The organism is Vibrio sp. Vb1554 (assembly GCF_033344235.1).
Genome location: NZ_JAWPOJ010000011.1, coordinates 1 through 57,671, shown reverse-complemented (window position 1 = coordinate 57,671; position 57,671 = coordinate 1). Strand labels below are relative to the sequence as shown.

The window sequence follows — 57,671 nt, the reverse complement described above, 5'->3', positions numbered from 1 at the left end:
TCTCAGAGATCACTTGATTGTCCTTGTGCATTTCCTGTTCCAATTCTGCTGGAATGAAAACAAAGTACTTGTTAAGAGTCATCTTAGAACCTCAATTTGCTGTGTTAATTACCTTCTTGGTCGACGTAAACAAAACCAGAAAAACATGTTTTACTGGATCCTTGTTGCTAGTTTCAAAAAATAAAGGATGTTCATATAATAAACATCCTCCATGTGGGCGCTAATTATAGGCGTAGTTTAAAGGCTTACCTAGCACTCTTTTTCACCTTTTGTGCAATCTGAGTTTCGATCGAAAAACGGGTTTAATTGCCCGTCGTTACTAAGGTATTGTTAAACAGAGAAAAAAGCTTTTACTGTAACTGACGACAGGGATGAGCTTACGAGTGTAGGTTCACTTGCAATTGTGTATCGTAGAGTTCGAATACGATAATAATAGCGCTACATGCCCTTAATCTGTGTAGTTAAAAACTTTGAAGTGATAGACAACCGAAGTCATATCTGTGCAACTCAGTTTAACGATTTGTCTACCAGTTCAATATTTCACCTTTTTTGAGAAATCTTTAGCCACTTTTTTGTGTGAAACGTCCCAAAAGAGCAGACAATTAAAAGTGTGGCATATGACCACAATTGTCTATCCCCACTTAGCTTCGGGAGGCGTTTATGAAAAGTAACAAACTTGGCCATGTGATGTCTTTCAGCAGAATGTTTTCCTTCATTGCATTCTTGACGGCCACATTCGCATGGATTCTCAGCATGTACGCCCTATTCACTGTTTCTTTAGTGGCTCTTGTGGTCAGTGCAATTCTCTACCTAAAAGACAGGTTTTATCAAAACAAGAAAACGACCACTGAAAAGAGCGCCTAGGCGCTCTTTTCTATTGAATGTCATTTCTGTGTGACTTGATATAGTTATCAATCCGTTCGAGTTCGTGAAAATAGCCATACATACCAATACGATTAATTTCTGGTTCTATACAGTATTTTTCTTCTTTTACCATAGCTTCTACAAACATTCCGCTTGATGCAATTGTGAAAGGTGGACATGTCAAGTAACCGTTGGTTTCGGCAATATTTTGCAGTCGTCCGAACTCCCAAAGTCTTCCAGGAATAGCAACTAGCAAAGCAAGTACAGTTGCAAAACCCATCCATTTGATCGATACACTTGAAGATTTAAAAATAACACGAGAAGCTATAAATACACTTAAAGTCGGAGCTAGAATCAGGCCACTAACACTAATCACATGAGACGTACTTAAATATATGACTAAAAAGTTACTATTTATTTGATGTTGGAGAGACTCTAATGTTAAATACTCATACAACCGATAACTTGAGTACGCACTCAAGGTAATACATATTACCAAAACGAAAGCTGAATGCGCCGGGTGCTTCTGTTCTATCATAAGAAAATAGCCTTGGTGGTAGCACGCTTAAGTTGACTTATAGATTTGCGTCTCACAATGTCTTCATTGATTTCGTCAATTGCTTGTATAGCCCTCTTCTCAAAGTGCTCATCGATAGCCGCAATAACTTTTTCTTTCAATTCGAGCTTTCCTTCCAAAGAATTTAGCACCTCTCCAACTAATAAAGCAGCAACAATACCAACTCCAATAGGTAATAATACGACTCCTGTAGCACCTATAAAATAAGCTCCTGCTAAGTATCCAATTGTCGCTGAAATTGAAGCTTTTATAACGTCAGAACTCACATTGACAACCCAATTACTGAACAAATAATCTTTTTTAAATGCAAGCTCTAGAGTTCGATAGGGGACTGAATAAATAATTGTGAGAAACACTCCACCTTTAGCACTCACTTTCAGACCAGCTTGTCCTATTCCTAAAGCCAAAATGTTGGCATTGTTCAAAAGGTAACGTGTGCCTTTTACTATACTTCTGAGTCTGTGGTTGCCTTTAAAGGTGATGTAACTTTTAGAACCATTCCTAGTTATCTCATATTTCCCGATTATCGTCCCTCCTTTATGAAGGTCTTCTGCGAGTATATAGAATGCGGCAATATCATGTAATAAACTTCCCCTCGAGCTAACAAACTCAGCAACTTTCATAGATGCTGCAAGATCCTTAACTTGTTCTTCACTTAATCCTTTGAATCTTTTTTCAAATATCCAAAGATCAACGAGGCCTCTGCTATCTAATACATATATATCTACTTCATTTTCTTCAATTTTCTTTAAGCAACCATTTCTTTTAACTTTATTTCTTTTACTCAAACACTGAAACTTATCGGTGGTCATCTCCACTATTCCTTAGACTTTTTAACTCGGCATATTCTAATCGGAAGAAAAAAACCTGCTCTCCCATTTCTGAGAAGTGCGTGACGAATCAACGTTTAATGTAACTTTTAAATCTACCAATATCTTACAGACACAAAAAAGGATGCCACTTGGGCATCCCTTTATATCTTTATATTTAGTCGGTTTACTTAAAACGATTACACGTCGTAAGTTGTAGACGCTGTGTCGCCGCCTGTACCAGTCCAGTTAGTGTGGAAGAATTCACCACGTGGACGGTCAATACGCTCATAAGTGTGAGCACCGAAGTAGTCACGTTGAGCTTGAAGCAGGTTCGCTGGTAGACGAGCTGTTGTGTAACCGTCTAGGAAAGATAGCGCAGAAATCGTACATGGCATTGGGATACCAGACTCTAGAGACTTCGCTGCTACTTTACGCCATGCTGCTAGGCTGCCTTGTAGGATGTTTTTGAAGTACTCATCAGAACCTAGGAATGCGATGTCTGGGTTCGCTTCGTACGCATCACGGATGTTGCCTAGGAACGCAGAGCGGATGATACAACCACCACGCCACATTAGGGCTACGTTACCGTAGTTTAGGTCCCAACCGTTCTCGTTCGATGCTTCGCGCATTAGCATGAAGCCTTGAGCGTAAGAGATGATCTTAGAAGCTAGTAGCGCTTGACGTAGTGCATCAACCCACTCTTGCTTGTCGCCTTCAACAGGAGTGATTGTCTTACCGAATAGAGATTCAGCTTCAACACGTTGGTCTTTCAGTGCAGATAGACAACGAGAGAATACAGACTCAGAGATAAGTGTTAGTGGAATACCTAGGTCTAGTGCGTTAATACCAGTCCATTTACCAGTACCTTTTTGGCCTGCTGTGTCTAGGATCTTCTCAACGAGAGGCTCACCGTCTTCATCTTTGTAGCCAAGGATGTCAGCCGTGATTTCAACAAGGTAGCTGTCTAGTTCAGTCTTGTTCCAATCAGCGAATACTGCTTGCATCTCGTCTGCAGACATACCAAGACCGTCTTTCATGAACTGGTAAGCTTCTGTGATAAGCTGCATGTCACCGTATTCGATACCGTTGTGTACCATCTTAACGAAGTGACCAGCACCGTCGTTACCAACCCAGTCACAACATGGCTCACCAGCGTCAGTTTTCGCAGCGATACCTTGGAAGATAGGCTTAACCGCTTCCCATGCTTCAGCAGCACCGCCAGGCATGATAGATGGACCGAAGCGCGCACCTTCTTCACCACCAGATACACCAGTACCGATGAAGTGGATACCTTTTTCACGTAGTGCAGCAACACGACGGTTTGTATCTGGGTAGTTAGTGTTACCACCGTCAATAATGATGTCGCCTTTGTCTAGCAGAGGTACTAGCGCTTCGATGAACTTGTCTACAACGTCACCAGCGCGAACCATCAACATTACTTTACGCGGCGTTTCTAGCTTCTCTACTAGTTCTTCTAGAGAGTATGCACCGATGATGTTCGTGCCTTTTGCTGGACCTTCCAGGAACTCGTCTACTTTAGCAGCAGTACGGTTGTGAGCAACCACTTTAAAGCCGTGATCGTTCATGTTTAGGATAAGGTTTTGACCCATTACTGCTAGGCCAATTACACCGATATCACCTTTCATTGTTTCTCTCCAATTTTATTTCATCGACGAGCAGCGTCTTAAGCAATTTTTGCTGCCGCATCTAAATCTAAATACCATTCCGTTAGGCCCGATTTCGCTTGAATCTTAGCCGCTGGGTATGGCAGTGCGTGTGCTGGTGAACTGTTAATTTCTTCAACAATGTCCGCTTTTCCTGCACCAAGCACTAAGTAACTAATGCGTTTCGCTGCTTCTAATACGCGTGTGGTTTTCGACACACGAAGTTGGCCCGATTCAGGATGCGACGCCACAAGAGATAGGTTCGCATCATCATAATTCGTTTGGCCAGGGAACAGAGAAGCTGTATGACCATCTGCACCAACGCCTAATAAGATCCAGTCAAACACAGGTGTGCCGTTTTCACTCGGGATCACCTCTGCCATCTCTTTTGCAAAGCGCTCGGCTTCTGCTTTAGGCTCATCTTCGCCACGGATGCGGTGAATGTTTTCTGCAGGAATATTTACTTGGCTAAACAACAACGTGTTCGCTTCACCGTAGTTGCTTTCTGCATCGTCAGGGGCAACACAACGTTCGTCACCCCACCAAAAGTGGAGGTTTTCCCATTGAATGGAGGTTGCGTAAGCCTCTGAAGCCAGTAGTTTAAACAGCATTTTAGGAGTGCTGCCGCCAGAAAGAGAGATGTGAACAGGTCTGCCCATTTCGCTAAACGCTTTCATATCGTTAGCTAGGCTTTCAACTACCTGTTCTGCTGTTTGGTAGATCTTATGGTTGATCATAGTTCACAGTAATCCGTATCTGTTAAGTTTTTACATGGGAAACGCCAAGCACGGCCATCACGCTGTAACAAGTCATCTGACTCTTTAGGTCCCCAAGTGCCGCATGCGTACCCGAAGAGGGATTGTGGATCTTGCTTAAAATCTAAGATTGGCTGTACGTATTGCCAGCACGCTTCCACCGCATCACTACGTGCAAATAGCGTAGCATCACCATTCAAAGCATCAAGTAGAAGACGCTCGTATGCCGTTAGCATTTGCGTTTCTTGCAGGTCAGCGTAATGGAAGTTCATTTTCACTTCCTTCGCTTCAAAGCCTGCGCCTGGCTCTTTCAAGCCAAAGCTCATTTGAATGCCTTCGTCTGGTTGAATACGAATGATCAGCTTGTTTTCTGGTGCGTTTTGACCAAACACAGGATGCGGTGTTTGTTTAAAGTGGATAACCACCTCAGTAACGCGTGTTGGAAGACGCTTACCAGTACGCACGTAAAATGGCACGCCATTCCAACGCCAGTTGTTGATGTACGCTTTCAAACCGATGTAAGTCTCTGTACGAGAATCGTCTGCAACTCCCGGCTCTTCACGGTAGCCGCGTAGGCTTTGCCCACGAACTTCAGACGCCGTGTATTGGCCTAATACTAGGTCATTGCGCAGAGCGTTTTCGTCTAATGGCTTTAAGCATTGAAGCACTTTTACCACTTCATCACGCATCGAGTCTGCATTGATTTGCGCTGGTGGTTCCATACCTACCATTGCTAATACTTGTAGCAAGTGGTTTTGGAACATGTCGCGCACAGCGCCAGAGTTGTCGTAGTAACCACCACGCTCCTCTACGCCAAGGAATTCTGCGCCTGTGATTTCAACGTAATCAATGAAGTTACGGTTCCAAAGCGGCTCAAACATCGCATTAGAGAAACGAAGCACAAGTAGGTTTTGTACCGTTTCTTTACCTAAGTAATGGTCAATTCGGTAGATTTGATGCTCTTGGAAGTGCTCGTGAATTTCTTTGTCCAGAATACGCGCCGATTCAAGATCATAGCCGAATGGTTTCTCAATGATCAGGCGTTTCCAGCCATCCTCTTCACTGTTAAGACCATGTGCTGCAAGACTTGCAGGGATCACACTGTATAAACTTGGTGGGGTTGCTAAGTAAAAAAGCGTATTGCGTTGCTCGAATTGATATTCGTCCGCAAGTTGGTCTAAGCGAGAAGATAGCTTACCGTAATCTTGTGTGTCAGAAGTATTAATTGCTTGGTAGTGCAGATGGTTAATAAATGCATCAAGCGTTTCTGGCTCAGTCTTTTCCATTTCCTGAAGCGATTTTTTCAGCTTCGCGCGGTAAGACTCATCACTGTATTCAGTGCGACTTACACCCAGAATGGCAAAATTCTCTGGAAGCTGCTTGTTCGCGTAGAGGTGGTATAAAGCAGGAATGAGCTTACGGTACGTAAGGTCACCTGAAGCACCAAAAATAACGATGCTGCTGTTTTCTGGTATTACCATCATCTTTCCCTTAAAAACGAGGTACTTATTGTGTGCCCGGATACGGCTAGAGAATGAGCCAACCCTATCAATGGCACCTCAAAATAGAAAATTGGTCTTACCTATTACGTTGATAGGTAAAGTCTATGGGCCCAAAGAACCTTAAGAAGTTGCATTTCCGATTCTTGGAAACACGACGTATTGAGGTCATTTAAGTCACTTATGTCTCAAAAGTACACACTGTACTCGCTGGAGGAGAGTCCGACACGGGGCAATATTGTCTACGACTATTTGATTTACATCAACACTTGCCAGTGCAAACGTTTAAATAAGTTGCACAAAACGTCATAAGCGATTGTATTTTATTGATAAAAAAAGTTTCATCTGAACGCTACAAAATTTAAGCAAAAACTCTAATATGGGTAAAAATCACTCATACTTGCAATCCATTACAGTTTTATCGTGATCTGTGTTACTTACTTTTTATTTCATCATCCTATTGATAATGATACTCAATTAAAGATAATGAAATCACTATTAATGTGAAAGTAGAACGCCATGAAATCAAGCGCCATTAACCCACATCCCATAAACCGAATACAATCGGTGCTTGACTACATTCACACCAACTTAGACAGCACTCTGAGCGTAGATGAAATATCGAAAGCAAGTTGTTGGTCGCGCTGGCAACTGCAACGCGTATTTCAACAACACACTGGCATATCCGTCGCTCACTACATCAGAGAGCTTAAACTTAGCCTTGCGGCTGAGCGCTTAATCCATACTTCTGACCGCTCGTTAGATATAGCGATAGAAATGGGATTTACATCTGAACACGCATTTAGCCGAGCGTTCAGGAATATGTTTTCAAAAAGCCCACGCGAATATCGCAAAACGCAACAACTCTCCGGGTTGAGACAACCTTTAACGCTGCGTAAGACACCAGAGGAAGAGAAAAAACATCAGCGCTTTATTGAAGTTCGAATAGAAACAAAATCGGCTTTTGAACTTGCTGGTTATCATGAACCTATTCACGGATTGTTTTCCGCTACGCCCGATTTCCAATCCAAAGTACCGTCACTTTGGTCACGTCTTTATTCATCTGAAAACCTTAATAATTCGGAAAGTAGTTACTTTGGCGTGATTGATGTGACGCAAGCGTATTCAAACAACCAACAACTTGAGTACTGGGCAGGTTATGAGTGTGGTCCAACAGCAAACGCATCAAGATCAACGAACTCTTCCAACTCGGGGTTAGACCTCTTGGCTGTTCCTGAGCAAACCTACGCCGTCATTACACACATAGGCAAAGCATCAGAGCTCGCCTCAACGCTGGAATGGTTTATTTTACATTGGCTACCCTACTCTAATTATCATGCTATCGATGGTTATGAGTTAGAGCTTTATCCAGAAGGTTATGATGTTGATAGCGAACAAGCACAAATGCAGTATTGGATTCCTGTCGAGCCAAACGACTCGCTATCTTTAAAACCTAAGAACAGAAGAATAAGTTCCAAAGATTAGTGTTTTGCACCAAATTGTTAACTTTTCCTATTTCTTTGAATATAGAATACAAATAACAATCATTATCAATAAATAGAAAAAAGTAGTGGAATTTATAAATATGGAAAGTCCAATTCGATTTCATCGTTCAGCGGTTGCTATCGTCGTATCCGCATTGCTCGCTGGCCACGCCAATGCGACTGAGAGCGTATCCCAACACGAAACGATTACGGTGCTAGGAGAAACATACCGAAACACCGCAACTAAAACCGTTTTAGAACCGGAGGAAACACCGCAAGCGATCACGGTAATCACTAAAGATGACATGGACCTACGCGGCGTAAACTCGGTGAGCGAAGCATTGCGTTATGCGCCTGGCGTAAATACAGAATTGCGTGGCGGTGCCGTTTCCCGACTTGACCTATTCAATATTCGTGGTTTTATTAACTACACCAACTTTTATGATGGTCTTCCTTTGCTGTACAACGGTTGGAACCTTCAACCGCAGGTCGATTCCGTTGCTCTTGAGCAAATCGAGGTTTTTAAAGGGCCAACGTCTGTTCTTTACGGCAATATTCCACCAGGAGGTATGGTCAACATTATCGCCAAGGCGCCTCAGTCAACACCCTCGCACTCTGTCTCGATTAGTACTGGGACTAACAGCCTAAAAGAACTAACGTTCGACACCACAGGACAAATTGGTGATTCTAATGTGGATTACCGTATCGTCGGCCTGGCAAAACAGCGAGATGGTCAAGCCGATACGTCTGAAGATGAACGTTATGTACTCGCCCCATCTTTCAATTGGCAAGCGACAGAAAGCACATTAGTGAACGTGAATGTTTACTATCAAAATGATCCATCAGCAGGTATCTACACGACTGTGCCTGCGTCTGGCTCAGTGATTAAAAACCCACTTGGCTCGATGTCACCAAGCACCTATTTGGGGGATGAGGACTGGAACACTTACGAACGCGAAGTTCTGATGATGGGTTACAAAGTCCAACACGACTTTAACAACAATTGGCAATTTCTACAGAATGCCCGCTACATGACCGCCGATGCCTATCAGGAAAACACATATAACGGTGCACTTGAAGCGGATAACCGTACCGTTGGTCGAAATGCCTATTTAACCGATGAAAAGTCCAAATCCTTTGTGATTGACAACCAACTATCTGGCTACGTTAAAACAGGAAATTTTGAACATAACTTATTATTCGGGCTTGATTATCAGTATCTAGATTCAGATGTAAAATACAAAGACACGCTTGGGTATTCGCTAACTCAGGACATTTTTAATCCTGACCACAACAGCATTGATCGTAATGCACTGAATTTCCAATACAAACAAAACTTGGATATCAAAACGAAGCAGATTGGCGTTTATTTCCAAGATCAAGTTCGTTACGACCAACTTGTAATGATTGCAGGTCTTCGTTGGGATAAATACGATTCAAATACAGACGCCGTTAGCGATTATCTAGGAACAGTATCCAAGAGCAAGGAAGAGTTAGACGATACCAACGTATCTTTCCGAGTCGGTGGTTTGTATGAGCTAGACTTTGGTCTCTCGCCATACCTTACTTACTCGGAAAGTTTCGAGCCAATTGCGGGTGCCGACTCTTCTGGTAAAGCATTTGAGCCATCAACCGGTCATCAATGGGAGTTAGGCTTTAAATACGCACCATTATCTGGTGATATCTCAGGTAACTTAGCACTCTTCCATATCACGAAGAAAAACGCGATCTTGACCGATCCGAATAATCCTTATGCACCGAACTATCAAGCGGGCGAAGTGGTATCACAAGGTATTGAACTTGAGGCAAAATGGCAAGCCACAGCACAAGCTGATTTCACTCTAGGCTATACATATACCGATATGGAGATTACCGAGGACAGTTATTACAACCAAGAAGGTAAAACGCCGGTTTGGGTACCTGAGCAAACGGCCTCTCTATGGGCAAATTACTTCTTTGAAGGAAATCTTTCAGGCCTTCGTACCAGTGCTGGCGTTCGCTATGTCGGAGAAGCACAAATTGATGCACAGAATAGTCAAAAAGTACCGGACTACACCTTGTTTGATTTAGCAGCAAGTTACGATTTCTCAACGGTATCTGAATCAATGAAAGGGGCTAGCGTCACGCTTTCTGCAAGCAATCTATTCGATAAAGAATACTATTCTTGTTACGACAAAAATAACTGTTGGTTTGGCGCTGAGCGCTCTATCGAAGCGAAGTTAGAATACAACTTCTAACCTCTTAGAGCGGAACAGCAGTAATTTGTAAAGCGATGGTTTCTACAACAAGCCATCGCTTTTTATTTTGCATAGAGCATCAATATAAACGCTACCTTGTCACTTTTTTATAGCACCTTTCCGGCCTACCTACCGACCCATAGTTTAAATCAGCCTCTAGTTCACCAGTAGTGATAAGATACTCCAAATAGCGCCTCGCCGTTGTTCGGCTCGCGCCGATCTTTTCGCCTGCCTCATCAGCGGTCAGTACACTGCCATTTGGGAACAACTCTCTGATCTTGTCTAGCGTTACACCATCAATCCCTTTCGGTAATCGGTTCGGCAAGTTGTCTTGATTGGCGTGAGACTGCAGCATTTTATCAACGAGGTTCTGATCCAAACTCTCTACGATGTCTAGTTGTTGGCGTTGGCACACATACTTTTTCAGTGCGGCATCTAAGCGTGGAAACATAACTGGTTTTAACAGGTAATCGACAACGCCACCCCTCATCGCCTGTTGTAATGTATCGACATCCCTTGCGGCTGTAATCAAAATGACATCACACGTTTGGTTACTTGCACGCAGTGTATTTAGTATCTCAAGCCCTGTGCCATCGGGAAGATAGACATCCATCAATAGCAAATCTGGCTTAAGAATGTCGAGTTGCATTTCCGCTTCCATTCTCGTGGTCGCAATTCCAACCACTTCCAAACCTGCCAGTTGGCTTAAGTATTTGTGGTGCAGCTCAGCAATAGCCAGATCATCTTCAATGATCATTACGCGAGTCGCCATACTCATAATTGTTCTTCCTTGGGTAAGTACACCGTTATTCTTGTCCCATAATTTGTATTGGGTATCATCTCAACATGGCCGTGATATCGAGTAGCAAGCTGATTGACAAGGTGTAACCCAACACCTCGATTTTGACGAGATTTCGTCGAAACGCCTTTTGTAAATAATGTTTGTGGATCCATTGTTTTTGGGAGGCCACAGCCATGATCTATCACCTCAAGTATCACTTCATTTCCGTAATCGCTAACGGACACATCAATGTTTCTGCGTTCTGACGCAACATTTGATTCATCGCGAATTGAAGTTAACGTGGCATCGAAAGCGTTATCAATCAAATTACCCAAAATTGTGACAAGATCTTCCGAATTTAGCCACTCAGGCAGGGGCTCCAGACGACTACCTTCCTCAACCATCAGTTGTAAGCCTAACTCGCGCGCACGTTCAGTTTTTCCAAGCAACATACCTGCAATTAGCGGGTCCTTAACGGTATCTCTTAAAAACTCAATCATTGCTTGATAGTGTGCGGTTTCTTGTCCAATTAACTTTTGCACCGCATCAAGTTCACCCATTTGTACTAGCCCACTAATGGTGTTGAGCTTATTTCGATGCTCATGGGTTTGCGAACGTAACAAATCTGCATATTCCTTGGTTTGTGATAGCTGCTCGGTTAGATCATTAATTTCATCCCTTAAACGGAAACTCGATACCGCCCCCACGATTTTTCCATCAACATAAATTGGAGAGCGATTTGCAATCAGGCGCTTATGATTAAGGAATATTTCAATATCATGATCTTCCTGCCCGCTTTCTAACACTGTATATAGATCGCTATCACGCAGCGTATCAGTCAAAGGTTTATTAAGCGCTGATTCTCTATCAATACCGAGAATCTGGCAGGCACTACGATTTATCGAGCGAAGTATCCCTTGGGCATCAATGCTTAACACGCCCTCTTTGATGGTGCTCATCGTCACTTCTAATTCGCCGTACAACCGCCCTATCTCTTCAGGCTCAAAGCCTAAAATGGCGCGCTGAAACTTTCTCGACGCATAATTGGATACAATGGCATTAGCGACGACAACTACGATGACCATTAAAATCAAAAAGGCCAAAAATGGTTCGATGCGGTCTTGCAGTCGGTCGAGCAAATAGCCAACTGAAACCACACCAATAATGTTCCCTTGCTCGTCAAAAATCGCAGCTTTACCACGAACTGAATAACCTAACGAGCCCTGTGCCGTCGAAACATAAGACAACCCCTGTTCTAGCGCTCGACGATTGTCGCCACCTCTCATTGGCTTGCCCAACCGCTCATCAACAGGGTGGATTAAGCGTACTCCCTTATGGTCGCCAATAACGATGAATGCAGCACCTATGGCTTCGGTTAATTCTCTAAAGCGAAGTTGGTATGGCTGGGGGTTTTGGGTTTCGATCATTTCACGAACAACCGCTGAGTCCGCTAAAAAACGGGCAACACCCAGTGCTTTTTCTCCCATTTCTTGCTCTTGATTGATTTTGAGATAAGTGAACCCCGCGGCGACAAGCAATAACAGCTCTATCAACCCCGATAGCGTCATGATAATGAGCATCCGCTTACGAAAGCTGATGGTTTTCCAACTCATTGATACATCCTTGTGATTCACTCTTGAGCGTAACGTTAACACTCAGTTAACAGCATGACGTTGTCGCGGTGATAAATCTGTGAGGAAGGCAAACAAACCGCAGAGTTTACGGTTAATTAATCGACGAGCTGAAACATAAAATTACAACCATTCACCAAATTTAGCATTCCTCTCTGATACTCAATTCCATACATAAATTGCCCTTAAAATCATGATCGCGATCACATCGATTTTAGCGGTTTTTGAGGCGTTTTTAGACTTTACAACGTATAATTTTTAATCAACGAAACCAATGAGAGTTTCGGTTTGAAAGCAGTGAAGCTGGAAGTCTATTAAAAGCTCAACATTGATGTCAGTGATTTGGACACAAATAAAACAAAACACAAATACTGACTATATGACAAACACTTAGACACCATCTGAAAACTGGAAAACTATAAACAGAGGTGCATTTATAGTTAGAAGGAACACCAAACATGGAACGCGATACCTTTGGAATATGCCTGAATAAGGCGATGCTGTCAGAGAATATGTATTCAACATTTACACACGTCAGGGCTTATGAAAAAAACGGAGGCGGTACTTCTGATCTAAAAGTCCTGTTATCGTTCCCTCAAATGAGTGGAAAAGATCTATTGAATACGATGCGAGGTTCTCGTCAGCTCGAGTGGAGAGCGGAGTTTCACTGTCCATATACGAAATAAATTTGTAACATCTCCCGCGCCCAGCACAAATATAACTGGGCGCATACTACTGCCCAATTTTCCCTCCTACTTAACACGCAGTTACGAATCCTTTATATTAGAGCTAATACTCTACGACAAAGCAGCCATTATGAAAAAAACAGGAAAGGTTTGGATACTGGGCTTACTTAGCAGCTCGATTTCCCTTGCCTGTCATGCGGCACCGATCACTTTTGATACCGCATGGCAGCTATTGCTAGAAAACAACTATTCTCTTAAAGCTCAACGCTCAAACGTCGAGAACTACCAATACCAAGAGAGTGCCACCAGCAATCTCAACTTACCTCAGGTTACTATTGGCGCGAATTACACGCGTTTAGATACCGATATCACGCTGTCGGGAAAACAGATCCTAGACAGCACAGGAGCACACATTAACGTACCTCCTGCTTTTCAGCCTATTTTTGGTGCCTTAGCTAATACCACTTCGACCATAACCGAGCGCGATATTTTCTCTTCGTCTATTCGTGCCATTTGGCCAGTTTTTACTGGTGGTAGAATTTCTGCGGCTCAATCAGCAGCAGAAGGCAAAACGGATGAGGCGAAAAGTCAGCTTCTAATGGAACAACAAGCGCGTTTTGAAGATTTATCGAAGTACTACTTTTCTGTCGTACTGGCAAAGGAAGTACTCGCAACGCGGCAAGCGGTTGAAGCAGGGCTAAAAAAGCATCGAGATTTTGCCATTAAGCTTGAAGAGCAAGGACAAATCGCGCACGTTGAGCGCCTGCAAGCCGAGGCTTCTTTAGATAAAGCATCTGTAGAAACACGTAAAGCAGCCAGCGATTTGAGTATCGCTCAGGCTGCATTAGGTAAATTACTCGCGCAAGATGATGCCGTAGAGCCCGCTGAATCTTTGTTTATCAACGACAGTCTTCCCCCTCTTACTGCTTTTGTCGATCAAACGTTGCTTACCTATCCGGGGTTAGAGCTTCTGAGCGCTAAACACAAACAAGCCTCTAGCTTAATCAAAGCAGAAAAAGGGAAATACTACCCTGAAGTTTATCTTTACGGCGACTACAGCTTGTATGAAGACGATTCTCTCGCAAGCCAAATGAAGCCTGACTGGTTAGTTGGTGTTGGTGTCAGCATTCCACTGATTGAATCATCAGGGCGAAGCGAAAAAGTCAAAGCCGCTCAAAGCGTCGTCTCGCAGGTCGACTCATTAAAGTCCCAAGCCAAACAAGACTTATCGCTGTTAGTCCAAAAGACATACTTGGAGGCTCAGCAAGCCATTGATGAAGTACAAGGGCTCGCATCTAGCATTGAACTCGCTAACGAAAACCTGCGCTTGCGTGAAAAAGCATTTACTCAGGGTCTGTCGTCTTCTCTGGATGTTGTGGATGCACAACTTTATGTCGCGAGTATAGAAACACAACGTTCAGCGGCGCGTTTCCGCTATTTAATATCTTTAACCAAGCTACTCGCATTGAGCAGTGAAATGAACAGCTTCGAACAATATCAAAATACCGCTTATATCCCTGCTTCAACATCCAAAGAGGTGAAATAAATCATGGCAGCTAAATCACTAAAACCCGTTTTACTCTCACTTTGTGCTTTGGGTGTTGCCTCTTGGGTTGGGTATCAATTTTACCAAGCCTATCAACCAGAACCGATCCGCTTACAGGGATTAATTGAAGCCCAGCAATACAGCATTTCCTCAAAAGTCCCAGGGCGTATTGATGAGGTCATGGTACGTAAAGGCGACGATGTAGAGAAAGGTCAGCTTATTTTTACCCTTCATAGTCCTGAAATTGAAGCGAAGTTAGAACAAGCAAAAGCAGGTGAAAAAGCGGCGGACGCCTTAGCTCAAGAAGCTGAGAAAGGCGCACGTGAGCAACAAATCCAAGCAGCAAAAGATCAGTGGATGAAAGCCAAAGCCGCTGCGAATTTAATGGAAAAAACCTACAATCGTGTGAATAACCTTTATAACGATGGCGTGGTTGCAGAACAAAAACGCGATGAAGCTTTAACTCAGTGGCAAGCAGCGAAATACACAGAAAGTGCTGCGTTTCAAATGTATGAAATGGCAAAAGAAGGCGCTAGAAGTGAAACCAAAGTGGCTGCGGCGGAAAAAGCGCGCATGGCATCAGGTGCCGTAGCCGAAGTAGAAGCGTATGCGAAAGATACTCAGATCTACAGCTGGTTCGACGGCGAAGTCTCTCAAGTTCTGCTTCAAAGTGGTGAATTAGCACCTCAGGGCTTCCCAGTAGTTACTGTGATAGATACAGAAGATGCCTGGGCGACACTGAATGTGCGTGAAGATTACCTTCAACACTTTAAAAAAGGAGCAACCTTTGATGCCTATTTGCCTGCCTTAAATAAAAATGTTGAGTTCAAAGTAACGCATGTTGCCGTTATGGGTGACTTTGCAACGTGGAGAGCAACCGATGCTTCTCAAGGTTTTGATCTTCGTACCTTTGAAGTAGAAGCTCGTCCAGCTCAACCCGAACCTGAACTGCGTATGGGAATGAGTGTTGTCGTTGAACTTTAATCACAACCACTAGGTTAATGCTATGACGATTAAGATTTCACAGCGGCATATCTTACGACGAGACAGGTGGTTGCTTTCGTGCCTTACTTGGATACCGATTTTGCTCGCGATGATGATTTGGGGAGTGTTCTCTGCGGGCATTGCCCGGGATCTGTCAATCGGTGTGGTTGATCTACAACATTCCCAACTTTCTCGAAAGCTCATTCAATCTTTGGATGCGTCGTCGAGTCTGGCTGTTAGCTATCACTACACCAGTACAAGCGAAGCAAAAAATGCGATGATTGAAGGCGATATCTACGCTTACGCGGTCATCCCATCTAAGTTCGACCAAGATATTCTCCAGCACCGCCAACCTCAACTTTCTGTCTTTTACAACAGTCAGTACATTTTGGTAGCGAAACTGATCAACTCTGCCGTTGCGCAAGCACAAGGCTATTTCGACGCTCAGGTTGAAGTAATGGGAAACTTGGCTAAGGGTAACACCACAACGTTAGCAGCGGCTGGACAGGCTGTACCCGTGTCGACACAAATAACCGCATTATTTAACCGTAACAATAACTACGCACAATTTTTGGTAACGGCTATCGTGCCAGCCATTTGGCAAATATGTATTGTAGTAAGCACTATTTTGATTCTTGCCGCGCACTTTCGCATTTATGGTGGAAAGAATGGCTTTGCATTTTTGGGCGAAAAGCCATACGCCAGGCTCACTACCCTATTAAGTCAGTACATTCCGGTCTTTATGGCGCAAGGTGCGTTGTTCTTGTACTGGTTTTATTCTGTGCTTGATTGGCCAATGGAAGGCAGTTTTTTGGTTATGCTACTAGCACAATTGGCGACGGTTATCGCCTGTATCATTATGGGAGCGTTGTTCTTCTTCTTGTCGATGGATCCTGCACGTGCGATGAGTTTTGCTGGCGCGTTTACGGCTCCAAGTTTCGCGTTCATGGGAATTACATTCCCAGTTTCTGACATGAACACGCTCGCTTATGCATGGCGTTCATTATTGCCGATTACCCATTACATTGAAGTACAAGTGAGCCAAGCAAACTATGGAGCATCGGCCGCACAATCTTTAAGCTCGCTATGGCCTATGATTGGTTACGTTGTGCCTCTGCTCATCACCGCAGCCTTGATGGGTAAACATCGAACAGCTTCATCAACACGCCAAGCGAAGGAGGCGGTATGACATTGTGGCAACTGATTAAAGCGGAATTTAAGGCCGTTCTAACCAATCCAGTCGTTACGTTGACCGTGTTTGGTGGTGTCGTATTTTACTCGTTTTTATACCCTTTGCCTTATGCACAACAAACGCCTCGTGAACAACCAATCGCGATTGTTAATCTAGATGGTAGTCAGACGAGTTTAAAGCTGGAACGTATGGTTGATGCCACCCCACAAGTCAACGTAGTCACTCGACTTCATACGATTGCCGATGCAAAGCAAGCATTTTTACAACGAGAGATCACCGGTTTTTTAGTCATACCGGAACACTTTTACAAAGACCTAATGCTAGGTAAAAGCCCGACTCTAGCCTACGCTGCGGACGCCTCGTATTTTCTCGTGTACGGAACCGTGGTAGAAGGATTGGCCCAAGCTGGAGGCACATTAGGGGCCCAAGTGAAAGTCAGTAAAATGGTGATAGATGGTGTGCCCATGAGTATGGCTAGCCATAATTACTCTGCTATTAAGCTTAATATGAAACCGACGTTCAACCCAACCATGGGTTACATCGAATACGTAGTGCCGGCAGTATTTGTTCTGATTTTACAACAAACGTTGATCATGGCGGTTGGATTACAAACGGGAACACAGCGTCATGGTCGTGGCTATTGGTCACAAGTATCAACGGGATCGCTGCTGCTTGTGAGAACGTTAGTATTTGTGGCAATTTATTATTTACTCGGCGCCTATTATTTTGGTTTTAGCTTCGAACGCTTAAACGTAAACCATATCGCCAACGCGGGCGAATTGCTGGCTATGTTGTTCCCGTTCTTTTTAGGTTGTTGCGGACTAGGCTTCTGGCTAGGCTACTTATTACCTCGGCGTGAACTTGTCACCTTAGTCGTCTTAGTGAGCTCTATGCCGCTCATTTTCTTGGCTGGTTTTATTTGGCCGATTGAAGCCATACCTACTCCCTTACTATGGATTGCTGATTTAAGCCCAAGCACTTGGGCGATCAAAGCTTTCTTAGCACTAAACCAAATGGGGGCAACCTGGCAACAAGTCGCTCCACATTGGACAGCACTTTGGGCACTCACTGTGCTTTGGGGTAGCGTTGCGTACTGGATTGCTAAGCGAAGTAACAAGCCAGTTGTAACAGAGAGCTTGGGGTGATAGCTGACATTTTTATTACTATAAAAAAAGCCGGGTAACTAAACCCGGCTGAAAATCTGCGTCCTTGCAGCGGACATATGGTAAAAACACTTTTTGCTCTGGGCTTACCCATTGAGCGAGGTTAGATTAAGCCAAAAACTATGGACTCCATACTCTCATATAGAGGGTTATATCCTTCCAATAGACATTAGCTCTTCGCTAGAACGATAACGTTTTTCAGACACAAAAAAACAAGACTCACATTGAGTCTTGTTGTTGATAGGGATGAGCAAGATACATGTCGCCGCTAAGTCATATCACGGATTATTTTCTCTCGGTATTCTGTAACGACCTTCATGATTGAATTTTTTACATCACCAACTTGCTTAGAGGGTTGGCACCATAGGCCAAAACCAAACTTAAAACCTTCCAATAATTCAGAAGCTTCCACTGGCTCTATATGATTATTAGAAAACTCCGAATGGGCAAACGTTCTGGGGAGAATCGCCCATCCTAAACCTGCTTCAACCATTTTCACTACAAGGGCCAATTGGTCGACCTCTTCATGGTTCGAACTTACGATGACTTTTTCGCCCATTCCCTCTTCAATAAGAGACCGCAGTACAAATTGTTTACTATTCCTCAAGGCTGTCAATACTCGATCTGGTGCCATAGAAGCGAGTTCACCACCTTTCTGGACGAAAGGAACAAATTCAAAATGACCTAAAAACGTCGCATCCAGACTATGTATTGCTCGACTATCATGCACATTGACAATACCGAATTGATAATCACCATTCTGTAAACCCTCTTTAATTTCGTTGCGATTACGAACAAGAAAGTTAACTCGCATCATCGGAAAATCTGCTGCTAATTGAATACGAAGCAATACAAGAAAACGGTGTGGTATAGCGCTTGAATAGGCGATACTAACATTCTCTAACCCACCGTAAGCTAGACTTAATGCGACTTTATCGAAAGTACGTGCTTGTTCGATGGTTTGCTTAGCATAGTGGTAAAGAAGATGACCATCTTCTGTCGGTTCTACCGAGCGCCCCACTCGCTCAAACAGGTTGACCGCCAGTTGGTCTTCAAGATTGGTAATCACCTGCCCTATTGTGGTTCGGTGCTTATTGAGTTTGACCGCCGCCTTACTAAACGAAAGCTGTTCATAAACGGTTACGAACGCGAGAAGTTGTTCAAAACTAAAATTCATAGGTTGTGCTTACTTTTTAGAGTTATCTAATTAAATTACCACAAGATCGTAGAATTGTTACTTGGTAACGGAAACAATCTGCGTTTGAATTCCTTCTCGACGACACAAAAAAACCTACTAGCTTCAGTAGGTTTTCTCTAACTTAGTTGTACTCAACGACACGAGCTAAATAGTTGAATTCTCCTGAGTCACCATGGTAATCGCGGTAGACATCGACACTGAAATATTTAGGTTGATCAGTGTAAATGTGGTCAACGACTTTTTGCTCAAGTGACTCCAACGTTTCACCGACCTGAGAGTACACGAACTGCTTGTTCACTTTTTCCAATTTACGTTTTTTCGCTTCTTTGTGTGACACATAGTTGTTGATCTCTTCCCACTTTCCCACGAACTCGACCGCCACGTAACTCGAGTTCTCGTCAATCATGATAAAGGCTGCACCTTCTTCTTTGATTGCAGACAGTTGCTGCATATCACTATCCACTTTTTGCTGGTCAAGATGGGCTCCACTTTGGGCGAATGCAGTCGCGGAAGCGGTAAGTATCATGAGTGTAAGAACGGCTTTTTTCATTGTATCGTTTTCCTGTATTAAGGGAGTTCAGTTACCCAAAGTTGCCCTTGGGTGGCTTTTTTGAATCCATATTCGTAAATCGTCAGCAAGTAGCGGTGATCGAACATATCTTTCGTTACTTTGGCGTACCTGAAATCTTGATCAATGTAGGTAAACTGCATCTCGATATCGTTGATTTCACTGATGTATTTCATTCGATAGAGATCACCTCGAGTTTGCGCTAGCGTAAGGCTTGAGACACTTTTCGATACCAAGTCCAAACCTTTGTCTTTTAGTGGACGATACGGCGCTTTTAACGCACCATTGCGAATCACATCCAACTGAGGCGCTTTTTCTAACCCCAAAGCATCTGAGATTTGTTGATAGTTGAAGTTAGACGGATTAAAGAACACCTGCGCTGCGAGACCGCCATCTACGTGTAACTCCTCAAGTGTTTCTCCATCATGTTCAACATCGATAAATTGTGGAGGGAAAACACCAGGGATCGATGCGCTCGCAGCAAGCACCTTGTAAATAAGTTCAGATTTGTCCGCTAAATCACTGTTCGCAATCGCACCAATATTCCAAATCACCAGTTCGCCTGAATCAAAATGGGTACTGCCAATAAAGAGGCGTTTACCATTGCGGTGTTGCTGCGCCATCGCCTCGATCATGGGCTCAGGGTAAGCGTCTGCGATGAAATCATAGAGGTTCTCACCATCGGTAAACGCGTCCTTAAACAGGGTATTTAAGAAGTTCTTCTTACCCAAAATATTCTTATCATTGATGTTGAGCATGACTTCTTTCATCTTTGGCATCGCATCACCGCCAATGAAAACAAAAGGAGCGATTAGGGCACCAGCACTGACTCCAGTAATGATGGCATAATCTTTTAGCTCCCCCTTTTCCTGTAGCCCCATCAAAACGCCGGCCCCGTATGCGCCGTTTACGCCACCACCCGATAAGGCCAAAATATTGAGCTGTTCACCCTCTACTTTGATCGGTGTGGTTTGATTGTGCGCTGAGTAGAGAAAATCCGGCGCTTCATTGGCCCACATTCGAAGTGGCTCATTTGGTGTCGAACTCGCGATCTCGACATCTTTATAGTTGCTTTGAGAAACACGAACATCCAGCGTATGAGGTGAACTACAAGCTACTATCAGCAGCAAAAGTACAACCGTCACACCAGAGGAAATTAAACGATTCATAATCAGTCTCATTTAATGTTCTCTGGCGTATGACCAGAGACTCAGTTTGAAGTTAATTGGATCAAAATGAAGTCCGTTTCGTTGTGTGGAGTTACTATAGCTAGGCACGGCTAAACCCCATAATCGCGATTGTAGGATGCTATCCATCAAAGCAATTATGCCAAGTTTCTATATGCTAACTTTACGCTTCTCCGTTAATTAGGTACTGCGCTAAGCAATTTTCACGACGTTGAACTCATGCGTCGGTTCGACAAATTCGTATTGGGCATTGATCGTCTGTAGCTCCCATGTGCCATAGCCTTTGGTGATCTCCAATACACCGTAAACGGCGTTATGTGTATGACGAAAGGCTGCGACAGGAGACATCTTCTTCACCAAACAAGAGGTAAAAATCGCAGAAATTAAATCACCGACACCGACTGGCTGCATAGCAAATTCAACACTAGGGCGTTGGGCCAAATAGCTTGCTTTCGGCGTCGCTAAAATCATACTGAAGGCGTCATCTGTTAGAGCATGCAAATGTTTCACCAATACCATTTTCGGTCCTAACTCTAAGGCTTTTTTACATGCAGTGACCGCATCATAAAGAGAGTCAATTTTCACACCTGTTAACTCGCTCAGTTCAAACTGGTTAGGAACAATCACATCAGCGATGGGCAACAAGCTATGGCTTATCGCTTCTTTGACACCGTCTGCCACAATGCAACCTTTGTCTGGATCACCCATAACTGGGTCACACACATAAAGTGCACTATGGTTACGCGATTTGACTAAACTTACCGCTTCGGCCACCGCTCGACATTGCTCTGCGCTGCCTTGATAACCGGACAGTATCGCGCCACATTCGCCTAACTTCTCAATGTTATCTAAGCCTCTCATTAGAGAATGAATTTCATCTGCCCCAAACTTCTGTCCAGTCCAACCTTGCTGGTACTGAGTGTGATTTGAAAACTGAACCGTGTGAATTGGCCAGACTTCGAGGCCCATTCTCTGCATCGGGAAGACGGCAGAACTGTTTCCTGCGTGGCCATAAACCACATGAGATTGAATAGAAATAATGCTTTTCATAAGTCACTCTTAATTGAGAAGTTTGTTAGCTTGGCGACTAAATAAACACAATATTGCGCACTGTGCTTATTTGGTCGGAATAGCCTCGACAACGCCGAGGCTTATTCTTAATCAGGTTGGATTCATTAGCCTTTGAACTCAGCAAAGTACTCATCCAACACTTTGCGTGTTGCACGACCGATAAGCTCGTATTCGTGGTGAGTAAGGTTTGCTAGCGAAACTCGAACTGATGCATGCACTGCATCGAAGCCTTGGCCTGGAAGTAGGATAACGCCGGTTTCATGTGCAAGGCGGAACAGGAAGCCTTTGCCTTTCTCGCTCGCTTTGAACCATTCAACGAATGCTGGTCCGTACAATTTGCCGCCCAGAGTGTCGAGCTCAAGCAGTGTGTAGTAGTCCACACGATCTTTGTTTTCTTCAATTTCTACACCCATGTTTTTGTACAGAGTTTTGTAACGCTCGCGGATGATGCGTTTACATGCTTCTTTGTAGTTTTGTTCCGAGTCCATCAAGCAGTTCAAAGAGAACAGCGCCATTTGAACTTGTTGAGGAAGAGACAAACCTGCTGTGTGGTTAAGCGCTACGCTGCGGCTGTCTGCTACGATACGGTCAATAAACTTAATCTCACGAGGTTCCGGAGTCAGTGTTTTGTAACGATCGTCCAACTCAAGTTGAAGCGCTTCAGGAAGGCTGCGCATTGCATCGTCAAACACGTTGTTGTGTTGAATCGCAATCGAGCCTAAACGCCAGCCTGTTGCACCGAAGTACTTCGAGAACGAGTAAACACAAAGCGTGTTGTATGGCAGTTTCGCGAACAGTGAGACAAAGTCGTCCGCGAATGTGCCGTATACATCGTCAGTCACAATGAACAGGTCGCTGCGTTCGTTGTTCACAAAATTTGATAGGTTATCCAGAGTCTCATCCGAGAACTTCACAGACGCTGGGTTTGCTGGGTTCACGACACAAAGTAGTTTGATGTCTGTATCTGCAAGCTTTTCGATTTCAGACATCGGCAGCTGCCATGTTGTCTCATCCAAACGTAGTTCAACGATTTCCAGTTCGTATTCACTCAGTTCTGGAATTTCTAGGTACGGCTTAAAGATTGGAGTGATTAGCGCGACCTTGTCACCTTTCTTCAACAGACCGTTGTTGAACATAGTTTGGAACGTGTACGTCATAGACGCTGTGCCGCCTTCCGTTGCAAACAGATCGAAGTCTGTTGTCATTGGCATTGGGCCGTACATCTCTTCTGCAATGTATTGCTTCACAACGGTTTCGATGTTCGTCAACATACGTGGTGGCACTGGGTAGTTACATGCAAGGTATGCGTTAACCAGCTCATTCAAAAATGCCTGTTTCTCTAGACCCAAACGGTCTTTTGCGTAGCTCAGCGACTTTTCTAAGAACTGCACGCCTTGATCTTGTTTATTCTTGCTTGCAAACGTATCGAAGCGTTCAACAATGCCCACACCATCTGGAATGCCACCGAAACCACCATCTAGGTATGAATAAGTGCGCTCGGCTTCCAATATTGCGAACTCACCCAAACGAATGAACGCTTTACGTGGTAGTGTCGCAAGAAAATTAGGATTACCACGACCTGCATCTAATAACGCGCGGTCAGGAACAGTTTGTGCCACTTCAATTAGTTTATCTTTTAATTCAAATGGGCTTAAAACTGCAAATTTTGAAAAATCAATTGTTGTGTTTTGCGTAGTCATAATATTTACCTGAATCTATTATTTAGTAAAATTTGGATAATACTTCCCCTACCGCCTATTTAATTAGGCGATAAGAGTGTTCGAATTTATTTAAATTACATGCCTGCGTTTAAAGTAATAATGCCGACAATAATTGGACCCCATAGGGTAAGCAGTACATTGGCGACTGCATAAGTCACGGTGAATGAGAATACTGGTGTTGCATTACCTGTTTTTTCCATTAAAGCCGCAAATGCTGGGTTTGCACTTCGTCCACCTGTAACACAGCCAAGCGCTTCAACTGGATTCTTAATCTTCAATACAAAATATGAGAAGAAGAACGAAATAATCTGAGGGATAATCGTTACACCCATGCCAAGGAACAACAGAGACATACCGTGTTCTTTGATGGTGTCGACCGCTTGAGGCCCAGCCTCAAGGCCAACAATGCCCACAAATGCTGCCAAACCGAAATCTCGAATAAAGTTCGCGGCACCCATAGGAAACTGAGCAACATGCGGATTGCGGCTACGCAACCAACCGACGATCAAACCTGAGATCAAACAACCTGCACCAGAACCGATAGTGACGGGAATACCAGCAATCTTAAAACTGATTAGACCAATTAATAGGCCCACCACCATGCCCATACCAAGCACGACTAAGTCAGTCACGTTTGCTGAGCCCATTCGCTGACCAATGTTTTTCTCAACGCGATTGATATCTTTTGCGGTACCTGTAAGCTGGATGACGTCGTTTTTCTTCATCACAAGATCCGGCGTTATTTCAATTGAGTTGCCTTCACGAATATAGTCTGTCACATAAATACCGCGCATAGAGCCTTGGTTCGAAGCCTCTTTAATCTCTTGCAGCGACTTACCAATCAGTTTGCGGTTGTCTGCGATCAGTTGACGGTTTTCTTCAATAACTTCATAGCCTTCTGGAAGTGCAATCTCATTGTCAGCCAAACCATCTTGCAGCTGATGCACTGCATTACGGCGACCTGTTACGACAATGACATCCCCTTCTTTCAGGGCTGTGAATTTGTCCACGTCTAGCACTTTGCCATCGCGTTGAATCAATTCAATACAAGCAGCCAGAGCGTGTTGGTTTAACTGAGCTAAGGTTTTGCCTGCTAGCCCACTATCTTTGCTCACTTTAAATGCTCGTGTAACCAGCGCTGTGACAGCGTTGAACTCACCCGGCGCTAAATCACGCTTACCATTTGAATTTTTCTCTTCTAGAGCAATCGCTTCTGCTCGGATATCCCACTTCATCAGTGTTGGGAATACCCATGTCACCATCAGAATTGGACCAAGCGAACCAAAGATGTACGTAACTGCGTAGCCTACTGCGACATTGGTCTGCATTAGGTGCTTAGCTTCTTCTGTCACACCCCCAAGACGTGCGATCGCATCACCCGCTGTACCGATGATTGCCGATTGAGTCAAACCACCAGCTGCAAGGCCTGCTGCCGTACCTCTGTCTAGATCAAACATCCAAGCAGCTGCTAGTACACAAAGCAGGCCAGAAACCGTCATCACTACAGCGGAAAGTAGAATGTTGATGGTTCTAAAGTTCAGTGCTTTGAAGAACTGCGCACCACCTTGATACCCTACTGCGTAAATAAAGAGCGCAAAGAAAATGCTTTTTACGCCGGGATCAATATGAACACCAAATTGCCCAATAATTACACCCATTAATAATGTTCCGGCAACACCGCCAAGAACAAATCGACCAATGGTAATTTTACCAACCATATAACCGAGAGAGAGCGTAATAAAGAGAGCAACAAATGGTGCCATGTCAAAAAGGTTAGAAATAATTTCCATGACAATTTTACTCTTACTAATAAATATAAAACTCAAATAATCTAACGAATAATCTGTCACTCATATTTGTTGGATTATTTAATTTAAAAAGCATCTCGTTTGCTTCGAAGCGAATATTAGGAACAAAAACTCACAACTCGTAATCCTATTTGAAGGACGAAACCATCACTTCGCATATTCAAACGCAAACATTGAACAATAATTGTCGAAAATTTAATAACTTAGTGTTCTGCAATAGACACGAGATAAATCGGACAATAATTTTATTTTTGTTATCGCTCTCCAAAAAGCGGGTTGGTTGCATCATTCCCTCTATATAGCGCATAACACCTTTCGTTTGATGGATTAGATCCTCCAAAAGCGATTATCACGGATGCCATCATTTGCCTTATCTTTCCATTCATCAAGTTAATAGAGAAAAACACCATGAACTCAATGCCACATGAACTTGTGTGGGGCGAAGTTTACTTCCCACCCTTGTTGCTGGTTATTGCATTGGCTTACATGCTCACCATTTTGGTCGGAACCATTGCTACAAAACTGGGTATCCACAAATACGTTGCATTTCCTGCACTCACAGAGCTGAGCCTAATTGTGATTTTTACTGGCGTTATTGGTCGATTCATTACCATCTTTTGAGGCAAACCCCGTGATAAAACGTTATCTCATCACACTGCTATTACTGTGTTCCGCTGGCACCGTGATTTTCAGCTACTACCAATCATACTCTGACAACCCTTGGACTAGAGATGGCCAAGTTAGCGCGCACATCGTTTCTATAACCCCCCGCGTAACAGGACAAATCATCCAAGTCTACGTCGAAGACAATTCGCAAGTGAAACAAGGCGATTTGCTGTTTGAGATTGACCCAAGCATCTATAAAGCGGCGTACCACAAAGCGCTAGCAGCTCAAAAGCAAGCCATTGCATTACTAGCAAAGGCCAAAAATGAAGAGCAGCGAGCACTTAAGTTAGAAAAGCGCACACCTGGCGCCGTACCTGTACTGACATTGAATAACCTAGACAATGCGGTGGAGACAGCCGTTGCCAACGTAGAACTCGCGAAAGCCAATGTTGAAGAAGCCAAGCTAAACCTTGATTACACAAAAGTTTATGCGCCAACGAATGGTTATATCACTAATTTGAACTTACGCGTCGGCTCTCAAGTCGTCGCTAACTCCCCAGTCGTGGCTTTAATTGATGAAGACAGCTTTTGGATCGAAGGATATTTCAAAGAAACGGATTTAGTTGGCGTTGATCCACAAGATAAAGCCTACGTGACCTTAATGATGCACAATGAAGCTGTGCTGGAAGGCAAAATCAAAAGCATTGGCTACGGCATTGCGAAGCAAGATGGTAGTACTGGTAACGATCTTTTGCCCAATGTGAACCCTAACTTTCAGTGGATACGCTTAGCTCAACGCATTCCAATTAAAGTTAAATTAGATCACTTACCGAAAGATTTTCAACTACGTGTTGGTATGACGGCCTCTATCAAAATCATCAAACAATAATGTGGTGGAATGTATGTTTAATGCCTCAACCAAAGAAGCAATCAAAGCTGCGCTGTCTATCGTTATCGCGATCTGCCTTGCCTTATGGTTTCAATGGGAGAAACCGTATTGGGCAGCGATCGCAGTCGCGGTAATGGCATTAAATGAAAGCTTCGCTCACTCAATAAACAAAGGTCATAATCGCTTATTAGGAACCCTCCTTGGCATCGGTTATGCCTTTTTCCTCATCACGACGTTTTCTCAAGATCGCTTTTTGTTTCTCACCTTCTTCACCTTGTTTTTAGGTGCGTGCATTTTTATGTCGAGCGACGAAAAGTATGGTTATGTGTTCTCTATCGGTTTTGCTGTGTGCTCCATCATCGCATGTATGGGAGGATTTGATAGTCAAGCAACGTTCCACTTCGCTGTTCTTCGTATGCAAGAGACGATTCTTGGTGTGATCACGTTTTCTGTTGTGTACCGATTAGTCTGGCCAGTCAGTACAGAACAAAACTTCATTCAACGTTTTGAGGCCAGCAGAGAGGCGATGCTTAACGCTATGAAATCGCCCAATGATATAGATATTGAAGCTCTTGAGACCAACACCGCCAACATAGAAAAGTTATTCCAACTGGTCGGCTTACCACTTACTGGCAGCTACCACTTGAAAGAACATCGTCAGCTATGGCGTGCGCGTTTAAATGAGATGGCACAAATCCAAGACCGATTGCTAGAACAAGCAGATAAATCGCAAAGTCGTGAGATCGATTGGCCAACGCTAACGCAGCAACTTCAAAGCTTTGATATTAAAAATCCAAGTACGTCGCTCATTGGTCACGTTGCTTATGTTATGCAAAGAGAGAAAAACACGGTTTGGCATCACGAGCATCGGACCTTCATCCAGCATTTGAATGAAGACGGCAGAAAGGTACTGCAAGGTGTCTCCATGTTCGTAACGTCACTGCTGATCTGGATTTACCTTCCTGTGCCCGGAGGTTTCATTTTTCCGATGCTAGCAGGCGTGTTCTCTTCAATCGTTCCTACTATGCCACCAAGCATTATTAAAGATGCATTTTTTGGTGTGATAGGCACTGGCACGGTGATTCTATTGCAATACATTTTCCTAATGCCAATGATGACCGAGCTTTGGCAGCTTGGGCTATTCTACTTCATCAATATCATCGTGATTTGGAAGGTATTTTCCACACCAAAGCTGATGGTACACAGAATTCTAGGTATTAACTTATTGGTTGTCTTGACATCAGGAGCGCTCAATTTAACCCCAGCGTATCGAATTGAAACGCCCTTGCTGATGCTGGTAAACATTATGACTATTTTGATGATTGCCAAGTTGTTTACTGATCTGTTCCGTGTTCGCGTCACGGCCTAAGCGTCACCTCCGTTCTTGAAACTAAAGCCCCGCATTGCTTTTGCTCTGCGGGGCTTTTTGCTTTGTTCACTGCCCTATTCCTGCCTCACCCATAAAGCGAGGATAGTATCCATCAAAAGCGATTAACGGAATCTCTCTTCACCTCATAAAATCCTCTCATTGATTCACGAAATGCAATCGAAAACTCTGCATTCACAACGTCAATCACAGCAAACACATCTATCTAACTGAACAAGAAGTTCAGTGACACATTAACTGTCTGAGTCTCGAAGGTTTGAGGCTATTCAGAGTGGAAACTGTCATGAGTTTTTTTGAATTACGCGCCGGCAAGACGTCTTCTCTTACTGTGCTCGCGAGCGCACTAATGCTTACTACCCCCACTTTTGGCTTCGCCGCTGAAGAGACGACGACCTACAACGAAGTAATCGAGCAAGGCCGAGCACTGTTCGACAAATACGGTATCAGTCATGATTTACCAAAACTGGCCATCAGCTCTCTAGTTCAAGGCGAGCATTTGGTCGAGCATGCCCACCGAAGTGTTAAAATCGGTGATAGCGTTCGCGATTCGTCCGTCTACTTGGTTAAGAACACCGATAACAAAGGCAACATTGATCTGCGTATCAAGTACAACCCTGAACAACTCGATGAAAATGAAAAAGTACTTGATGAGATCGAAGCTTTCACACGAACAGAATACCGCCTTCGAAACTACGCGGAGAGTTTTGATCCGTCATCAGTAAGAGCCAAAGAGGATCAGAATGGTAATGTGATCATCAGTTTTAATTACTCAAAATACGGTCTTCCTCAAGATATCGCCTACTTTCGCTTTTTAAGCGTTGATATTGAGTTGGTTAATGGTGAACCGAAACGTATGGTCATTACCAACGATAAACCGTTCACACATCACAACTACCAAGTGGATTCTTACGATCAAGAGATCCTCTTCCAGAAATTAACATCAGGCAAAATTGCGATTGCCAGTAAAAACACCAAGATAGTTGGTTCAAAGAAAAATAAACCCCTCGAAATGATGAGCAGCGTAAAACCGGTAGCGATTTATGAAGATAAGCTTGGCGTGCAAGTACTAGACGAAAAACGCTTGAATGAGGTCTCTGATCCACGCATGCAAGAAGCCAGTGTTAAGCTAGACCGAGTTTTTCCTTTAATGGGTGATATGGTTCGTCGTCAAGGTATCGATTTGCCTCTGCCGTTTGGTGTGTCGCTAGCGTATCGAAATCAAGATATGAATATTCCATTTAATGATTTCACGATTGAAGGCATCGGCCTTAATGAACTGTTTGATCCAGAAGACAGTGTCGGCATCGTCAGTGCTGAGAGCATGACGCTTCGTGGCGATGTAAACATCCTGCCATTTTGGAATGTATTTGGTTACATCGGAAAAGTTAATGTCGATGCCAATGTTGATGCCGCCTACACGGGTGAAGGTGGCCAGTACATAAAAGATAAGCTGAACGATAAACTGCCAGGATTAGGTGATAAGTTTTGCGATGGTTTATCTGCACTTTGTAGTCGCGGACGCTTAGACGTGCCGCTGCATTTGGAATATGACCTTCGTGGTATAGGTACAACCCTTTCGGTTGGCTATAAAGAATTCTTTGCTTCTGTCACTGGTACCTATTCGCAAACTCGCTTAAAGGGCTTAGATGATTGGGGCGATGGTATTGTTACTGTACAGCCGATGTTGGGTTATCAACTTGTCGATTATCGCACGCAGTTCTTTGTCGGAGCAGAATATCAAGGACTGGACGCTCGAATGGACGGGCATGTAAAAAGTGGTGATATCGAATTCGATTACGACATTGGTGTAGATCTTAATCAATGGGCGTTTTTGACTGGTTTCAATAAGCAAATCGGCAAAAACTACAACCTGACCTTTCTCTATAACAAAGGGGAAACTCGAGAGTCAGTAACCTTAAATCTTGGTTACCGTTTCTAGCTCTCATAAAGAGCCGGCCCCTAGACGATGGTAGGACTGCATCCTACAAAGGCGATTACTGAAACTGTCGCCGATGTCCTACCATTTGAGCCATCAATACAACAAGCCATCCAACCATTCACGGATTAATGCCAAAGCGTCAGGACGTCGCTTGTTAGATGCCGTTTAACATTTTCGGTGCACGCACCAAATGACTTTTTGGACATAACAATGACTTTACTCAATCGCTCAACTTTAGCCATTACCATCACTCTTGCCTTAGCAGCTTGCAGTGATGACTCAAGTAAACCTAGCGTTCCTAACGGCCCGAAGCCACTACAACCCTTACCACCAGAGCAAATCGCTTTGGAAATTGGCGATGCAACCATTCAAGCGACCAAAGAGTCCCTCGTCATCACGCCTCTTGATGCGGATGAAAAACTGGCAGCGGTAGAGGCGTTCAAAGGTATCCAATTTGCGCAAGCAGACCGCTTTCAGCACAGCATTGCGGTCCCACTTGAAGGCGATATTGATGCGACTCAGTTCGGTGATGCGTGCCCGCAGTTAAAAACCACGGCACAAACGCAATCAGAAGATTGTTTGAACCTAAACATTTGGCGACCAGCAGGGACAGAAGCGTACGCAGATTTGCCAGTGTATGTCTTTATTCACGGTGGAGACTTTGAATACGGCGCGGGCTCAGAACCGCTGATTCATGGTGATATGGTGGTTGCACAAGGTGCTGACGATGGTAACCCGTTTATTGCAGTTACTTTTAACTATCGCTTGGGCTTGTTGGGCAGTGTTTGGGTCGATGGTTTGGACAACCCAGAGGGCGGTAACTTTGGCCTAGGCGATCAAAAACACGCGCTTGAATGGGTTCAACAAAACATAGAGGCATTCGGCGGCAATCCGCAAAACGTGACACTCATGGGTCAAGGTGCGGGTGCCATGTCTGTGGGAATTTTACAGCAATCAAAAGGCGATGCTGCAATCGCAGGTGAGCACTTTCAACGTGCCATCATGCAAAGCAACGCATACGGCTTTGAATATAAAAGTTACGATGTTGCCAAGAGCCAAAGACCAGAGCAAAGCGTTGAAGATCTTGCGTTACTACCACTTGAAGAGGTCATGAAGGTACAGAGCGAGATGCTCGATCCTATTCAACGTCTTAAGAACTGGGTACTGACCGCCGCGAATATTCCGGTTATAAGCCCAACACGCGACAACAGCCCATTAGCTACGTTGATGCCATTTGCGCCTTACATCGAGCATCGCCCACCAGCGTTTCTAGTGAAAGAAGTCCCAGGCTATCACTTTACTGAACAAGCGATTGAGAGTGAGTGGATCGTACCGACGGTAATTGGCTCAAACAGCGCAGAAAGCAATACTCTGGGCATGCTGCCGAGCCTGACATTTTTGATCCCAACTATCATTGAAATCTTGAGCCAAGAAGCGCCAGAAATCATTGAAAATGGTGACGAAAGCTTAATCGTCGAATACATGGTGGAGTGGCTAGAATCGGAAACGAACTTAAACCGTTTACGCGCTGAATATCGTTCATTACTCAGCGATTCAGCTTCGATTGAACTCGATCTTTCTGACTTATTGGAACTGCTGCCTAGCACCGCTTATGAGGCGATGACTAAGTTGTTCTTCGGTTTGGGGAACTCCGATTCAACCACGGAGTTACTTGCTCTGGCTGACTTCTTCCCTAACGATGAAAGTGAACTGAATGGCGCGGCCAAAAACATGCAGCAATTCAAAACCACGTTGCATGATTTGCTCTTCACGGGTCCAAACCGTCATAAAGTTTCAACTGAAGAAGCAACAGAAGCAACGCCAAGCTTCTACTACTTTGACTACAAACCTGGATTCAACGTATGGACTTACAACACCAAAGGTGAAAATGGCGATCTTGACGTTGGTGATTTACTCAAAAGCATCAGTTGTATTGTGGGCGCTTGTAATGCATCGGAATTACCATTTGTGTTTAATAAGGCATTAAAGCTTGATGGTTCAAGTGTTCGCCCAGGTAGCAAAGACAAAGCAATGATGAACGAGCTCTCTCGTATGTGGTTTAGCGGACGTTTATTTGAAGACTTCCAATACAACAGCGCGACTGATCGAGTATTGCTGATCGATAACGATGGCGGTATTCAATCCACGCAAGACTGGGACAATGCTCATCACTCAGGCATCGATCCAAAACTGCGCCAAGGTCGCCTCAACGGTCTCGAGGAACTTGGGCTGATTCTGAGTCACATGTAACGTTATCTTCAGTCACTAAAAGCTCGTTACCAAATACCTAAAAGCCAGTTCGCTGGCTTTTTTCATCCTTATTCCTTGAACACAATTAGGAAGGTTTACTCATGTTTCCTAACACCCTTCGTGCTCTGCTACTCTTTATCTTTGGCGCACTATTGGTTGGCTGTGCCCAACCCTACCCTCAAGTTGAACCGGATTTTGAAGCCAATTGGCAAACTACTCAGCATCAAGCCGAAGTTTACTTAATTCCTACCGCTCCGGAAGCCTTTGCTCGTCGCGTTGAGCTGGTTAGAAATGCTCAACAAAGCATCGATATGACTTACTTTTCTTGGGAGAGTGACACGCTTGGTTTGATGCTACTCAATGAACTCAAGCAAGCAGCAGATCGAGGCGTGCAAGTTCGACTCACTCTCGATGATTTATTGGTTTTTAACGAGAAATGGCTGGCTGATCTCAGCGCTCACGACAACATTCAAATCCGTTTATTCAATCCGTTTGATTCACGTAAGTCAGGTTGGATTGGTCGTGCCGTCAACTTCTCTACTCATCAACAACGTTTGGACAATCGTCTGCACGAGAAGTACTTCAACGTCGACCATCAATGGATGATTCTAGGTGGACGTAACATTGGCGACAACTATTTTGGTTACAGCCGTAAAGCCAACTTCTTTGATATGGATGTCTTGTTCAAAGGCAGCATTATTCGAGCGTTCGACCAGAACTACCAACAACTTTGGGACAGCGAACATGTTACGCCAATAGAAAACATCGTTAACGTTACCCCAAACTATTCCGCGTTTACTAAAGCGCTTAATAAAGGTGAGAAAGACAAAAGCACCATTCAGGCGGAAGTTGAAAAACAAGTTAAGCAACTGACCAGTCCCAACTTCATTACTGCGCAAGTCACCCCCGTTTTCGACTCATTAAACAAGTTAGCAAACAACAAACCCTACTTTAGAAAACGTGCAGAACACCAAGTTTGGCAACAAATAACCTCTGCATCAAAAGCAGTGATATCAACACCTTATGTGGTACCAAGTGATGGTGAATTTACCTTTATTGATACCTTGATGGAGCAAAAAGCGGACATCACGTTAATGACGAACTCGTCTGCATCTAATGATTCTGGCTTTATTCCGGCTTATTACGAGGAGCATCGCCAAACCTTGTTGGATAAGGGCGTTCATATACTTGAGTACAAAAACCAAGCGAAAAATGATGACCATTACTTCCATGCGGATACTTATTATCACAACAAGACAGTGATACTCGATGATCGGCTAACTTATATCGGCTCATCAAACTTCGACCCAAGATCGGATTTCCTCAATGTGGAATTTGGTGTGTTGGTCCAAAGCGAAGCCTTTGCAGAACATGTCATGCACTACTTAACTCGACAACAAGATGAACTGTTTTGGCGAGTATCTCGAGATGGACAAGGCCAAACTCAGTGGCAATCAATGCATGAGATCCATACTAAGAATCCAAACTATGGTGGATGGCATAAGGCGCCTAACTGGATATTCAAGAAACTGAATGGTGAGTTCGAACTCTAAACAATCAAGACTTAAAAAGGCTCTCTATCTGCAAGGATGAGAGCCTTTTTAATGCCGCTAAAACTGCGTGCCCAGCGAAAAGTGAACGCGGAATTGGTCTCCTTGAGGAGCATCTAAACCATAAGCAAAGTCCACTTTGACGGGCACGTATTTTGAGTTCCATATCAAACTCAACCCTGTACCGCTTTTCCAATCCACCCTATCGTTGAAGGCATCACCAACATCATAAAATGCCCCAAGCCACAATTGGCGGTAGACCTGATATTGATATTCCAGCCCAGCAGTAAACATGTAACAGGCACCCGTTAAATCGCCATTTTCGTCTCTCGGAGAGATAGACTCATAACCATAACCACGAAGATTGCCGTCACCTCCCGCAAAGAAACGTAATGATGATGGGATATCGCTCAAAGTGTCAGCGACATTAATACCGACATTGGAACGAAAGTGAAACTTGTGTTTTTCACTAATATCCCACGACAGCACACTGTTGCCTTCAATGCGCAGCAAACGAGAATCGGAGAAAAAATTGGGGTCCGAGTATTCCAATGAGTAGACGTGACGGTGATTTACTTCTAATTGATCGTTCTTGCGATCAAGCAGTGAAAATGTCACCCCAGGTAATAACAACTGTGATTCGTTATTCTCCGACGCTTGTCGATAACTCTCTTGCAAATAACGAACGTGCATGGTGCTTTGCCAATCACTGTCTAACTGCCAGTGTTTTTCAAACGATAAATCATTAGAAAAACTCGATGTGTCTCGATAGTCGACATGCTTAGATTCAAACTGAATCCCGTAGTAATCCGTTAGAACATTTTGTGTGGGAATTTTGTAACCAAGTAATAGCGATTGTTCCGGTTTGGAAGCGTACGCTTGTGCCTCAAAACTGTGTCCACGTGCGTTGTACCAAGGCTTGGTCCAGTTTAGCGAAGCGCGCAACCCCAAGTCTGTCGAATAACCTCCACCGACTTGCACAATATTGCGTGAATTCGGCTCTGCGAGCACTTCTATCGGCACCTTATAGCCATCGAATACCTCCTCGAAATCCGCTTTCACAATCACACTGCGAAACCAATCAGTACTGGAGAGATCGGCCTGATATTGACTCAATTTCAAAGTGTCAAAATCGTCGCCCCACTCAAACGTTCTCATCGCTTCTATTCGTGCCGTTTCGATACCCGACGTAAGAACAGACAGCTCTCCAAATTGGTAACGAGAACCACTAGAGAAATGCAGATTCACATGGGCTTGATTCAAGCTTGGAATGACTTCCAAAGACGATTCGATAAAACGCCCATCTAAGTAACCTTTTTGCTGAGCCAATGAAATCAAGTTTCGTTTTAGTGTGTCGTACTCAGAATGAAGCAACGGCTGCCCTTGTTTAAGTTGAGCTTGATTGATTAGTTCGATGAAATCCTGATCGTTACTGGCCTCTCCCGACACAGCAATATTAGATTTTGCCACCAACATCACCTCCCCCGCGTCAACCTCAAGCGTGATGAGATCATTCTCTGATCTCTGAACATTGAGCTCGGAATGATAGTAGCCATAAGGGTTTAACGTATTATTAACCATCTGCGTTAGTCGATTTGAGGTAATGTTTGAAACAGAGAGTTTCGTTAGTGGTGTAAGGTGACTTTCAAGATTTTTCTCTAATATTGGTGTTAGCCCTTTGATTTTAAATTGCGCTCCGAGTGCATGATGTAAAGGCATAGAAGCTAAAACTGATATACCTATTATTTGTTTAATGAGAGGAGACACACCGCTACCTAGTTTAGCAATACACTCGACAAGGTTAATGATGGAATGATATATCAGTTAATCGCGTTTGTAGGATTGCTCCCTACGAAATCCTCTCGAAAATTCACGTTTCACAAGTAGATACTTTGAACGATAAATTGGCTCAAGCTAGGAGGTAGCAAATCATGCGGTCTGAAATAGGTATACTGTTTGCCAAAAATACAAAACCCAACGCTGAATGGATCTCATCAAGCGTTGGGTTACATTGATAATGTGTTTTTTAATCTAAAAAGCGTCTGTTAGTAAAACTAGATCGAAGAACAGTTTCCTTTTTCTGCCATGTCGACTTTTAGTACTTCTGCTTTACCTTTGCTTTCGTCCACGAGTTCTACGCCCGCACCACCAACAAATACACCCATTTTAATGTATTGATTAACGAAATAATTACGACCCTCTTCCGTTAAGATGTAAGCGCCCCATGAACACACGGGCGCTTTTTTATGTGTGGGAGAAGTTCCAGGGAAGAAGTGAGTCGATATCAGGCTCGGGCTTAGCCAACTCTTTCATGCACTTAACCATGTAGTCGTACAAGATAAGGTCATTCGCTTTTGCTGTCTCGATGATGCTGTAAAGCATTGCGCTGGCGTCGGCACCTCTGGGAGTGTCAGAGAAGAGCCAGTTTTTTCGGCCAATAACCATGGATTTTATTGCTCGCTCAGCCCGATTGTTATCGATAGACAGGTGACCATCTTCGACATACCGAACCAGTTTCGGCCACTGACCAACCGCGTATTTGATTGCTTTGCCTAGTTCACCTGTACCGATGACCTTTTGCGATGTCAGCCATTTATGCAGGTCATCAAGCATAGGTTTCGCCAGTTTTTGTCGTTCAGTCATTCGCTCCAGAGCAGACCTTCCTTTCAGGCGAGTTTCAAGCGCATACAGTTTTTGGATTTTTGCCAGAGCGACATCCGCTTTTCCTGTTTTGCCTTTACCTTGTACCTTCTTCGCATCCATGAACTTACGGCGAGCATGAGCAAGACAGCCAAGGTGTTCAACCTTCTCCAGGCCGTCATAGACTCGGTATCCATCCGTTTGCAGGTAGCCATTGTAGTCACCAAGGAAGCCGATGGGACATGCTCTTGAGCGACGATTTTGATAATCGTACAGCACGATGTTTTTAACGCCTTCCAATGTCGCTTCAGGAGAGTCAGCACCAGAGCAGTAAACCCACATATAGCATTGCTTATCTTCTTTAAGCACGGTTAGTGGTGTTTCATCTGCCTGGATGACCACCTGCTCCAGCAAGTGTTTGTGCAGAGCGTTATACAACGGAGTAAAACGTTCGCTGACCTGCATCATCCAGCGAGCCATGGTTGTTCTGGATAGCTCGACACCAGACTGCTCGAACAGGGTTTCCTGACGGTAAAGCGGTAGCGCGTACTGATATTTTCCAAGGATGATGTTAGCCAGAAGGCTTTCTGTCGCGAAGCTTTTAGGGATAATACTGGCAGGTGCAGGCTTTTGGCTGATGCTAACCTTATCGGCTTCCTTTTCACACTGGCGGCAACTGTACTTAGGGCGAACATATTCCAGAACCTTCAGTACTGCTGGCGTGAACTCCAGCTTTTCACAACTATCTTCACCGATTTTATGCAGAGGGTGCTGGCAGCATGAGCAGACTTTTTCATCATCATCCAGGTCCAGAACGATATGCTCACGGGGCAAGTCTTTAGGAAGCGGCTTGCGTTTACCTCGTACTTTTTTGGTCGTGGTTGTCGTTACCACTTCCTGTTCGTCAGAGGCTGCATCGACCTCGCACTCCGCTTCATTAAACAGGTCACCCTGTGCATCATCATAAGGTTTGAGTGATTCAGAGCGTTTGGCGAACTGACGGTCGATAGCTAATTTGAACTGTTCAAGCAGCGATGCCTTTTCAGCCATAAGGGCTTTTACCATCGCTTGAAGCTCGGCAATATCTTGGCTGTCAGGGTTAATATCAGGCATCTTTTTCATGGCATCCATTATACTAAAAATGCCGCTGCAACACCTGATACATCTGACTTTTATAACGATTAACTCATTGTAAAATCGTGTATTTCAACAGGCTTGTGGCCGATAATAGTGAAGCCTGAGAGCAGCCTGTCCAACTCAAATTGGTTGAGGGTAAATACCTGTTTTTTCTCCTGGGAAGGCCATTTGAACTTCGCTTTTTCCAGTCGTTTATACCAGAGCGCGAAGCCCGTTTTATCCCAGTAGAGTATCTTTATTTTGTCGCGCTGTTTGTTGGTAAACAGGAACAATGCTCCTGAACTCAGAGGCAAGTTAGTTTCACACTCAACCAGTGCGGCCAGACCGTTAATGGATTTTCTGAAGTCAACGAACTCACGATACAGGTAGATAGCAGGCGCGTTAGTTAATCCCCTCATGATGATAATGCACCGATAAGTTCGGCCAGATAATCTGTTGGCGTGCCTTGCGGGATGCTCAACTCAACATCGTTAAAGCAAAGCGTCATATTTTCTGTTGCGGAATTCGTTACCTGATAGCGAGTGGTCTGTTCAACTACCTCCGCTCGGACAAAACTGCATTGCTGGTTTTCTCTGGTTAGCTTCAGCGACCGTTGCTTTGAAAAGAAAGTTGAAGGGCTGAGTTGATTCTGTCGGCAGAACTCTCTTTGGTTAAGAGAGCTGTCTTCGTATTGCTGAAATATTTCCAGCCATTCCTGATCGCTGCGTCGTCGGTGAGCCATGATCTTATCTCCTTATTAGTGAAGATAAGATCATAAGTCTGGTGCCTGGCTAATTGAATGTGTGCTTTGTGGGGCGCTTACGTTAAGATAGTTAAGTGATTTTCAGAAAACTCAGACTCTGTACTTACTTGATGTTCTTTATTGCCTTCGACCTCATGGTAGAAAAACACACCAGGAGCGGTTTCACCAATACATTCTCCATCGACGTAAACATACTTTTTAAGTGCTGCTCCGACAAAAGCATCTTCTCGGTAAATGTAAATCCCTGCGTTCCCCTTTTGAGGTGCTTCAAATGATTTCATTTGATTTGATACTGTCGAATCAACAGTAGGAACAGAAGCACAACCTGACAAACCCAAAAGGAATGCGGAACACAGAATTACTTTATTTTTCATGTTATTAACCTAGCTACGATAAAATCGCGCCAACCATACTATAAATAAATACGTTCACTTATTGGTATTTTTGAAATTTGTGATTCAACCTATGCAATAGCACTCATTTAGCGTATAGATTGAGCAAACATTAGCCATATAATAATCACGAGAATAAAATGCCCTGTATCTAACGATCACTAAATGCCACTTTACTCGCTAGACTGATAAGTAGAATACCTGAAACACCTTCAAGAGTTCTTGAATAACGCTGAGAGTGTGGACGACTAAATACCCAATTACCCACAGAGGCGTACAAAACGTTACATGTCGTCGCAAGTACGCTGAACAGCAAGCCAAGTACTAATAATTGCATTGATGTTGAGCTTGCAGACGTATCAATAAATTGAGGCAGAAACGAGAGAAAGAATAGCGCTACTTTTGGATTCAAGACGCTGACGATAACCCCCTGAACAAACACATTTTTATTATTATCAACATTTTTGTTTTCAACGATTTTACTTTCTCCACGCCACATAGACAGTAATGACTGAACACCTAAATAAACTAGGTAAGCGGCCCCTAACCATTTAACAACGCTAAAAGCCAAAGATGAACTCAGAATTATTGCTGACAAACCTAAACATGCCGCTAGTGTATGAAAAAAGTAACCAATACCAAGCCCCAGAGCCGCTTTCAGCCCATCAGATAATTTACCTTTCATTGTATTGGAAACAATATAAATTACATCAGGTCCAGGAATCATGTTGATAGCGAGACAAGCGACAACAAATAATAATAGTGAGTTTGAATCCATTCTTTTCTCCAAATTAACGTCTTGCGGGATAACATTTCATCGAGCTACAAGTAATGCAACGTCCAGGTTTCAATTGGTTATATTTAGTATTAACAACACGTTACTAATACTACAGCACTGCGCGAAGAGCACAATCATGAACAGTGATACGAATTAAATTATGGGCCTTTGTTAGCCCTTTGAATGATAATATTTAGCATCGTTTGGTTGTAAGCTTTTTCTAGCCAGCAGCTCTTATGGAAGTTAACAAATCGGCTACTTAGTATACTTAATAGACCGTCAAATCAGATAGATTATCTATTCTTATTTCTTCAAGCCTTTTTTGCTTCATTTTCCTGCCTCACTAAGCAGCAACTTAATACTTGCCACACCAAAAAATAACGCGAACACGCCTTCAAAAACTGCTTTGGATCTGAGATAGGTTTGCCTGACCTTTTTATACGCGAAAAGAAAAGCATAGCCAAAGAAAACCAAAGCACTAACCAGCCCTACAACAAAAATGACCGACAACAATTCCAACGGACTGGCCGTAGGAGGAACCCCTATCGAATAAAGCGCACCAAAAAACAGAATAGCCTTTGGGTTAGTTAAGTGAATTAACACTCCGGTTAAGTAGTTACCCTTCTCTGTCGTTACGTATGTTTTGGGTAACTTTAGCTGCTCGATGTTGCAGGCAGAATGTACGGACTTTAAAGCCAAATATAAAAGATAAAATGCCCCACAATATCTAAGAATTTCAAAAAGCCAAACATTGCTATAGAGTATGGTTGCGAGACCAAAAGCGGCTGAGGTTGACCAAAATAAAGACCCCGTTAAAACACCTGCAGCCAAATACCCACCAAAGCGTCGACCGTGGTTCATTGACGTGCCTGCTATCGCAAGAGTCGCAGGTCCGGGGCTAGCGATGGTAGCGATAGCTGATACGACAATCAGTGAATAATTTATCTCTTCCATTTTTACTCTAAGCCTCCAAATGGAGTTTTATCAACACTTATCGCGGAATACTCTATTGAACGTACATCAGAAGCGTAATACTGATTAAAACACCAAGTGTCACGAATCGAGTTGAGATTATTTGGTATTTTACTGCTCCAAAATAACATCAAATCCGCCATAAATGAGACGCTTTCCATCAAAGGGCATTGGGTTATTGTCTGGACTCATTCGAGGATCACCCATGATCCGCAGCCACCCTGAGTCTCGAACTTCTTTTGAAGGCCAGACTACCCACGAAAACACAACGGTTTCGTTGCTTTCAGCGTTAACTGCCATGGGAAATGATGTGATCTCACCATCTGGTACTTCACTCCCCCACGTCTCAACAACCTTTAAGGCCCCAAACTCCCTGAACATTTCTGCTGCTATTTTTGCGTGTGCGATATACTTTTCTTTATTCGCTGTCGGCACTGCAGCGACAAACCCATCAATGTATGACATAAGTAAACTCCTTTCATTGGAGTTATAACCATAGCTCAATAAAAAGAATGCACATGATGCCAAACCATAGAAGCAGGTACGTAATACAGCTTGAGAGCTACATTCCTAGCTTGGACTTTATATGCATATTTGAAAGGTATGTGTTTGGATCAAGCTTGGTTAGCATATTTATAATCTCCAAAACACTCGAATACTCAATACGTTCCTCTTCAGCATGCCCGATCCCACCTATTGTAAAGTGAGTAAAGCGGTAATCACGATAAACGTTTTGCAGCTGGCTAGAAATATCTTTGAGTAATCTTTTACTGAGGGCGAATGCAGGGTATTCACTACTTTCTGAAAGCTCTGCTGTAGAGCCAATAGATACAATATTGCATTTATCGTTAAGTGAACCTAAAGCGTTAAGCTCATTGACTAAATTAAGATACCCAATCGGACCAACATTCATAAACTCAATCAGTTCGTTTGTTGTCAATTCTGAAGACTCTCCCCACATCGACGCCAAATAAACTATGATGTCAAACTCTACACCTTTGAAGCACGTATAATCTGGCTTTTTACCGGGATCAACGTCAATACAAACAGAAGCGACTCCCTCCTCAACTAGCTTTGATCTAGAAATCGCATAAATTTCTGTACCCTGTAAGTTCGTAGCCAAGAACCTTCCTAGACCCTTACTACCTCCAACGATTAAAATCTGCATAACCCTATTCCTTGGTTAAGGTTGTCTTTCATATTGTCCGCCAAACTGTTCATTAGGCATCACTTTAACGTTTCTATTGCCCTACTTAGTTCTATCTTCAATTTCATCGAATGGTTCAACTGAAATACGCTCTGCAATTTCACTCATCTTCTTCATTTTTTCTGGGTTACTAGTTCCCCAAAACCGCTCCCAGTCTTCACGTGTTCGCCACTTGGCAATAGTTAAAACCTTTTCCGGTACATCGTAAGAACGAAGCATAAAACTACCAAGCGCCCCTTCTACTGACTGATGAATTGAATCTGTCGTCGAACGCCATATATTTTGAAACTCATCCATTTTTTCACTTGGCACACGCCATTCATACACAACTCTAAACATAACACTTCCATTAAAATTTCTAGATTTAATACGGCAAAGTATCAAGAACACTAAGCCAGGTTAATAGATGAATAAAGCAACATAGCAGAGCGTAGAGCAACCTAAAAAACAAAGCGTAAACGCTCTAAATCACTCCGATTCGATTAGTCATGCACACATTCAAAGATTTCGTATTGACGTTTAACATTGGCGGTTACTTTTCCCCAATGTGAGGCTTGAACTCTTTCCTGATGTTGCTTAAAAGAGGCTTTGTCGACGAACTCCTCATAGACATCAAAACGAAAAGGATTAGTCGAGCTTTGAGTCACAAGAAAAGTAAGGCAGCCCGGCTCTTCTAACGTGAGCCTTTTGTGAATTATTAACGCATGTTTTACTAATTCTAAATCCTTTTCCGGAACTAAAATAAAGCCTTTCAATGTTACTTTCGACATATCATCCTCTCGCCCCTGTTAAGAAGTAGCCAACACGCCCTCAATCTCAACCATCATATCGCAAATGTGAATCTCACCATGAATTAAAATGCCACGTGTTAGGAATCTATTTCTAATGCCCTATCGACCTACGAGCATAAGGTTATCTCTACCCTTTCTTTGCCTTTACCGATGTTCTTGCGTTTTAATTGAATTTGGCCGACTTCTGATGTGCGCTTTAAGTGAGTGCCACCGCAAGGCACTTGCGCAAACCCATCCACTCTCCAATACCTTCTTTCACTCTCTTGATCGGAAAAGTCACTAATAATGACTGAATCAGAGTTAATCAAATCTTGCACATCAGTTTCAATTTCTTTCAATAGCGGGCCAATACTTTCAGACCACTCGAAATCTATGCGACTCTTATTTTCAGAAATATGCGCGCCTATCTTAACAATGCCTTCCCGACGCTGATAAAACATCTCGAGCACCACTTCAGCCGCAAAGTGTAGCTTCATTAAGGCGTATCTACGCTTCCAATCAATATTCGTAGTTACAATGTCACCAAGAGTAAAATTTGGAGAGGATTCCAATGTGTAAATAAGTCGAACACCTAACTTTTGAGCAATCAAAACCGGAATACCATTAATCGTTCCTTTATCACTCTCTTGGCCTCCAGACTCTGCAAAGAAGATAGTCTGGTCCAATTCAACCTTATTTCCGTCTACATTGCTCACTCTTGAGTTAAGTTCTGTTTGGTAGGGATTAACCCAAAATAATTTCTCGCTCATGCTGCTATCCTTGCAGTAAGTCCTATCTTTGATAGTACATTCAGTGACCACCAAGTCAATTCAAGAAACCTCACCGTCAAATGTAAGGCTGTGTATAGAGCACGAGCAGGCTAGACCTATTAGATGCGTTTAAGGCCGGATACTAAACGCTGTCTAAGGGTTTAGCTAACAACCCGTAAATTGCGGAATCTGAGACTACTCCATTCACTTCCCAACGCTGCCTTAGGAAACCTTCCTTTATAAAACCTAACCGTTCCAAGACTTTACCTGAAGAAGCATTGTCTGGATCTATCTCAGCCTCGATTCGACGTAGATTCAGTGTTTTGAATGCGTGTTCGATTAATGCAGTTCCCGCCTCTAATACAATGCCTTTACCCCAGAAATGACGACTCACGCCAAAGCCAATTTCTGCGCGCCTAGACTCTTTCACGTGATTAAACAGCATTATCTTACCCAGAAGTTGGCCATTGCTCTTTAGGAAGATGCCTAGTGTCACTTCTGTATTCCTATTCATGGCCTGTGTACTCTTGGCTATAAATGTCCGCGCTTCTTCAATTGAAACCCAAGGGCCAGAGTTCCAATATTTCATGACCTCATGGTCTGAGAAGATGTCAAACAATTCGCTTGCATCATCTTCAACTAGCTCTCTTAGAATTAATCGTTCCGTTTCAATCTTTGTTACTAACATTTTGGGGTCAGCCTTTTGGTTCGTTATTGGTGACGAAAATCCAATAAAAGTGTGAGACACGTAATACAAATGATTTCGTATGAGACTTTTAAACAAGCTCAACGCACGGCAAAAGCGCCACGTGTAACGATTCTATATTGAAGCAAATTTTAGACATTCAAGTGCGTCAACAAGTAACCGCTGAACGCATCAAAGCTTGGAGTGAGTTGATCATAAGTCCTAAACACAGGCTCAAAATAGTCCATATACTTTATTATCGCTTAGTGACGATTTCCTTCAGTACTCTGGCTGGGTTGCCACCAACAACGACATTGTCTCCAAAACTCTTCGTAACGACTGCGCCAGAGGCTACCACCACGTTGTTCCCAAGTGTTACGCCAGGGTTGATTACGGCATGGCCACCTATCCAACAATTGTCACCAATGTTTATGGGCTTTGCTAGCTCTAAACCACTGTTCCTCTCGATAGGATCTAAGGGATGAGTCGCAGTATAAATGCCAACTTGAGGCCCAAGTAAACAGTTATCACCAAACTTAACTTCCGCAACATCCAAAATCACACAACCAAAATTAGCGTAAAAATTATCTCCAACGTGAATGTTGGATCCGTAGTCGCAATTGAAAGAAGATTCAACATGAATATCGTCACCTGTTGTGCCGAACAGGCGCTTAGTGATTTGAACTCGCTTTTGTTTATGCTCAACAGAGGTGGCATTCAATTTTTCAGTTAGTAACCTAGCGCTCAACCTTAACTTTAATAACTCTTCATCACTTGGGTCATAAAGCTCACCTGCTAACATTTTCTCTTTTTCTGACATAAAACTTGGACTCCAATACCAATTTTCTTACAACGCTACATTAAGTATGTGAGTAACGCTACCACCTAAGCAAGGCTGTTCCACCACGAAAACAAAGCCCGACTTGAACCCAAGTCCTCAGCGTTAACAATTTTTTCAACAAACTAGTGCACTACCACCACCGTTCTCACTAACTTATCACCGAGCCGTTGCCTCTTTTTACCAAGAATGAAAATTGAGTCAATAAAACCTAAGAATGGAGTAATAACATTTCGAAAGAGCGACTGAAAAATATTGCACTTTTTACCCGTTCTTGCACTTATAACTGCAATGCCCAAAAGTTTTTTACCCACACTTTGACCATTTGGTAAACAATCAGAAAAAAGGTAATACGATACAGTCGCAGTTACTGCTGTAGCGCGCACAAGCTCTTTTTCAATACCGATTTCTAAGCCGCCCCATAAAACGAGCGTAAAAATGCTAAAACTGACAAAAAGATCAATCATTTGTCCAACACACCTAACTCCCGGACTAGCCAAAACGTAATTTTCTAGAGTAAATTTTCCTGCATTTTTCATTTTAAAATTTGGACTAACAATTGTTTATTTGTGAACTAACGCTATTGAGACAGTAACATCCCCACTAAACCTAATCCATACTTCCGCATAGTACGGTCGAACCTGATTTTTCTATCTTTTCAATATATTACCACGCTCGTTCTAAAGGCTAGATTGGTAATATTTCAACATCTCTTCTTGATTAAGCGCTTTACTTTCTAACTTTTGTTGATCTTTAAAGATTTGAGCTAATGAAGGGAGAATTGAGCGATTTACTTTATAGTCATCAGACCAAAGTTTCCCTCTCATCACCGCTTTCGCACAATGAAAATACATACTCTCTATGACTATTTTGATAACAACCTTAGGATCTTTACTTCCATCGGGGCAAGCAGATATCAAGTTGGCGTCGGTGTGAATACTTGCGATTCCTTTAATACGGAGCACTTCATCAATACCATTTACCATCAATAACAACCCTACCTTGGGGTTACTAATGATATTTTTTAGACTATCGATACGATTGTTCCCCGAGCTATCAGGGAGCAACAATGTTGATTCATCTAAAACTTTTACGAAGCCAGGCTCTCCTCCTTTAGGAGAGAGATCGATATACCCTTGTGAATCAGCGGTACTTAGAACTGCAAAATGGCAATTATTAATTAATGTAATCGCATGAACATCCAGCACAGGCAGAGCTTTATTTTTAGCTCTCGCACTTGGCTCTGCGTAAATTTCTTTTAACTGCTCTATTGTGTTAATTTCACTCATTCAATGTTATTCCTTCACTATCGTATAATACTTTGCTTGTAAGCAAGCAGTAACTCTGACTTCTTGTATAGGCACTCGACCTAACTCATCGTAAAAATACTACGAGTACAAGTTATCTCTTTAATGCCTTGTTATCTAAAGATTTAAAGTTTTTCACTAAACTCCCCACACTGCTTACACTTATAACCATGCTTGTAAAAAAACAGTGGAAAACCCAGTAAAATAAAAACTAAGAAAGCTGGACGTTTACCTTTTGTAAATGCAAATAGATCTTTACTACCACATTTAGGGCAAACGTCTTTTTCTTCATCAACGTCAACTTCATTTCCCAATGATTCTGAGAAATCGCTACTAAGTATTTTTTTCGCATCTTCTGCATCACTTTCGGCCACCATCAGACGGACGCCGCCAATTGCATTTGAATAAAGCCACTGAGTATTTACCGTGTGCTCGTCAGCGATGTAACTTTCTATTCCGACACTATCTAGGCTTACTCTCGCAATATGAGCTTCATGAGGAAAAGAAAACCTTGCTACTACAATCACATATTACTCCTTGTGGGAAAGCGCTCTCGTAACGTATAAGAAACGCTAATTGAAAATGCCACGTGTAGTATTTCTTTTTTAACAATTTATTAGCCCACTACAGACTAGTACATATACCCTAACCAATCTATATGACCAACAGCCCAAGTTTTACCGCTGATAGGTTTAACATATAAATCATCTAGTTGCTCTACAGCGACACCGTAATTTTTATGTTCGTGAACTCGCAACCAAGAACTTAGAGAGTTAAGGCGCATATAACCATTAGCCACATAAAAACGCTCCAAATCGGAGACTAAAATGATGAAGTCGACATCTTTAGTGGACGCATACTCGCTGAGTTGAGACAACATTTTTGTGCCAATACCTTGTCTTTGAACTGTGCTCTCGACACAAAAGTCACTCACACCTAATACTTTATAAATTTCATCACCAACGCGAACAACTCTGTAGTCTAATCCCATGTAACCAACTAACTGATCACCTTCGTAATTCAGAACTCTCATATGCGGGAGTTGCTTATAGTAAGAGCGAGTAACTTGATGTTCAGGAAACGACTTGTTTCTAAGAGCTTCAATTGCATTATGCTGCGCTTTAGATAACTCGATTTCTGGGTAAATATCCATATTTGACCTTTGAGTATTAATGACCTTTTGGAGGTGAGCAACGCAATACCGAGCCTTCCGCATACCGCCTTAAACACGAAAACCAACGCATAGTAAAAATGCCACGCGTTGCGAATCGCTATTGAACAGTTTGTTATGCTAATTACTCCAGTTGCCAAACCTCTGTAGATTTAAATGCATACATATACAGCGGGTACAGGTAAACAAGCATCAGTCCCATCCCTGTAACAAAAAAGAACAAGGTTCCTGGACTTAGATAAGTCAGTAAGAAGAACACACTAAATATTGCAATGCCCAGCATAGCAAGTGCATTTATCCCAAAGATGATGATCGCTAGCACTTTGCTACCGACGGCAACTCGATAACTAAAGCCGTAAAAGCTGACAAGAGATATTGCGGATACAAATGAGCCTATAAATGCTCCAATATTTAACTCTTTAAAAAATGGGAGTTGAAGAATGCTTAAAACCGTTAAGAAACACATTACCCAGAATACAAACTTCCACTTTTTCACGAATCTTCCTCATTCGTAGAACGCCCACGTAAGTGGAGAGCACCGCGACCACAACACTCAACCATTACACCGTAAACACTAAAACCAATTCAAACCAAAACCGCCAAGCATTACGAATCCGTCTTAAAGCGGTTGTTAGACGTCTTGAACTCACTGATAACTACCATACTCTCCACCATGGTTTACGTTCTAAATTAAACACATTATTGGCGAGTTGGTTTAGCTTTATAGCCTGACTTTCAGACAAATAGAACCAGATACTGGCTTGTCCATTATCCTTTGGATAGAAATCGAACCCCGGTTGGCGTAAATCGCTTAGTATAATTTCGATAGTTTTAGCATCAGCCCAATCATCGTCTATTTCAGGCTTTAGCAACCTTTTAACACCATCAACTGAATATTGGAGCTCTGCATAATGTTCTTCTAGGTTTACAGTATCTCGCAGCCCCTCTAAGTCCTTAGTTCTGCCTGTGATTCGATGGAACTGCTTTACTATTTCAATATAGGAACCATCCTCTTCAATCGCCTCTGCATCGAAATTCCACGCCTGATCACAAACAAACCGTCCCCATGGTTCTTCTTCAATCTCTATTCCGTATACAAAAAGAATTAAATCAAAAGGGTTCGATTCGTATTCTTCTCTAGAATATGAAAGGAGTAAATCGTTAATAGTCACACCTTTATTCAACGACAACCCTATGTCTGATAACTTCTCAATTTGTTCTTCGAGTTTCATTAGCTAATATTCCATAGTCCATTTCATAGACGCCTAACGCCGCGTTAAGTAGTGAGCAACGCAATACCTATGCTACCGCATACCACCGTAATCACGAAATCAACGCATAGTAAAAATGCCCCGCGTTGCGAATCACTCTTTAGTAGTTTGTTAGTCACGAGGCACCGAGCGATAATTTTAAGCCAAACTAAACTTTGCGAACAACAAACTTTATGTGCTTTGATGCACTTAAGTCTGGCGTAGTCTCAAAGCGACTATTCAATGAAACCAATTGGAACAGCAAACGCCGCAGAAAACGGACTGATAACACCCAAAAAGCGCTTTTTGAAAACCAATCTAACAGTGCGGACTTTCAACAAAGTCACTGAAACCAAGTGGAATTTACAACACCAAAGAAAACGTCATTTCAGAGAGTAAATCGGCTTTTGTACCAACAAACTCACCGAGTGGCGTTGCAACCAAAAACAGACTCTTGATTGCCCTGCTCTGTCAGCACCGAAGTACAAAACAGCAGCTAGGACAGTTACAAAACTTTGGATTTGAAGCTGTTGAAACTGAGTTTTGACCATCGACGACACACCGGCGTATCAAACGATCATCAGCTAAATTTTAAGCTTAGAAACGTAATTTTGATTGCTAACTTTTTCTGGCGACTAACGCCGCGTTAAGGGGGGGGAAAGCGCCACCACCCGACTTAAACCATTATGCCATAAACACTAAAACTGATTAAAACCAAAAATGCCAAGCGTGGGGAATCCCTCTTGAACGCTTTGTTATGTGAATTTTTTCACGCGCCCAAAAGAGGCAAATTTTTACGCTGCTGATAAGTTAAAGCCAACTCTAAACAGGACTTGATTGCTGTTTCTGGCAACACTTGCGATATGGACAGAACGATTGCTCTTTTTCCCTGAAACACCAGTTCTTCACCATACAATTCTCGAAATGTATCGACTAACTTAGTTTGGCAGTTAAAGAACAGGTAATAATTGTTAGGGGATTTCAGCTTCCAGTCCATTCTTAGCGGGCTGACTGTTTTTACACTATAGCTGGGTTCACCCCACTTTAGAGTTTCATCGACTTCACCCAGCTCCAAATCAGATGCGATTTGAAAGACTAGATTTCGTAGCTCCTCTAGCCTAATACGAGCATTTTCCGGATATTCCTCGAAGCGCTCTTTGACTACCTTGTTCACTGGAACCTTCTATTCACATAACGCCGTATTAAGGTGTGAGCAACGCTTGGCTATACTTGAGCTAAGCGAAACTGCCAAGCGTTGCGAATCACTCTTAAATGCTTTGTTAAGTTCATTTATTGTTATCGTGATATGCTCCATTGCTAAGCATCCGTTTGGTAAAAGCTGGTGTCGCTTTCCAGAGTAAATTTTCCGATTCACATTCGAGGCTACGATTTGCAAATTCAGCAGCACCAACAAGATCAGGAAAAAGAGAGCCGCTATGTATATTCATAACCGTTAAATGACGTAAAAACGCTTCTCTTTGCGTATTCGGTATTTCTATTTTGTAAAGAATTGGGGCCATCCCATTTAAGTCGATATTATTTTCAATAAACTCTTCTATATCTTCACCGTTTGGTATACGCGTAAACAAACCACTTTGACTAATTATTCTGGAGTTTTCATCAGTTAACCCTGAGAGCACCATAATAGTGTCAGATTCTTTTATTTCCTTATGACAGTACTCTGGCGAGTTAATAAAAATCTCCATCATCCCATCATGCGAATAAGCCCAAATAGCTCGGCAACCAGATTCATCTGGATCTGCTTCACTAAACGCAAAGTATGCTGAAACATAAGGATATAAAGTCCAGTCTAGGAGAGGGGTTGCTAAACCAAAATGTTGACCTAATGCCCACCATTCAATATCTGACAATGTCTTAGGTAACTGTCCGCGACGACCTGTACACGCCTTTTTAAATGTGCTTATTAGCCTATCTAACACTTCATTTCTAGGATCTAGACTCAAATTCAGATTCCTTTCAACCAGATATATATTTTGCTCTGATAACCCCTTAGAAGGCTCTGCTTCATCTAGCTTTTTTAGGGCTAACCTATATTCACGATCGAATTTTGAACGTAACGGCCAATTGGAGCTTTTTTGTCCTCGAAAAACATATTCATTCCAATCAAGAAAGTCCTTTTCAATTAGTGCTTCAAGCTCATACCAATTATTGACTCGTACCGTCGCGAATGCTTTTCCACAATTCCAATCTGGAACTTTAATATTGCACATTTATTTACTCCGAATTAAATGAAACTTAACGCCTTGTTAAGGTGTGAGGCACGCAATACTGAAGCTCCCGCATAACACCTTAACCACTAAAACCAACGCATAGTAAAAATGCCAAGCGTGCCGAATCACTCTTGAACAACTTGTTATGAGACATTTTTTCGCAATAGATTCTTTCTGTGTTTTTGATACTGCCTACTCTTAAAAATCCAATCACTGCTTGCGAGAAATACCGCGCCAATGACAGTAACTAAGTAAAGCCGGTACGAAATAAAAGGCGACAAGTTCAAGTAAAAATCGTTTTGAACAAATGCAGTACCAAATACAAATGGTACACAGAAAGCTAATCCATGAGTAAGACAGTGTCTGAGAAAGCCTCCCTTTTGAATCTTTAGCCACTGAACCTGTTTTTTCCGTTCCATCTATTCCACTCTATTCTGCATTTTTCATGGTGGCTCATAACGCCGCGTTAAGGGTGAATGCCATACAAACCCACCTTCCGCAGACCACGTTCACCACAAAAACTCAACGCATAGTGAAAATGCCACGCGTTGCGAATCCCTCTTGAACAGTTTGTTATGTTGAAACTCAGCACGTGTTTTACATTAAACTTTTACCGCATTTTCAACTGCATCAAGACTTCCAGGTGTCAAAGACAGCCTCAATATTATGACCATCTGGATCATGAACGAAGCATGCATAATAGTTCTCGGTATAGTGAGGTCGCGGTCCTGGAGCTCCGTTGTCTCGCGCTCCTGCTGAAATAGCTGAGTCATAAAACTCTCGAACCTTTTGCTGACTCGCCACACGAAAGGCAATATGAAAGCTCGTTAAAGCACCCTCAGCCTTAGCACTACAGATCTCGAATAAGAAGCCCTTACCGAGGTCGAAAGCCCAAAATTTACCTTTTCCACCAAATGCAATTTTGTACCCTAGTGGACTAAAAGCTTCTTCATAAAACTTCCGGCTTCTTTCTAAATCACTAACGGGAATTGTAACGTGATCAATCATGTATATACCTAAGATATTGTGTGGAACAAGAGATTAGCTGAATACCTGTGGGCTTTGAAGCACTATTTAACATAACGCCCTGTTAAGGGGTGAGCAACGCAATACTCAAGCCGCCGCATACCACCACCTTAAACACTAAAACCAACGCATAGTGAAAATGCCACGCGTTGCGAATCCCTCTGAAACAGATTGTTAGGCTATGTTTTCCTCGAACCAAAAGTCATGTTGATTCAATTGAATGTCAAATCCACTTTTGGATAAAAAGTTAATCTGCTCTCGATTGAACTCTACTCCGTGCTCTTTTTTGAACTCCCTCATTTGACATAAAAACCTAAACTCCTCAATGTCTTTAGTTCCTTTTGAGGAATTACAGGTTTTACAACACGGAAATAAATTTGAGAATTCTGTTTTACCTCCTCGAGACTCGGGGAAAAAATGATCAACAGTTAGCGTTTCAAGCGTTAATCCAACCCCGCAGTAGTAGCAAAAACCGGAGGTTTTGCTAAAAACATCCGACCTATACTTTTTCACGGCGCTCTTTCTGTCATTTGGTTTAACAGTATGGTCGAGGAAATCTGGATCTACTTTGTTTTCATCAAACAAATGAATGTACTTTTCATCAATCTCCCAAGGACCGTCATAAGAAAAAGCTCTTGCTAAAATTTTGCAAGCGTTTCGAGAACATCCGACAACGGTGTAGTTTATACCCTGCTCATTTTCATACCACCCTTCAACCTGAGACATAAAACCCCCATGAACTAGACAGCATCCTTTATTAAGCCTATTTAAGCGCTCTTCTACTTTCTTTCTCATTGCTTCCTCGGAGCCTAACGCCCTGTTAAGGGGTTAGCAACGCAATACCGAAGGTTCCGCATAACACCTTAACCACTAAAACCAACGCATGGTAAAAATGCCACGCGTGCCGAATCACTCTTAAACAGTTTGTTAGGTGCGTAGCCAAAGTTGGTAAAAGTCTGTTTCATCGTGCTTGGGATTATTGCGCACGAACTCCCAACCATGGCGCTTATAGAATGTGAGAGCTCGATGGTTAGTTCGGCTTACTGAAAGTACAGCACGCAAACAACCCGCTTTACTCAACGTCCTTACAATATAATCCTGCAATTTTGCAGCGAGTCCTGAACCACGAAAATTCGGCTTTAAGTAAATGAGATGCACATAGCCAGTCTCCGGCTCGGGTGAAAAGCTACGAAACTCTAACTGCCCTGCAAACTGACCATCCACAAATATATGGATATAGAACCATCCTGATGCTGCTAACCGGTCTAATACTCATTCACGATACCCACTGATGAAGTCGTCGAAACCATCGTAATGCCCAAAACTACAAAAGTATGCATCTTTTCTCGCAGCAACGCACAATTCGAAATCATCAATGTTTATCTGCTGAAAAGTAATTTCCATACTTACCTTTTCCTTCAAGCACCTAACGCCGCGTTAAGTAGTGAGCAACGCCACCACCACACCTAAAACATTGTGCCGTAAACACTAGAGCTGAATCGAACCAAAAATGCCAAGCGTTGCGAATCTGCCTTAAACGCTTTGTTAGGGCACTTCTCGCTTGACATGAGTGCTTAAATGCATAGTATAAATTTCAAGCGGTTATCCGCGAGGTGTCAGGCAAAATTAAGGTAACTAAATACCAAAAGTAAGATACTGAAACTAACATAACTGAATAAAGATTAGAGTAAAGAGCTACATAAACTAGACTACTATTTCAATGCTTAAGATGCTAAAGCTCATAAGATTGAAGACAAACACTAATTTTAAAACTCTCTCTAATTTAACTTAAAACGACTAATTTCAATATACCTGAAACTCAAAACACACCTTCAAGCCTGATAGTCACCAACCCTTAGAGGCGTTGACTATGAAGATTAGTTTTAGTGTTTCTGCAGCATTTCACGCTTGGTTTCTGAAACTTGAGTTTGCTTTCGACAGAAGTAACTCTAGCCAAGGTGAAGCAGAGGAAGCTTAAATTCCAAGCCCACTGTTGATATGGTGGGCTTTTTTACGTTTGTACCCTAACGCTCTGTTAAGGGATGAGTAACGCAATACCGATGTTGCTGCATACCACCTTAATCACTTAAACCAACGCACAGTGAAAATGCCACGCGTTGCGAATCCCTCTTGAACAATTTGTTATGCGAAATTCGACAATGCTGATTTGTACGCCTTTCTAGCATCGAAACTTAAGTAGTTGTCCATACCTTGGAACAGTTCAAATAGCTCAGCACCATATTTGAGTTTGAACTCTTCACTGCTATAAACAAGCTCTAGCTCATTAGCGACAGTTAACTCGCAAAACAATTTCACCGTTGCACTGTCGAGTTTGAATGTTGAACCAGTAAATCGATCTTTAAATTGGATTTCTGGCACTTTGCCAAATTGAGGAAATACATAGTCTCGGTCACATGAGCAGTACAAGTAAACCAAAGCTTCTTCATCACACCCAATAGTTCGTGCTATTTCTTGGCGCTGACTTAGCGACACCATATTTTCATCGAAGCCCGCAGTTCCATAAGCAGCATGAAAGAGACCTGCAATTTGAAGTAACTCGCTACTACCCCAACTTATCAGAACATTTTCAGTCCCTTTAAGGTGCGCTTCCAATGAACCGTTAAGGTGTTGAAAGTCACCTGCACCAAGCTCTTGTAGCATTCCAAACTTATCCATAAATATCCATTTCCTTTAGGTCGCATAACGCTTTGCTAAGGTGCAGCTAACCAACCATTAAGTTCAAGCAAAGCCACCGTAATCACTAAACTCACCCAAACCAAAAATACCAAAGGTTAGCTGTCACTCTTAAGCAATTTGTTAGCATTCGCTTATTAGAACGCCAGAACACATATTAATAACGGCATAGATGCATTTACTAGTTTAAGCCACCAATCATTCCCATAAGCCGTTTCATTCGCTCCAACAAATCATCATAGGTTATTATCTTTACCTTACGATTCACATTTAATGAAAACAAAATTTGTTTTTGGTCTTCTGAGAGGTCTTTTGAGCGACCAATAACGACAAAACCTTCAGGATTATACTGATTCGTTAACCATTTCGGTGCATTATTTGTCCCTAATCTAATTTCGTTAATCCAGTCTTCCACTTGTTGAGATGCATGAGTAACTTTTTTTCTTATACGGTTGGACTTCGTAAATATTTTATCACTATGACGCTCCAGCTCAACCAATACTACTTTTTTGTCGACTTGCTCATAACGTATAACTAAGTCTGCTCTATAGCGACCTATTCTAACTTCGCTGAACATAGAGGCCATATGACTATCTAAAATTTGTGGATTTTTATTTAAAAATTCATGTAGCTCTTTTTCTTTTGTCGATCTACTACCAATTAGTCTACAGAAATGAACAAATCTATTTTCCAGTTTCGTAGAATCAGAAATTTTGGGGCATAAACTAGATATTTTCTCTCTAAGAGCTTGTTCTTTAGTTTTAATAGGAATACCTGAGTCTTCAATTTCTTCGACACCTATCGGAGGCATCAACTCTCCTCCTCCCTCAGACAAAACTTTCACATCAGTGTTCTTAAATTCACCTAATATTACCGCTGGAACCATACTAATATCCATTGCTGCATAAGCAAGGTATACAGGATAATCGTCATCAGTTATGAAAACATTACCATCTTCATAGATAAGCAACTCAGAAAAAGAAAAGCCAAAATCACACATTTTGTTAATGTAAGACTGAATTCTTTCTTTCGGAATAGATAATGCGTATTCAATATCACGTGGCTTAATAATATTTAATGGAACTTCTGCTTTATAGCATTTTATTTCATTTTTATGAGCCTTAACTATTAAATCTAATAAATAGTCATTATCAGTAAGCTTATCTTGTTCATCAACAATTATTAAATCTTTTGTTAATACTGGATACTCGTAACGGTGATAGGCTATTAAACATCGGAGAGCAAATACGGCATACTCATTTGATTGCACACTTTCCTTAGATATATGAATCCAGCCATTAATGGTAAAAAGAGAAACAAATGGCTCTGGTTCTTTTTTACACACTCGAATTTCTAGGCGTACTGCTTTCTTCGTTAAGTACTCTCTATCGAAAATTGTTATAGAATAGACTAAACCAGCGCCTTTAAGCTCTTCTCTTTGAATTAACACTCCTTTTTCTACATCTTGAATACGAGAAGTTATAAAGCAAAACTCAGGAAGAGGTAATGTTTCCAATTGAGATATCTTAGACTTACATTCCTCAAGCTGTGGTAAATCGCCTTCAGAATAAACTAAATCTTTTTTTATCATTAAAATTGCATTATACATATCACCAACTAAGGGGTTGGCTTGATAGTGCTCTAAAATCCAACTTTTTATTTCTTCTGAACTTCCTATCCTTTTTTCTCCTTCCGAAATCTCTAGTAGAAGCTCTCTTCTGAGCTCACTAAGCATTGAGAAAACTCCATTTTCAGATGAAGGAGTTCCTAAATTCTCTACTCTTTTCGTTACAAGTTTCATTATAATCCTTCAAAACCTGATTGACGCTATTTGCATGCTAACGCCGCGTTAAGTGGTTAACAACGCTGACAACCGAACCTAAGCCATTGCACCGTAAGCACAAAACTCAATTTGAACTGAGAATGCCACGCGTTGTGAATCCGTCTTAAACGCCTTGTTATAACTTCAGATACGTGTGGATTGTTGTATGTAGGTTTTTAAACCCTGTTAGCTCAAATTCCAGTACCCATGAGGATTCAAGTGTCATAGGTAACTTTCCATTTGTCGATTCACCAAATTTAATTTCAGTGATATCAACAGGACTATGAGCTGCAAAGAAGTAAACTGACCCATCAATATACCCGTCATCTGGGTTTACAGGGAAAGTAAATGTTCTACCAGTAAGTTCATTAAGCTCTGTAGGTAAATTAATACCGTTTAGGCTAATTACAGTTTCTATTGTCTCAGAATAGTCGTCTAGACTAAGTTCAAACGGCTCTATTCCTATCTCAAGTGAGACGTCGCCATCGACACCAGAAATCTTTGCACTTGTAAATTTGAGCTTTTCTATCGGGAAATTTTCCACTCTTCCTCCTGAGTTATAACGCCGCGTTAAGGTGTGAGGCACGCAATACCGAAAGTTCCGCATAACACCTTAACCACTAAAGCCAACGCATAGTAAAAATGCCACGCGTGCCGAATCACTCTTGAACAATTTGTTATACGAATTTCTTCAGTGCCAACACTTGCTGTTCAAATAACTCACAATCTGACTTTGAGTATGACTTAGCGACATTAACCCATTGAACGCCCGTTTCATCTATGTGGCGAAACTCGACTTGAAGTGCATATTTAGAACAACGAAAAAGAGCAAAAACCAAACCTACAACCGTCAGACTAAGAACTAAAACTAGTAGCCATTGTGGCACCTCTTCCAACCTTGGAATAACTAACCAAACTGCCCCTGAAAAAACACACACCCAGAATAAAACTTGACCTAAATTATCAAGAAAACTTAACTTTTTAACCCTAACATTGTTTATCTTAGACAAAGGATATGAGTCTTTCTTAAACCTGAACTCTTTTGAATCCAAGTTAAAATCAGTATTTTTGTACATAATTTCCCTCTATTCGTATAACGCCCTGCTAAGGGGTTGTAGTGGCATAGTGAATTTGGTCACTTAGTTAGAGGTGATATCATCACCTCATAAGTTAACAGGTGACATTATGAC

56 protein-coding genes and 2 pseudogenes (1 of these 58 running past the window's edge) are annotated in these 57,671 nt (G+C 42.6%); 14 read left to right on the top strand and 44 right to left on the bottom strand.

From position 1 onward, the window contains the following. Positions 1-82, bottom strand: partial view of a hypothetical protein gene (locus R8N28_RS11440; RefSeq protein ID WP_005377165.1) — the 5' portion only. 56 nt of this gene lie to the left of the window's left edge; 82 of the gene's 138 nt are visible here — the first part of the coding sequence; its start codon is at positions 80-82; the stop codon falls past the left edge of the window. 578 nt (positions 83-660) lie between these two features. Here R8N28_RS11440 and R8N28_RS11435 point away from each other — a divergent pair. Beyond that, positions 661-864 carry a hypothetical protein gene (locus R8N28_RS11435; protein ID WP_005377162.1) on the top strand — a complete coding sequence of 68 codons (204 nt, stop codon included), beginning with the start codon at positions 661-663 and terminating at the stop codon, positions 862-864. A 10-nt stretch (positions 865-874) separates the two neighbouring features. Here R8N28_RS11435 and R8N28_RS11430 read toward each other — a convergent pair whose 3' ends face one another. The 5 genes from R8N28_RS11430 to zwf form a co-directional block, all read right to left on the bottom strand. After that, entirely contained in the window at positions 875-1,402 is a 528-nt protein-coding gene (locus tag R8N28_RS11430) for a hypothetical protein (protein ID WP_053350328.1), read from the bottom strand. Beyond that, positions 1,399-2,253 carry a hypothetical protein gene (locus R8N28_RS11425; RefSeq protein WP_053350327.1) on the bottom strand — a complete coding sequence of 285 codons (855 nt, stop codon included), beginning with the start codon at positions 2,251-2,253 and terminating at the stop codon, positions 1,399-1,401. The genes R8N28_RS11430 and R8N28_RS11425 overlap by 4 nt, the downstream gene beginning before the upstream one ends. A gap of 197 nt (positions 2,254-2,450) precedes the next feature. After that, positions 2,451-3,899 carry a decarboxylating NADP(+)-dependent phosphogluconate dehydrogenase gene (gnd, locus tag R8N28_RS11420; protein ID WP_005377160.1) on the bottom strand — a complete coding sequence of 483 codons (1,449 nt, stop codon included), beginning with the start codon at positions 3,897-3,899 and terminating at the stop codon, positions 2,451-2,453. Positions 3,900-3,937: 38 nt separating this feature from the next. Beyond that, positions 3,938-4,654, bottom strand: a complete 717-nt coding sequence (pgl, locus tag R8N28_RS11415; RefSeq protein WP_065274582.1) for a 6-phosphogluconolactonase — start codon at positions 4,652-4,654, stop codon at positions 3,938-3,940. Further along, positions 4,651-6,153, bottom strand: a complete 1,503-nt coding sequence (gene zwf / locus R8N28_RS11410; protein ID WP_017634563.1) for a glucose-6-phosphate dehydrogenase — start codon at positions 6,151-6,153, stop codon at positions 4,651-4,653. Before zwf ends, pgl begins: the two co-directional genes overlap by 4 nt. A 537-nt stretch (positions 6,154-6,690) precedes the next feature. Between zwf and R8N28_RS11405 the strand changes: the two genes are divergently transcribed. After that, entirely contained in the window at positions 6,691-7,656 is a 966-nt protein-coding gene (locus R8N28_RS11405) for a helix-turn-helix domain-containing protein (RefSeq protein ID WP_065274583.1), read from the top strand. A 100-nt stretch (positions 7,657-7,756) separates the two neighbouring features. Further along, positions 7,757-9,892, top strand: coding sequence for a TonB-dependent siderophore receptor (locus tag R8N28_RS11400; protein ID WP_053306995.1), 2,136 nt, complete (start codon positions 7,757-7,759; stop codon positions 9,890-9,892). A 91-nt stretch (positions 9,893-9,983) separates the two neighbouring features. Here the strand turns inward: R8N28_RS11400 and R8N28_RS11395 are convergent, their stop codons facing one another. Continuing rightward, positions 9,984-10,670, bottom strand: coding sequence for a response regulator (locus R8N28_RS11395; RefSeq protein WP_065274584.1), 687 nt, complete (start codon positions 10,668-10,670; stop codon positions 9,984-9,986). Beyond that, complete coding sequence (locus tag R8N28_RS11390; RefSeq protein WP_065274585.1) at positions 10,667-12,286, bottom strand: sensor histidine kinase; 1,620 nt, start codon at positions 12,284-12,286, stop codon at positions 10,667-10,669. Before R8N28_RS11390 ends, R8N28_RS11395 begins: the two co-directional genes overlap by 4 nt. Before the next feature lie 476 nt (positions 12,287-12,762). Between R8N28_RS11390 and R8N28_RS11385 the strand changes: the two genes are divergently transcribed. From R8N28_RS11385 to R8N28_RS11365, 5 genes are all read left to right on the top strand, one after another. Continuing rightward, entirely contained in the window at positions 12,763-12,990 is a 228-nt protein-coding gene (locus R8N28_RS11385) for a hypothetical protein (protein ID WP_005377125.1), read from the top strand. Between the two features lie 130 nt (positions 12,991-13,120). Continuing rightward, positions 13,121-14,536 (top strand): TolC family protein, encoded by a 1,416-nt coding sequence (locus R8N28_RS11380; RefSeq protein ID WP_065274586.1) that lies wholly within the window; start codon positions 13,121-13,123, stop codon positions 14,534-14,536. 3 nt (positions 14,537-14,539) lie between these two features. Continuing rightward, on the top strand, positions 14,540-15,520 hold the full coding sequence (locus tag R8N28_RS11375) for an HlyD family secretion protein (protein ID WP_005377122.1): 981 nt from the start codon (positions 14,540-14,542) through the stop codon (positions 15,518-15,520). A gap of 22 nt (positions 15,521-15,542) precedes the next feature. Next, the gene (locus tag R8N28_RS11370) at positions 15,543-16,709 is read left to right on the top strand and encodes an ABC transporter permease (protein ID WP_262635470.1); all 1,167 of its coding nucleotides are present in this window, start codon (positions 15,543-15,545) and stop codon (positions 16,707-16,709) included. Then, a complete protein-coding gene (locus tag R8N28_RS11365; RefSeq protein WP_025768104.1) occupies positions 16,706-17,857 on the top strand; it encodes an ABC transporter permease in 1,152 nt (383 codons plus the stop codon). The genes R8N28_RS11370 and R8N28_RS11365 overlap by 4 nt, the downstream gene beginning before the upstream one ends. A gap of 286 nt (positions 17,858-18,143) precedes the next feature. Here the strand turns inward: R8N28_RS11365 and R8N28_RS11360 are convergent, their stop codons facing one another. The 6 genes from R8N28_RS11360 to aspT form a co-directional block, all read right to left on the bottom strand. After that, positions 18,144-19,052, bottom strand: coding sequence for a LysR family transcriptional regulator (locus tag R8N28_RS11360; protein ID WP_017634569.1), 909 nt, complete (start codon positions 19,050-19,052; stop codon positions 18,144-18,146). 142 nt (positions 19,053-19,194) lie between these two features. Then, positions 19,195-19,623 (bottom strand): hypothetical protein, encoded by a 429-nt coding sequence (locus R8N28_RS11355; RefSeq protein WP_065274589.1) that lies wholly within the window; start codon positions 19,621-19,623, stop codon positions 19,195-19,197. Positions 19,624-19,640: 17 nt separating this feature from the next. Further along, positions 19,641-20,810: a patatin-like phospholipase family protein gene (locus R8N28_RS11350; RefSeq protein WP_065274590.1), complete on the bottom strand. Its 1,170-nt coding sequence runs from the start codon at positions 20,808-20,810 to the stop codon at positions 19,641-19,643. Positions 20,811-21,020: 210 nt separating this feature from the next. Then, entirely contained in the window at positions 21,021-21,878 is an 858-nt protein-coding gene (gene pdxY / locus R8N28_RS11345) for a pyridoxal kinase PdxY (RefSeq protein ID WP_005377109.1), read from the bottom strand. Positions 21,879-22,003: 125 nt separating this feature from the next. Beyond that, a complete protein-coding gene (locus tag R8N28_RS11340; protein ID WP_318183382.1) occupies positions 22,004-23,599 on the bottom strand; it encodes a bifunctional aspartate transaminase/aspartate 4-decarboxylase in 1,596 nt (531 codons plus the stop codon). A 95-nt stretch (positions 23,600-23,694) separates the two neighbouring features. After that, a complete protein-coding gene (gene aspT, locus R8N28_RS11335) occupies positions 23,695-25,410 on the bottom strand; it encodes an aspartate-alanine antiporter (RefSeq protein WP_065274593.1) in 1,716 nt (571 codons plus the stop codon). A 426-nt stretch (positions 25,411-25,836) separates the two neighbouring features. On the opposite strand from aspT, the gene R8N28_RS11330 reads away from it, so the two are divergent. The 6 genes from R8N28_RS11330 (at position 25,837) to R8N28_RS11305 (ending at position 34,052) form a co-directional block, all read left to right on the top strand. Beyond that, positions 25,837-26,049, top strand: coding sequence for a DUF1656 domain-containing protein (locus tag R8N28_RS11330; RefSeq protein ID WP_054728563.1), 213 nt, complete (start codon positions 25,837-25,839; stop codon positions 26,047-26,049). Positions 26,050-26,059: 10 nt separating this feature from the next. Further along, on the top strand, positions 26,060-26,923 hold the full coding sequence (locus R8N28_RS11325) for an HlyD family secretion protein (RefSeq protein ID WP_005377105.1): 864 nt from the start codon (positions 26,060-26,062) through the stop codon (positions 26,921-26,923). A 13-nt stretch (positions 26,924-26,936) separates the two neighbouring features. Further along, positions 26,937-28,292: an FUSC family protein gene (locus R8N28_RS11320; protein ID WP_065274594.1), complete on the top strand. Its 1,356-nt coding sequence runs from the start codon at positions 26,937-26,939 to the stop codon at positions 28,290-28,292. Between the two features lie 301 nt (positions 28,293-28,593). Then, positions 28,594-30,249 carry a hypothetical protein gene (locus R8N28_RS11315; protein WP_017821369.1) on the top strand — a complete coding sequence of 552 codons (1,656 nt, stop codon included), beginning with the start codon at positions 28,594-28,596 and terminating at the stop codon, positions 30,247-30,249. 210 nt (positions 30,250-30,459) lie between these two features. Further along, positions 30,460-32,499: a carboxylesterase family protein gene (locus R8N28_RS11310; RefSeq protein ID WP_065274595.1), complete on the top strand. Its 2,040-nt coding sequence runs from the start codon at positions 30,460-30,462 to the stop codon at positions 32,497-32,499. A gap of 101 nt (positions 32,500-32,600) precedes the next feature. Beyond that, on the top strand, positions 32,601-34,052 hold the full coding sequence (locus tag R8N28_RS11305) for a phospholipase D family protein (protein ID WP_065274596.1): 1,452 nt from the start codon (positions 32,601-32,603) through the stop codon (positions 34,050-34,052). A 57-nt stretch (positions 34,053-34,109) separates the two neighbouring features. Here R8N28_RS11305 and R8N28_RS11300 read toward each other — a convergent pair whose 3' ends face one another. The 30 genes and pseudogenes from R8N28_RS11300 to R8N28_RS11150 all read right to left on the bottom strand — a co-directional run bounded on the left by R8N28_RS11300 (position 34,110) and on the right by R8N28_RS11150 (position 57,557). After that, a complete protein-coding gene (locus R8N28_RS11300) occupies positions 34,110-35,768 on the bottom strand; it encodes an autotransporter assembly complex protein TamA (RefSeq protein WP_237288965.1) in 1,659 nt (552 codons plus the stop codon). Positions 35,769-36,103: 335 nt separating this feature from the next. Further along, positions 36,104-36,283 carry a hypothetical protein gene (locus tag R8N28_RS11295; protein ID WP_318183384.1) on the bottom strand — a complete coding sequence of 60 codons (180 nt, stop codon included), beginning with the start codon at positions 36,281-36,283 and terminating at the stop codon, positions 36,104-36,106. 10 nt (positions 36,284-36,293) lie between these two features. Further along, positions 36,294-37,811, bottom strand: a complete 1,518-nt coding sequence (gene tnpC, locus R8N28_RS11290) for an IS66 family transposase (RefSeq protein ID WP_010451944.1) — start codon at positions 37,809-37,811, stop codon at positions 36,294-36,296. Between the two features lie 59 nt (positions 37,812-37,870). After that, positions 37,871-38,224 carry an IS66 family insertion sequence element accessory protein TnpB gene (tnpB, locus tag R8N28_RS11285; RefSeq protein WP_010451947.1) on the bottom strand — a complete coding sequence of 118 codons (354 nt, stop codon included), beginning with the start codon at positions 38,222-38,224 and terminating at the stop codon, positions 37,871-37,873. Further along, positions 38,221-38,547, bottom strand: a complete 327-nt coding sequence (tnpA, locus tag R8N28_RS11280) for an IS66 family insertion sequence element accessory protein TnpA (RefSeq protein ID WP_318183381.1) — start codon at positions 38,545-38,547, stop codon at positions 38,221-38,223. Before tnpA ends, tnpB begins: the two co-directional genes overlap by 4 nt. Positions 38,548-38,627: 80 nt before the next feature. Beyond that, positions 38,628-38,942, bottom strand: a pseudogene (locus tag R8N28_RS11275) (DUF2846 domain-containing protein); the annotation flags it as partial. 169 nt (positions 38,943-39,111) lie between these two features. Then, entirely contained in the window at positions 39,112-39,738 is a 627-nt protein-coding gene (locus R8N28_RS11270; RefSeq protein WP_065274598.1) for a LysE family translocator, read from the bottom strand. A gap of 327 nt (positions 39,739-40,065) precedes the next feature. After that, positions 40,066-40,692 (bottom strand): LysE family translocator, encoded by a 627-nt coding sequence (locus R8N28_RS11265; RefSeq protein ID WP_065274599.1) that lies wholly within the window; start codon positions 40,690-40,692, stop codon positions 40,066-40,068. A 129-nt stretch (positions 40,693-40,821) separates the two neighbouring features. After that, positions 40,822-41,175, bottom strand: coding sequence for a DUF1428 domain-containing protein (locus R8N28_RS11260; RefSeq protein WP_005387184.1), 354 nt, complete (start codon positions 41,173-41,175; stop codon positions 40,822-40,824). A 97-nt stretch (positions 41,176-41,272) separates the two neighbouring features. Then, on the bottom strand, positions 41,273-41,878 hold the full coding sequence (locus R8N28_RS11255; protein WP_054728580.1) for a hypothetical protein: 606 nt from the start codon (positions 41,876-41,878) through the stop codon (positions 41,273-41,275). A gap of 81 nt (positions 41,879-41,959) precedes the next feature. Beyond that, positions 41,960-42,256, bottom strand: coding sequence for an antibiotic biosynthesis monooxygenase family protein (locus R8N28_RS11250; RefSeq protein WP_033907479.1), 297 nt, complete (start codon positions 42,254-42,256; stop codon positions 41,960-41,962). A 143-nt stretch (positions 42,257-42,399) separates the two neighbouring features. After that, entirely contained in the window at positions 42,400-42,687 is a 288-nt protein-coding gene (locus tag R8N28_RS11245) for a putative quinol monooxygenase (RefSeq protein ID WP_017821462.1), read from the bottom strand. Between the two features lie 128 nt (positions 42,688-42,815). Continuing rightward, entirely contained in the window at positions 42,816-43,457 is a 642-nt protein-coding gene (locus tag R8N28_RS11240) for an alanine--tRNA ligase-related protein (protein ID WP_053350311.1), read from the bottom strand. 142 nt (positions 43,458-43,599) lie between these two features. Further along, positions 43,600-44,145, bottom strand: coding sequence for a GNAT family N-acetyltransferase (locus tag R8N28_RS11235; protein ID WP_053350310.1), 546 nt, complete (start codon positions 44,143-44,145; stop codon positions 43,600-43,602). A gap of 253 nt (positions 44,146-44,398) precedes the next feature. Continuing rightward, complete coding sequence (locus R8N28_RS11230; protein WP_005389307.1) at positions 44,399-44,962, bottom strand: sugar O-acetyltransferase; 564 nt, start codon at positions 44,960-44,962, stop codon at positions 44,399-44,401. 143 nt (positions 44,963-45,105) lie between these two features. Further along, positions 45,106-45,519, bottom strand: coding sequence for an RDD family protein (locus R8N28_RS11225; protein WP_065274600.1), 414 nt, complete (start codon positions 45,517-45,519; stop codon positions 45,106-45,108). Between the two features lie 141 nt (positions 45,520-45,660). Then, on the bottom strand, positions 45,661-46,269 hold the full coding sequence (locus tag R8N28_RS11220) for a pyridoxamine 5'-phosphate oxidase family protein (RefSeq protein ID WP_065274601.1): 609 nt from the start codon (positions 46,267-46,269) through the stop codon (positions 45,661-45,663). Between the two features lie 143 nt (positions 46,270-46,412). Further along, positions 46,413-46,814 (bottom strand): DUF2007 domain-containing protein, encoded by a 402-nt coding sequence (locus R8N28_RS11215; protein WP_065274602.1) that lies wholly within the window; start codon positions 46,812-46,814, stop codon positions 46,413-46,415. A 104-nt stretch (positions 46,815-46,918) separates the two neighbouring features. Continuing rightward, positions 46,919-47,440 carry a GNAT family N-acetyltransferase gene (locus tag R8N28_RS11210; RefSeq protein ID WP_065274603.1) on the bottom strand — a complete coding sequence of 174 codons (522 nt, stop codon included), beginning with the start codon at positions 47,438-47,440 and terminating at the stop codon, positions 46,919-46,921. Positions 47,441-47,582: 142 nt separating this feature from the next. Then, positions 47,583-47,954 (bottom strand): hypothetical protein, encoded by a 372-nt coding sequence (locus tag R8N28_RS11205; protein WP_318183380.1) that lies wholly within the window; start codon positions 47,952-47,954, stop codon positions 47,583-47,585. 160 nt (positions 47,955-48,114) lie between these two features. Continuing rightward, complete coding sequence (locus tag R8N28_RS11200; protein WP_132937086.1) at positions 48,115-48,690, bottom strand: hypothetical protein; 576 nt, start codon at positions 48,688-48,690, stop codon at positions 48,115-48,117. 787 nt (positions 48,691-49,477) lie between these two features. Beyond that, a complete protein-coding gene (locus R8N28_RS11195; protein WP_206959767.1) occupies positions 49,478-49,882 on the bottom strand; it encodes a DUF1801 domain-containing protein in 405 nt (134 codons plus the stop codon). Between the two features lie 112 nt (positions 49,883-49,994). Next, a complete protein-coding gene (locus R8N28_RS11190; RefSeq protein WP_206959765.1) occupies positions 49,995-50,939 on the bottom strand; it encodes an FRG domain-containing protein in 945 nt (314 codons plus the stop codon). 630 nt (positions 50,940-51,569) lie between these two features. After that, positions 51,570-51,947 (bottom strand): VOC family protein, encoded by a 378-nt coding sequence (locus R8N28_RS11180; RefSeq protein ID WP_132937081.1) that lies wholly within the window; start codon positions 51,945-51,947, stop codon positions 51,570-51,572. Positions 51,948-52,139: 192 nt separating this feature from the next. Next, positions 52,140-52,760, bottom strand: a complete 621-nt coding sequence (locus R8N28_RS11175) for an HNH endonuclease (RefSeq protein WP_262635503.1) — start codon at positions 52,758-52,760, stop codon at positions 52,140-52,142. A 132-nt stretch (positions 52,761-52,892) separates the two neighbouring features. Next, positions 52,893-53,369: pseudogene (locus R8N28_RS11170) on the bottom strand (GNAT family N-acetyltransferase). Between the two features lie 738 nt (positions 53,370-54,107). Further along, positions 54,108-54,641 carry a DUF6817 domain-containing protein gene (locus R8N28_RS11165; protein ID WP_065274604.1) on the bottom strand — a complete coding sequence of 178 codons (534 nt, stop codon included), beginning with the start codon at positions 54,639-54,641 and terminating at the stop codon, positions 54,108-54,110. Between the two features lie 199 nt (positions 54,642-54,840). Further along, positions 54,841-56,460: a Shedu immune nuclease family protein gene (locus R8N28_RS11160; protein ID WP_225478318.1), complete on the bottom strand. Its 1,620-nt coding sequence runs from the start codon at positions 56,458-56,460 to the stop codon at positions 54,841-54,843. A gap of 157 nt (positions 56,461-56,617) precedes the next feature. Beyond that, positions 56,618-57,025, bottom strand: coding sequence for a hypothetical protein (locus tag R8N28_RS11155; protein ID WP_132937075.1), 408 nt, complete (start codon positions 57,023-57,025; stop codon positions 56,618-56,620). A gap of 133 nt (positions 57,026-57,158) precedes the next feature. Then, entirely contained in the window at positions 57,159-57,557 is a 399-nt protein-coding gene (locus R8N28_RS11150; protein WP_025519062.1) for a DUF6232 family protein, read from the bottom strand. Between the last annotated feature and the right edge of the window lie 114 nt (positions 57,558-57,671).

Coding starts and splice junctions, on each gene's coding strand:
- tnpA (WP_318183381.1), bottom strand. CDS start 38,547: ATGGCTCACCGACGACGCAGCGATCAGGAATGGCTGGAAATATTTCAG.
- R8N28_RS11310 (WP_065274595.1), top strand. CDS start 30,460: ATGACTTTACTCAATCGCTCAACTTTAGCCATTACCATCACTCTTGCC.
- R8N28_RS11430 (WP_053350328.1), bottom strand. CDS start 1,402: ATGATAGAACAGAAGCACCCGGCGCATTCAGCTTTCGTTTTGGTAATA.
- R8N28_RS11370 (WP_262635470.1), top strand. CDS start 15,543: ATGACGATTAAGATTTCACAGCGGCATATCTTACGACGAGACAGGTGG.
- tnpC (WP_010451944.1), bottom strand. CDS start 37,811: ATGAAAAAGATGCCTGATATTAACCCTGACAGCCAAGATATTGCCGAG.
- R8N28_RS11390 (WP_065274585.1), bottom strand. CDS start 12,286: ATGAGTTGGAAAACCATCAGCTTTCGTAAGCGGATGCTCATTATCATG.
- R8N28_RS11385 (WP_005377125.1), top strand. CDS start 12,763: ATGGAACGCGATACCTTTGGAATATGCCTGAATAAGGCGATGCTGTCA.
- R8N28_RS11340 (WP_318183382.1), bottom strand. CDS start 23,599: ATGACTACGCAAAACACAACAATTGATTTTTCAAAATTTGCAGTTTTA.
- R8N28_RS11360 (WP_017634569.1), bottom strand. CDS start 19,052: ATGAATTTTAGTTTTGAACAACTTCTCGCGTTCGTAACCGTTTATGAA.
- R8N28_RS11265 (WP_065274599.1), bottom strand. CDS start 40,692: ATGGAAGAGATAAATTATTCACTGATTGTCGTATCAGCTATCGCTACC.
- R8N28_RS11180 (WP_132937081.1), bottom strand. CDS start 51,947: ATGATTGATCACGTTACAATTCCCGTTAGTGATTTAGAAAGAAGCCGG.
- R8N28_RS11230 (WP_005389307.1), bottom strand. CDS start 44,962: ATGTCAGAAAAAGAGAAAATGTTAGCAGGTGAGCTTTATGACCCAAGT.
- R8N28_RS11315 (WP_017821369.1), top strand. CDS start 28,594: ATGAGTTTTTTTGAATTACGCGCCGGCAAGACGTCTTCTCTTACTGTG.
- R8N28_RS11260 (WP_005387184.1), bottom strand. CDS start 41,175: ATGTCATACATTGATGGGTTTGTCGCTGCAGTGCCGACAGCGAATAAA.
- R8N28_RS11320 (WP_065274594.1), top strand. CDS start 26,937: ATGTTTAATGCCTCAACCAAAGAAGCAATCAAAGCTGCGCTGTCTATC.
- R8N28_RS11380 (WP_065274586.1), top strand. CDS start 13,121: ATGAAAAAAACAGGAAAGGTTTGGATACTGGGCTTACTTAGCAGCTCG.
- tnpB (WP_010451947.1), bottom strand. CDS start 38,224: ATGAGGGGATTAACTAACGCGCCTGCTATCTACCTGTATCGTGAGTTC.
- R8N28_RS11250 (WP_033907479.1), bottom strand. CDS start 42,256: ATGTTTAGAGTTGTGTATGAATGGCGTGTGCCAAGTGAAAAAATGGAT.
- R8N28_RS11200 (WP_132937086.1), bottom strand. CDS start 48,690: ATGAAACTCGAAGAACAAATTGAGAAGTTATCAGACATAGGGTTGTCG.
- R8N28_RS11235 (WP_053350310.1), bottom strand. CDS start 44,145: ATGTTAGTAACAAAGATTGAAACGGAACGATTAATTCTAAGAGAGCTA.
- R8N28_RS11150 (WP_025519062.1), bottom strand. CDS start 57,557: ATGTACAAAAATACTGATTTTAACTTGGATTCAAAAGAGTTCAGGTTT.
- R8N28_RS11240 (WP_053350311.1), bottom strand. CDS start 43,457: ATGAGCGAGAAATTATTTTGGGTTAATCCCTACCAAACAGAACTTAAC.
- R8N28_RS11355 (WP_065274589.1), bottom strand. CDS start 19,623: ATGAAAAAAGCCGTTCTTACACTCATGATACTTACCGCTTCCGCGACT.
- pgl (WP_065274582.1), bottom strand. CDS start 4,654: ATGATCAACCATAAGATCTACCAAACAGCAGAACAGGTAGTTGAAAGC.
- R8N28_RS11400 (WP_053306995.1), top strand. CDS start 7,757: ATGGAAAGTCCAATTCGATTTCATCGTTCAGCGGTTGCTATCGTCGTA.
- R8N28_RS11175 (WP_262635503.1), bottom strand. CDS start 52,760: ATGAGAAAGAAAGTAGAAGAGCGCTTAAATAGGCTTAATAAAGGATGC.
- R8N28_RS11210 (WP_065274603.1), bottom strand. CDS start 47,440: ATGGATATTTACCCAGAAATCGAGTTATCTAAAGCGCAGCATAATGCA.
- R8N28_RS11220 (WP_065274601.1), bottom strand. CDS start 46,269: ATGAGTGAAATTAACACAATAGAGCAGTTAAAAGAAATTTACGCAGAG.
- R8N28_RS11190 (WP_206959765.1), bottom strand. CDS start 50,939: ATGTGCAATATTAAAGTTCCAGATTGGAATTGTGGAAAAGCATTCGCG.
- zwf (WP_017634563.1), bottom strand. CDS start 6,153: ATGGTAATACCAGAAAACAGCAGCATCGTTATTTTTGGTGCTTCAGGT.
- R8N28_RS11375 (WP_005377122.1), top strand. CDS start 14,540: ATGGCAGCTAAATCACTAAAACCCGTTTTACTCTCACTTTGTGCTTTG.
- R8N28_RS11365 (WP_025768104.1), top strand. CDS start 16,706: ATGACATTGTGGCAACTGATTAAAGCGGAATTTAAGGCCGTTCTAACC.
- R8N28_RS11270 (WP_065274598.1), bottom strand. CDS start 39,738: ATGGATTCAAACTCACTATTATTATTTGTTGTCGCTTGTCTCGCTATC.
- R8N28_RS11330 (WP_054728563.1), top strand. CDS start 25,837: ATGAACTCAATGCCACATGAACTTGTGTGGGGCGAAGTTTACTTCCCA.
- R8N28_RS11405 (WP_065274583.1), top strand. CDS start 6,691: ATGAAATCAAGCGCCATTAACCCACATCCCATAAACCGAATACAATCG.
- R8N28_RS11225 (WP_065274600.1), bottom strand. CDS start 45,519: ATGAAAAATGCAGGAAAATTTACTCTAGAAAATTACGTTTTGGCTAGT.
- pdxY (WP_005377109.1), bottom strand. CDS start 21,878: ATGAAAAGCATTATTTCTATTCAATCTCATGTGGTTTATGGCCACGCA.
- aspT (WP_065274593.1), bottom strand. CDS start 25,410: ATGGAAATTATTTCTAACCTTTTTGACATGGCACCATTTGTTGCTCTC.
- R8N28_RS11300 (WP_237288965.1), bottom strand. CDS start 35,768: ATGCCTTTACATCATGCACTCGGAGCGCAATTTAAAATCAAAGGGCTA.
- R8N28_RS11165 (WP_065274604.1), bottom strand. CDS start 54,641: ATGGATAAGTTTGGAATGCTACAAGAGCTTGGTGCAGGTGACTTTCAA.
- R8N28_RS11245 (WP_017821462.1), bottom strand. CDS start 42,687: ATGTCGAAAGTAACATTGAAAGGCTTTATTTTAGTTCCGGAAAAGGAT.
- R8N28_RS11435 (WP_005377162.1), top strand. CDS start 661: ATGAAAAGTAACAAACTTGGCCATGTGATGTCTTTCAGCAGAATGTTT.
- gnd (WP_005377160.1), bottom strand. CDS start 3,899: ATGAAAGGTGATATCGGTGTAATTGGCCTAGCAGTAATGGGTCAAAAC.
- R8N28_RS11305 (WP_065274596.1), top strand. CDS start 32,601: ATGTTTCCTAACACCCTTCGTGCTCTGCTACTCTTTATCTTTGGCGCA.
- R8N28_RS11350 (WP_065274590.1), bottom strand. CDS start 20,810: ATGAATCGTTTAATTTCCTCTGGTGTGACGGTTGTACTTTTGCTGCTG.
- R8N28_RS11425 (WP_053350327.1), bottom strand. CDS start 2,253: ATGACCACCGATAAGTTTCAGTGTTTGAGTAAAAGAAATAAAGTTAAA.
- R8N28_RS11160 (WP_225478318.1), bottom strand. CDS start 56,460: ATGAAACTTGTAACGAAAAGAGTAGAGAATTTAGGAACTCCTTCATCT.
- R8N28_RS11255 (WP_054728580.1), bottom strand. CDS start 41,878: ATGCAGATTTTAATCGTTGGAGGTAGTAAGGGTCTAGGAAGGTTCTTG.
- R8N28_RS11395 (WP_065274584.1), bottom strand. CDS start 10,670: ATGAGTATGGCGACTCGCGTAATGATCATTGAAGATGATCTGGCTATT.